This window comes from Sulfurivermis sp. (assembly GCF_059410345.1).
On the sequence record NZ_JBLJDO010000004.1, the window covers coordinates 110667 to 165624 of the forward strand.

The following is a 54958-nucleotide window of genomic DNA, read 5'->3' on the forward strand; positions in this document are numbered from 1 at the left end:
TTGCCGTCTTCAATCTGGCTATCTACGAAGTCCGCCCACCATTGCAGCATCTCGCGCCTTTGGTCAGCATATTGCGCCCGGTTATAGACGCCGCGAATGCCTTTGGTTTCGTGGGCAAGGCATTTCTCGATCCAGTCCGAATTGAACCCGGCCTCATGCAAATGGGTTGATGCCGTGCGCCGGAAGTCATGGATAACGAAGTCTCGAACGTCGATTTCCAGCGAGCGGACAGCCTGATTCAAGGTGCTGTGGGCTATGGGTTGATTCAGGTCGCCACGGCTCGGAAAAACCCACTCGGAGCCACTCGCCAGCGTCTTGAGTTCCTCGAACATTGCAATGGCCTGCCGGGACAGTGAGACAAGGTGCGGCTTGTCCTTTTTCATGCGCTCGCCGGGGATTGCCCACTCGCCATTCTCAAGGTCGATTTCTTCCCACTTCGCGCCGATAAGCTCGCCCTTGCGCACCATGCAGAGAATCAGCAGGTGGATAGCCAGCTTGTGCGCCCGCTTGATGCTGGATTGATAGATCGCCCGCAAGAGTCTGCCGACTTCATCCGGGGTCAGGGCTACGTCCCTGCTTCGCGCTTGGGCAATGAATTTGGCCTCAATCGCGGCAGCCGGATTGAATGCCGTTTTCTCGCGAGCAATGGCATAGGCAAACAGCCGTTTCAGCACGTTGCGGGTGACAAGTGCCATCTGGTCAGCGCCACGATTCTTGATCTTGTCGGTGATCGCCAAAATGTCGGTCACGGTCACGTCTGCAATCTGTTTCGAGCCAATGGCCGGGATCACGTCCTTGTCCAGCACGCGCTTGACGTTGCGCGGGTTGCTGTTCGCTGGTTCGACTATCTCGCTGTACCAGCGCCGTGCGAAAACCTCCACCGTGTCAGCGGCTTTGCTCTCAGCCTCTTTGGCTTTCGCCTTTTCCAGCGACTTGATGCACCATGCCCGGATAAATGCCTGAGCCATTTCCTTGACTACGGCGGTCGCGTCTTCCGGGACTGGATCGCCACGGCGCAAGGCCATAGGCGACAGCCCCCGCGCCGCCAGCATCTTGCAGTCATCGCGCCATGTCCGAGCGTCCGCCAGTGAGAAGGCCGGGTAGTCGCCTAGCCGGATCGTCTCCTGCTTCCCGGTCAGCGTCCGGTACTTCAGCCCCCATCGCTTTTTCCCGGTGGGCAATACCTCTACATACAGCCCCCCGCCATCGGACTCGGTGACGATCTTTTCCCCGGCCTTCAGGGTCTTCAGCTTGGTGTCTGTCAGTGCCATGTCGCAGTTCCTCGCGTTCGTTTTGTTCCCACGCCTCACGGCGAAAAGTGGGTACATCGGGAAACGTGGGAACAATCGGCCTATAACCCTTGTGGCTGTTGGCTTTTCTGGATTTTCGGAAGCGCGTTTGTTCCCACTTTTTCACGATTTCACCGCCTCTCAGCGGCACTTTATTTCGCGTTTTGTTCCCACGCCTCACCATCGAATTAAGCGGTGTGGGAACAAATGTGGGAACAATTCTACCCGGCTCTTGCCGGAACATGCAAGACGACTAGAGACGAAAAACCCAGCATTGACGCTGGGTTGGCGGGGGTTTTGGGGATCGCTCCGGAACCCTCCGGAACCCAAACTATTTTCCGATACAGAAACTGGTAAAAATTCGCCCCAGCAGGTCATCGGCACCGAAAGCGCCCGTGATTTCGCCCAGGGCCTGCTGCGCCAAGTGCAACTCCTCCGCCAGCAACTCACCGGCATGATGGTGACGCAGCTGTTCGTCACCCGCGGCGAGATGGTGCGCGGCTTGTTGCAGGGCATCGAGGTGACGACGGCGGGCGCTGAACACCCCCTCCACCTGATCTTGAAACCCCATGCTCTGCTTGAGGTGGTTACGCAAGAGATCCAGCCCATCACCATGCCGGGCGGATAGATAAACGTGGGTTTTGCCTTCGCGCTGTTCCAGTGCAACCGGATGACCGCTCAGATCAACTTTGTTGTGCACGATGGTCACCGCCAGGCGTTCCGGCAGGCGTGCCAGTATCGCATCTTCCTCCGCGCCTATTCCTGCGTGATCATCCACCAGCAACAACAGACCGTCGGCCCGCTCAATCTCGGCCCACGCACGACGGATGCCTTCCTGTTCGACGGTGTCGGTGCTCTCCCGCAGGCCTGCGGTATCGATGACATGCAGCGGCATGCCGTCGATACTGATCTGCTCGCGCAACACGTCACGGGTCGTGCCCGGTATGTCGGTGACTATGGCGCTGTCGCGGCCGGCCAAGGCATTGAGCAGGCTGGATTTGCCGGCATTGGGTTTGCCGGCAAGGACGACGCTCATGCCGTCTCGCAACAGACTTCCTTGCTGCGCCGCTTCCTGTACCGCACGCAATCGACTGCGCAGGGCATCGAGCCGGGCCGCAACGCTACCGTCGGCAAGAAAGTCGATTTCCTCTTCCGGAAAGTCGATGGCTGCCTCCACATAAAGACGCAGTTGAATCAGCTCTTCGGTCAGGTCAGCTACCCGACGCGAGAACTCCCCTTGCAATGATCGCAGGGCGCTGCGTGCCGCCTGGGCGGAGGTGCTGTCGATGAGGTCGGCAATGGCTTCGGCCTGGGTCAGGTCGAGTTTGTCATTGAGAAAGGCGCGCTGGGAAAATTCGCCCGGGCGGGCCGGGCGAGCGCCTGATTGCAGTGCCGCCTGCAGCAGCAGATCCATCACCACGGGACCACCATGGCCCTGCAATTCCAGTACATCTTCGCCGGTGAAAGAATTCGGTGCCGCAAAGAACAGCGCGATGCCCTGATCGATGATCGTGCCGTCGGCGGCGCGGAACGGGAGGTAATCGGCGCGGCGCGGCGGCGGACACGCGCCAAGCATGGCCACTGCAATTTGTGCCGCGGCCGGCCCGGAGATGCGGACAATGCCGACGCCCCCACGCCCGGGGGGCGTGGCGACGGCAGCGATGGTGTCATTGGCGCGTGAAGCGATGACTTCCACGCGGACACTCGCAGATGTTATGCCTTCACGACATAGCGGGTGATGTACCACTGCTGGGCAACAGACAGCACGTTGTTGACCACCCAGTACAGCACCAGGCCCGACGGGAAGAAGGCGAAGAAGAAGGTGAATACGATGGGCAGCGCCATCATCACCTTGGCCTGAATGGGATCCATCGGCGTGGGATTCAGGCGATGCTGGATCAGCATGCTGGCACCCATCAGTATCGGCAACACGTAATAGGGATCCATGGCGGAGAGATCATTGATCCACAGGATCCACGGTGCCTGACGCAACTCGACGCTTTCCAGCAGCACCCAGTACAGAGCAATGAAGACCGGAATCTGCACCAGGATCGGCAGGCAACCACCCAGAGGATTGATCTTCTCCTCCTTGTATAGCTTCATCATGGCCTCGTTCAGCTTCTGCCGATCGTCACCATAGCGTTCCTTCAAGGCCTGCATGCGCGGCGTTACCTTGCGCATATGGGCCATGGACTTGTAGCTGGTGGCCGAGAGCTTGTAGAAAGCCAGCTTGATGAGCAGGGTGAGGATCACGATGGACCAGCCCCAGTTATCCACCAGCTTGTGGATCTGCTTGAGCAGCCAGAAAATGGGATCGGCGAGGATGGTGAGCTTGCCGTAGTCGACGGTCAGCGCCAGACCCTCGGCGACATCACCCAACTGATCCTGCAACTTTGGCCCCACATACAGACGCGCCTGGTAGGCGGCTTCGGCGCCCGGCGCCACCTGTACACCTTCTCCGATCATGCCGAGCAGATAGCGGTTACCACCCAGGGCGCGGCTGTAGTAATCGTGAGTGGCCTGTTGCGGCGGAATCCACGCACCGACGAAGTAGTGCTGAATCATCGCCGCCCAGCCGCCGGTCAGCGTGCGGTTCAGGGCCATCTTGTCCATGGCATCGAAGTCAATCTTTTCGTACTTCACTTCCTGGGCGTGGATCACGCCGCCGGTATAGGTGTAGATGCCGAAGGCACCCGTACTCTCGGTAGGACGCTGACGCTGCAACTGGTAATAGGCGTGTGCGGACCAGGGCTGCTGCGACTGGTTGCGCACGGCGTAGTCCACGTCGACCACATAGCTGCCGCGGCGGAAGGTGTAAATCTTGTCTACCTCGACACCGCTGGCACCGCGCCATTGCAGGCGCACCTGCAGTTCCTCCTGCCCTTCAGCCAGGCGGTATTCATCCTGTTCGACGTGGTAGATGGCGTAATGATCAGGTACGTCACCGGCATCGGTGCCAGTGGCCGGACGCAGACCGGACTGGGCGATGAACAACAGGTTGCTGGTGTCATCCAACAGGCGGATGGGTTCGTCCGGGCGATCGATTACCAACGGATATTGCAGGAGATCGGCACGACGCAGATCGCCGCCCTGGGTGTCGAGCTCGACGGCAAAGACATCGGTGTAGATGCGCACTCGCTTCGCGCTGGCCAAGCCTTCGCGCATCTCCGGCGCAGCACCGGGGCGGGCTACGGCCGTCGGCAGATCCGCTGCCGTTGCCGCGCTGCCCGGGGTTTGCGTGGTGGCCACGGCTGCCGGCGGCTGCGGACCGTAATCCTTTTGCCAGGCCTGATACAGCATGAGCAGGACAAAAGAGAGAGCGATGACGAGCATTAAGCGTTGGAAGTCCATGGGCGTTTAGTCTTTCTTTTCAGGTACCGGATCGAAACCGCCTTCATGCCACGGATGGCAACGGCCCAGGCGGCGCATGGCCATCCAAGCCCCACGCAAGGCGCCGAAACGCTCGATGGCTTCGTGGGCATAGCAGGAGCATGAAGGATGAAAACGGCAATTGTTGCCAAGAAATGGGCTGATGGCGTAACGGTAAACGCCGATGAGCAGGATCAGGATTTTTTGCATCGCTTTGCCAACTCTTCCCAGCTCCTGTCGATGGCGGAGCGCAATTCCTGCGTGGAGAGTGTGTCGATGCCGGCACGGCCCAGCACCACGATGTCGACGCCGCCAAGTTGGTGCTGGTGCAGGCGGAAACTTTCGCGTACTTGGCGGCGGATACGGTTACGCTCCACGGCGCGCCGTACCTGCTTTTTACTCAGTGCCATCCCCAACCGTGGGTGGCCGAGTGTGTTCGCTGCTGCCAGCAAGGTAAGGGCGGCGCCGGCTACGCGGCAGTCCGCCCCCTTGAAGATCCGCTGAAACTCCGCCGGCCGCAATAACCGGTGGCTACGCGGAAAACCATGCGCGCCGTGCAAGACGCGGGCGCGGTCAGACGGTCAGGCGGGCACGACCCTTGGCACGACGGGCGGCCAGGATCTTGCGGCCGTTCTTGGTTGCCATGCGCGCACGGAAACCATGGGTGCGCTTCTGCTTCAGCACGCTGGGTTGAAAGGTTCTTTTCATGATGAGGCTCGTCCGGTTTCAGTAATCGGCACAACCCGATTTAGGGCCGTGGAAAAAAGAGGCGCAAAATACTGCGAATCAACCCCGGTTGTCAATAACGACGCTGCGTTGGTGGCCGTATGGGGGTGTGGATAACTTTGCCGTTCGGGTATAGACTGCCCCTCTTTCCTGCCCTAGCACCCAGAGAATGTTTCGTGGCTGACCCCCTTTGGCAGCAGTGTCTTGATCATTTGGAAGACGAGCTGCCGGCACAGCAATTCAATACCTGGATCCGCCCGCTGCATGCGGAGCGGGAGGGGGATACACTGCGCCTGCTGGCGCCAAACCGTTTCGTGCTGGATTGGGTCAAGGACCGCTATAGCGAACAGATCCTTAGCCACGCCCGGCACGCCAGCGGAAACAGTGCCCTGCGTTTGCTGCTGGAGATCGGCAGTCGAAAAAGGGCCGAGGCCGAGGCGGCGCCCACCCCGTCGCGGGACATCCCTCGCCCCACTCCTCCATTGGGCGGGGGTGTCGCCGAGGCGACGCCGCGCGCGGTTGCCGGCGGACGGCGCAGCAACCTTAACAGCAACTTCACCTTCGACAATTTCGTGGAAGGCAAATCGAATCAGCTGGCGCGGGCGGCGTCCATGCAGGTGGCGGGCAACCCGGGCGTCGCCTACAACCCGCTGTTTCTGTACGGTGGCGTCGGTTTGGGCAAAACCCATTTGATGCACGCCATCGGCAATATGATCCTGCAGCAGCGCCCCGGCGCCAATGTGGTCTACCTCCACTCCGAGCGCTTCGTCGCCGATATGGTCAAGGCGCTGCAACACAACGCGATCAATGAATTCAAGCGGCACTATCGCTCCGTGGACGCGCTGCTCATCGACGACATTCAGTTTTTCGCTGGCAAGGAGCGCTCCCAGGAAGAATTCTTCCATACTTTCAATGCTTTGCTTGAAGGTCAGCAGCAGGTCATCCTGACCTGTGACCGCTACCCCAAAGAGGTGGACGGCCTGGAGGAGCGGCTGAAATCACGCTTTGGCTGGGGTCTTACCGTCGCCATCGAGCCACCAGAATTGGAAACGCGTGTAGCGATTCTGATGAGCAAGGCGCAACAGGCGGGTGCGGCGCTGCCGCCGGAAGTGGCCTTCTTTATTGCCAAGCGCATCCGCTCCAACATCCGTGAACTGGAGGGCGCCCTGCGCCGGGTTGTCGCCAATGCCCATTTCACGGCCCGGCCGATTACCCTCGACTTTGCCAAGGAAGCGTTGAGTGATCTCCTCGCCCTGCAGGAAAAACTCGTTACCATCGAAAACATACAGAAGACGGTGGCGGAGTATTATAAAATCCGCGTGGCAGACCTGTTGTCGAAGCGGCGCAGTCGCTCGGTGGCGCGGCCAAGACAGCTGGCAATGGCGCTGGCCAAGGAATTAACCAGCCACAGCCTGCCGGAGATAGGCGATGCGTTTGGCGGCCGCGACCACACCACGGTAATCCACGCGTGCCGCAAGATTCAAGAGCTGAAGGAATCGGAACCTCGGATTGCTGAGGATCACGCAAACCTGTTGAGAACCCTGTCTACTTGATGAGGGTAGCTTGTGGATAAAAAGCATCTTTTTTTGTTTGTGGATAAATAACTTGTTTATGCACAGCTAATACCTGTTTACGCACTTCTTTGACAGACGTTTGTTGTTTATTTAACTTATTGTTATAGAATGATTTTTATTAGTTATCGACAGGATTTCGCGGCGTAATAGGTTCAACAACAGGTTTACCTATTCAAAAGATAAATAACTAAGCGATGGGGCAAAGGACATGAAATTCACCATCTCCCGTGAAGCATTGCTCAAACCGTTGCAGGTTGTCGGTGGTGTGGTAGAAAAGCGGCAAACCCTGCCGATACTGGCGAACGTCCTGGTACAGGTGGACAAGGGGAATCTGACCCTGACCGGCACTGACCTGGAAGTCGAGCTGACCGCCACTGCGGCTGTGGAAAATGGCAACGACGGTGAGATTACATTGCCGGCACGAAAATTCAGCGATATCTGCCGTGCATTGCCGGAACAGGCGATGTTGGAAATTGTGGTGGAGGGCGATAAGGCGCTTATCCGTTCGGGCAAGAGCCGCTTCTCACTGAGCACCTTGCCAGCGACCGAATACCCCGCAACCGAGAGTGTCGCGGGGGCCTTCAGGCTCACCATCGCACAAGACGTGTTGAAAGGCCTGCTGGAACAAACCCATTTCTGTATGGCCAATCAGGATGTGCGTTACTATCTCAATGGCTTGCTGCTTGAGATGAAGGGGGGGCATTTGCGTGCCGTCGCCACGGATGGTCACCGCTTGGCTATCAGTGAAACCGATTGTCCGGAAGTGGCTGCCGAAGAGCGCCAGGTGATTATTCCCCGCAAAGGCGTGTTGGAGTTGAGTCGTTTGCTCGGTGACGGCGGCGCGCAGTGCGAAGTGGTGGTGGGTAGTAACCACATCCGTGTGGCCTTGGGGGACGTGGTAATGACCTCCAAATTGGTGGATGGGCGTTTCCCGGATTATGAACGGGTAGTACCCAAGGTTGGCGAGCGGTTGGTGAACGCCGATCGCAATCTTTTACGCCAGGCACTGCAACGCACATCCATACTGTCCAACGAAAAGTACCGCGGCATCCGGCTGCAATTCGAGCGCAACCTCCTCAAGGCGACCGTCAATAATCCGGAGCAGGAAGAGGCAGAAGAAGAAGTCGAGATTACCTATGACGGTGCCGAATTCGAGATTGGTTTCAATGTGTCTTACCTGCTCGACGCGCTCAATGTGGTGAAGCAGGATCAGGTTGTGTTGAGTATGAACGACGCCAACAGCAGCTGCTTGATCTACGGCTCTGGGGATAAAACCTCGCGCTACGTAGTTATGCCGATGCGCCTCTAAGGCTGTCGCGCCATGTACCTCTATCCATGGCATTAAGTCATCTCGAGGTCATGGGCCTGCGGAATCTGACCTCGCTTTCCCTCTCTCCGTCGCCCGAACTGACTTTGTTGTTTGGCGCCAACGGCAGTGGCAAGACCACGTTGCTGGAGGCCATTTACCTGCTCGGTATGGCACGTTCCTTCCGCAGCTCGCAGGCCCGCAAGTTGCTACAAACCGGGGCTGATACTGCGACCGTCTTTGGCCGGGTTGATAGGGATGGTGCAGTCTATTCGTTGGGGGTCCAGAAACAGCTTGGCGATCTGACACAACTCCGTGTCAACGGTCAGAAGCTGGACTCGGCATCTGCATTGGCGGAGTTATTGCCGCTGCAGCTGCTCACGCCGGAATCTCATAGCCTGCTTCACGGCGAACCGCGAGAACGTCGCGCCTATGTGGATTGGGGTTTGTTCCACGTGGAACATGGTTTTCTTGATCTGTGGAAGCGCTATCGCCGTTACCTGGAGCAACGCAATGCAGGCTTGCGCAGCGGCGCCTCTGCGTCAGAGTTGCATCATTGGGAGTCTGGGCTGGCAGAGTGCGGTGAAACGGTTGCGGCAATGCGCGCGGCTTACCTTGAGCAGATCACGCCCCTATTCGCTCATATATATAGTGTGTTGCTGGAGTCTGAGCCACCCCGCATCTCCTATCGCCGGGGCTGGCCCAAGGATGCCGTGCTGTTGGATGTCCTGATGCGTAATCGGGACAGCGAGCTAACGGCGGGCTATACAATGGCAGGTCCGCACCGCGCCGATATCCGTCTGTTGCTGCCCAATGGTATGGATGCGGCAGATACCTTTTCCCGCGGTCAGCAAAAACTGACGGTCTGTGCCTTGCGCATCGCGCAGATGCAGCATTTACAGCAGCGCACCGGTCGCCGTTGTACCCTCTTGATCGACGATCTCCCTGCGGAGCTGGACTCACTAAAGCGGCAGACCCTTATGACAGCGGTGGCTGCTAGCGGCGCGCAATGTTTTATCACGGCGACGGATCGGGACTTGGTGGATATTTCACCCTGGACGAAAGCCGCCATGTTCCACGTGGAACATGGTGCTGTCGCGGAAGTGATATAATGCGGCCCTCACAAGGGAGTTGATGATGAGCGAAAAAACCTACGATTCCTCCAATATCAAGGTTCTCAAGGGCCTCGACGCGGTTCGCAAGCGTCCGGGCATGTATATCGGTGATACCGATGACGGGACCGGTCTGCACCATATGGTATTTGAGGTGGTCGACAACTCCATCGACGAGGCCCTCGCCGGTTACTGCAGCCAGATCGACGTGATCATTCATAGCGATGGCTCCGTCACCGTGCGCGACAACGGTCGCGGTATCCCGGTCGATATTCACCCTGAAGAAGGCCGTTCGGCGGCGGAGGTCATCATGACCATCCTCCACGCCGGTGGTAAATTTGACGATAACTCCTACAAGGTTTCTGGCGGTCTCCACGGCGTGGGTGTCTCCGTGGTCAATGCCCTGTCGGAAACGCTTAAGTTGACGATCCGCCGCGATGGCAAGCTGCATCAGCAGGAATACCGTATGGGCGATCCGGTCGCGCCGTTGGCGGTCGTGGGCGAAACCACGGGTACGGGTACCGAAGTACGTTTCAAACCTTCCCCGACCATCTTTACCCAGACCGAATTCCATTACGACATCCTGGCCAAACGTCTGCGCGAGCTGTCCTTCCTGAACTCCGGCGTCCGCATCCATCTGGTGGACGAAGTCAGCGCCAAGGAAGACACCTTTGAGTATCAGGGCGGCATCCGCGCCTTCGTCGAACATCTGAACCGCAACAAGACGCCACTGCACAACGCCGTGTTCTACTTCAGCGGCGAACGCGACAATGTCGGAGTAGAAGTGGCAATACAGTGGAACGACTCCTACCAGGAGAATATCTACTGCTTCACCAACAACATCCCGCAGCGAGACGGTGGCACCCATCTAGCCGGTCTGCGCAGTGCGCTGACCCGCATGCTGAACCAGTACATCGAAGAAGAAGGCCTCGCCAAGAAGGCCAAGGTCGCCACCAGCGGAGACGACGCCCGCGAAGGCATTACCGCCGTGCTGTCCATCAAGGTGCGCGATCCGAAGTTCTCCTCCCAGACCAAGGAAAAACTGGTGTCGTCCGAGGTCAAACAGGCCGTGGAATCCCTGATGGCGGAGAAGTTCCAGGAATACCTGTGGGAGAACCCGCTGGACGCCAAGATCATCGCCGGCAAGGTGGTCGACGCCGCCCGTGCCCGTGAGGCAGCCCGCAAGGCCCGCGAGATGACCCGTCGCAAGGGGGCCCTGGATGTGGCCGGGCTGCCAGGCAAGCTGGCAGACTGCCAGGAAAAAGACCCTGCCCTGTCCGAGCTGTTCCTGGTGGAGGGTGATTCCGCCGGCGGCTCCGCCAAGCAGGGTCGCGACCGTCGTACCCAGGCCATCCTGCCCCTGAAGGGCAAGATCCTCAATGTCGAGAAGGCCCGCTTCGACAAAATGCTGTCCTCCGCCGAGGTGGGCACCCTGATCACCGCCCTGGGCTGCGGCATCGGACGCGATGAATTCAATCCGGACAAGTTGCGCTACCACCGCATCATCATCATGACCGATGCCGACGTGGACGGCTCCCATATTCGCACCCTGCTGCTCACCTTCTTCTATCGCCAGATGCCGGTATTGATCGAGCGTGGCCATATCTACATCGCTCAGCCGCCGCTCTATAAGGTGAAGAAAGGGAAACAGGAACGCTACGTCAAGGATGAGCACGAGCTGAACGCCCATCTTTTGCAACAAGCCATTGATAACGCAAATCTTTTTGTCACTGCCGAGGCGCCGCCGCTGGCCGGCGTGGCTTTGGAAAATCTGGCACGTCAGTACCAGGCCGTGATGGGCGGCATCCAGCGCCTGGGCCGCCGCTACAACAGCCGCGTCCTGGAAAAGATGATCGCCATGACGCCCCTGTTCGAAGGCGAGTTCCGCGACGCCGGCAAGACCGTGCCCTGGTTCGAGGAATTGACGGCACGTCTCAACGGTGACGATGCCGGCGAGCGGCGCTATGAGCTGCGGTTCGAGCACGCGCCGGACGGCGCGGTCGAGGGCGCCCAGATCACCGAATGGCGCCACGGCGTATCCAGCGACTATGCGTATACCAGCGACTTTGTCTCCACCCCCGAATACCAGGCCATTGCCAAGCTGGCCGGGGAGCTGCAGGGCCTGATCGGCGAGGGCGCCTACGTGCAGCGCGGTGAGCGTCGCACCGAGGTATCCAGCTTCCGCCAGGCATTGGAATGGTTGCTCGACGACGCCCGCCGCGGCCAGACCATCCAACGCTACAAGGGTCTGGGTGAGATGAACCCGGAACAGTTGTGGGAAACCACGCTGAACCAGGAAAGCCGCCGTCTGTTGCAGGTGCAGATCGAGGACGCCATCGCCGCCGACGAGGTGTTTTCCACCCTGATGGGCGACCAGGTGGAGCCGCGCCGTGATTTCATCGAGGCCAACGCCCTGTACGTCAGCAATCTCGACGTCTAAAACGGCAAAGTTCGGGCAACAAAAAAGGGGAAGGTGTCACCACCTTCCCCTTTTGTTTTCCGTAAGCCTAGGCGCTTACTTCGCTTCCTGATGGTACTTGGCGATCAGCTCAACTTCGTTCTTGGAACCCAGGATCACCGGTACGCGCTGATGCAGGCTGCTGGGTTGGATGTCCAGGATCCGGTGCTGGCCGGTGATGGCGGCGCCACCGGCCTGCTCGACGATGAAGCCCATGGGGTTGGCCTCATACATCAGGCGCAGCTTACCCTCGGTGCCCTTCTCCTTCATCTTACTGTCCAGGGGGTACATGAACACGCCGCCGCGGGTCAGGATGCGGTGCACCTCGGCGACCATGGAGGCGATCCAGCGCATATTGAAGTCCTTGCCGCGCGGACCTTCCTTGCCAGCCAGACACTCATCCACGTAGCGCTTGACCGGGGCCTCCCAGAAACGCATGTTGGAGGCGTTGATGGCGAACTCCTTGGTGTCCGCAGGGATGGTCATGTTGGGGTGAGTGAGGACAAACTCACCAATGTTCTGGTCTAGGGTGAAGCCATTCACACCGCGGCCGGTGGTCAGCACCATCATGGTGGACGGGCCATACAGGGCGTAGCCGGCGCACACCTGCTCGGTGCCGCGCTGCAGGAAGTCCTCGGCGGTCGGGTTCACGCAGTTACCCTTGCAGCGCAGGATGGAGAAGATGGTGCCGACGGAGACGTTGACATCGATGTTGGATGAGCCGTCCAGCGGGTCGAAGGTCATCAGGTACTTGCCGCGCGGGTACTGGCTGGGGATCTGGTAGACCTCTTCCATCTCCTCGGAGGCCATGGCGGCCAGATGGCCGGCCCACTCGTTGGTCTTGAGGAACACCTCGTTGGAGATCACGTCCAGCTTTTTCTGATCCTCGCCCTGCACGTTCTCGGTGCCGGCTGCGCCCAGCACGCCGACCAGGGCGCCGTGGTTGACCAGGTTGGAGATCACCTTGCAGGCGGTGACAACGTCATTGAGCAGGGAGGTAAAATCGCCGGTGGCGCCGGGGATGTGGCGCTGCTCCTCGATGATGAACTGCGTAATGGTAGTACGATGGTTGTGCATGTCGATGCTTCCTGAAGTTTAAAAAACAAAATCTGCTCCCGGGACAGGGTGTCCCGTTGCCCGTTACTGCCGCGAGGCGGGGTCTGGAATCTGCAGCGGAGACGCTGCCAAAACTGGAGTTATGTCAGTATATCACGGACTGATGATTGGGCCAGAGGCGGCCGGGAGCGTGGTGATTCGGCCCATGGTGTCCTCGATCCAGGTTTCCACCAGGGCGTTGATTTCGCCGGTGTCCTTGCCCTGTGGATCGATGACCGGGCCGACGACCACGTCGATGGTGCCGGGGTGCTTGAGGACACTGTTACGGCGCCAGAACTCGCCGGCGTTATGCGCCACCGGCACCACCGGAAAACCGCTCTTCTTGGCCAGCATGGCGCCGCCGATGTTGTATTTGCCTCGCACTCCTGGCGCCATGCGCGTGCCTTCTGGGAAGATCACCACCCAAATCCCCCGGCGGAGGCGATCCGTGCCCTGCTCCACCACCTGCTGTAATGCCTTGCGGCCGGCGCCGCGGTCGATACCAATGGCTTCTAGCAGGGCCAGTCCCCAGCCGAAGATCGGGATGTAGAACAGCGAACGCTTCAGCACCCAGGTTTGCGGCGGGAAAATACGCTGCAGTGCCAGCGTTTCCCAGGCCGACTGGTGCTTGGACAGGATGATGGCGGGACCGGGGGGAATGTGTTCGCGTCCGCTGACCCGGTAGCGCAGGTTGCAGGTCAGCGCCAGCCACCAGATGACGAACTGGCCCCAGCGGGTCATTACCCAATAGCGGGTGCGGTAGGAAAAAGGGAACACCAGGGGCATGAACGGCAGCAAGATCAGCAATCCGCCGATCATGCCGACATAGAACAACAGGGAACGTAGCCAAATCATTTGCGCAACAGCTCGTCGATGGCGGCGGCCAGATCCGCATACACAGGTATTCCGTGCAGGCCCTGCCCTTTGGCGAGGGTACGCTCACCCTTGCCGGTGCGCACCAAGATGGGCGCAGCGCCTACGGCCTGTGCCGCCTCCAGATCGCGCAGTGAATCGCCGATGGCTGGCACGCCGCGCAGCGAAACCTTCAGACGGGCCTCGATGTCGCGCAGCAGGCCGGGTTTGGGTTTGCGGCAATCGCAGTGATCGTTGGGGCCGTGGGGGCAATAAAAGATGGCCTCGATCTGTCCACCCAGCACGGCCAGTTGTCGATGCAACTTGTCATGGATGCGGTGCAGGGTAGCGAGGTCATAGTAGCCGCGCGCGACGCCGGACTGGTTGGTCGCCACTACCACCCGCCAGCCGGCCTGGGTCAGGCGGGCGATGGCCTCCAGACTACCGGGGATGGGGATGAACTCCTCCGGTGACTTGATGTAGTCGTCGGAGTCCTCATTGATGACACCATCGCGGTCGAGGACGATCAGCTTGAGCATGATTAGTCGCGGAACTCCGACACGCGGATGCGGCCATTCACCATGCGTGAGTCGCGCTGCATGATCTTGTCCATCTTGTGCCAGAAGGCATCTTTCAGATCGAAGTCGGCGGCGATCGCGGTGCCGATGAGCAGGATGAACAGATCGGCGACTTCTTCGGCCAGTTGTTCCTTGGGCTTGCCCTTGGTGATCGCGGCGCCGATCTCGCCCAGCTCCTCGGCCATCAGCGCCATGCGGTAGGTGAGCTCTTCGCCGCCACGGTTCTTGAAGTCGTGCTTGTCATGAAAGGCCTGCACGGCGGCCAGCATGACGGCGTAGGAATCGGGGTTGCGATCAGTCATGCGAGGTCTCCGTATCAACCTTGCAGGCGCGACAGGTCGGCCGCTTGCAGGAACAGGTCCGACAGGCGCTTCAACAGTGCCAGGCGATTGTTGCGCACGCCCTCATCATCGGCCATCACCATCACCTGATCAAAGAAGGCGTCCACCGCACCGCGCAGTCCGGCGAGCTGGCACAGGGCCTCGGTGTAGTTGCGCTGCGCGAACAGCGGCGTCACCTTGCCGGCCATGGTCTCGACCTGCTCGGCCAGGGTCTTCTCGGCTGCTTCCACCAGACGGGCCTTGTCGATGTCGGCGGTGATGTCGCCGCCCGCCTGGCGCAGGATGTTGGCGATGCGCTTGTTGGCGGCGGCCAGGGCCTCCGCCTCGGGCAGTTTGCGGAAGGTGGTGACGGCACGCACGCGGGCATCGAAGTCGCGTGGCTGGGTCGGGCGCTGGGCCAGCACGGCATCGAAGGTGTCGTGGGCCACGCCGCTGTCGGCGTAGTAGGCACGCAGGCGCTCCAGCATGAATTCGAGCACCTGCTTGACCGTCTCCCCTTCCAGCTTAACGCCACTGGCCGTGAAGTTGTCAAAGGCGGTTTGCAGCAGCGTTTGCAGATCGAGATCGAGATTGTTCTCGATGATGGTGCGCAACACGCCGAGGGCGGCACGGCGCAGGGCGAAGGGGTCCTTGTCGCCGGTGGGCGGCTGGCCGATGCCGAAGATACCCACCAGGGTATCGATGCGATCGGCGATGGCCAGCGCCTGGCCGGTGCGGGTCTCGGGCAATTGGTCGCCGGCAAAGCGCGGCATGTATTGCTCGTCCAGCGCCGCGGCCACTTCCGCATCCTCGCCGTCGTGGGCGGCGTAGTAACGGCCCATGATGCCCTGCAGTTCCGGGAACTCACCCACCATGTGGGTGAGCAGGTCGCACTTGGACAGTTCGCCGGCGCGGGCGGCGAGCTTGGCGTCGCCGCCGATGTGATAGGCGATGGCGGCGGCCAGCTTGGCGACGCGGGCGCTCTTGTCGGCCAGGGTACCCAGCTTGTTCTGGAACACCACGCTCTTCAGCGCTGCGCCGTGGGCGGAGAGCTTCTGCTTGCGGTCTTGATTCCAGAAGAAATCGGCGTCGGTGAGGCGCGGGCGCACCACGCGTTCATTGCCGGCGCGCACATGGCGCGGGTCGCGGCTCTCGATGTTGCTCAGGGTGATGAAGTACGGCAGCAGTTTGCCTTCCTTGTCCTGCACCGGGAAGTACTTCTGATTACCCTTCATGGTGGAGATCAGCGCCTCGGCGGGAACCTCCAGGAAGCGCTCCTCGAACTTGCCGGTGACGGCCACTGGCCATTCTACCAGGCCGGCCACCTCATCCAGCAGGTCCTCGTCGATGAGGGCCTCGCCGTTCACGGCAGCGGCGGCCTCCAGCACCTGGGCGCGCACCGCCTCGCGGCGCGCGGCAAAATCGGCCACCACCTTGCCCTCGGTTTCCAGCAGTGGCGCATAGGCGGCCGGCTCACCCAGATACAACGTGCCTGGACTCATGAAGCGGTGGCCGCGGGTCTCGCGGCCGCTCTTGGTGGCAAGGATCTCGCAGTCGATGACTGCGTCACCGAACAGCATCACCACCCAGTGCACCGGCCGCACGAACTCGGCGTCCAGGCTGCCCCAGCGCATGCGCTTGGGGATCGGCAGCTTGTCGAGGGCGGCCTGCACGATCTCCGGCAGCAGTTCGGCGGTGGGGCGGCCCTGCTGCTGTGAGCGGTGCACCAGCCAGGCACCCTTGTCGGTCTTGAGGTGGTCGAGTTGGTCCACCTCCACACCGCAGGAGGCGGCGAAACCCTTGGCCGCCTGGGTCGGATTGCCCTCGCCGTCAAAGGCGGCGGTCAGTGCCGGGCCGCGGCGTTCCAGCTCCTTGTCCGGCTGGGCCACCGCCAGGTCCTTGATGAATACGGCCAGGCGGCGCGGGGTGGCATAGAACTGCACCTCACCGCGCACCAGGTCGGCCTTGGCCAAACCTTCCTTCACGCCCTCGCCAAAGGCGATCATCAGGCGCTTGAGGGCCTTGGGCGGCAGTTCCTCGGTGCCGATCTCGACGAGAAAATCCTTGAACGTGCTCATTTAAGCGGCCTCTCCCTTGTGGGCAAGCATCGGGAAGCCTAGGGTCTCGCGGCGGTCGTAATAGGCCTGGGCCACGGCGCGGGCCAGCTGGCGCACGCGCAGGATATAGCGCTGGCGCTCGGTGACGGAAATGGCCTTGCGGGCATCGAGCAGGTTGAAGGTGTGGGAGGTCTTCAGCACCATCTCGTAGGCCGGCAGCGGCAGGCCCTTGTCGATCAGGCTTTGGCTCTGCCCTTCGTAGAAGTCGAAATGCCGGAACAGGGTGTCCACGTCGGCGTGCTCGAAGTTGAAGGCGGACATCTCCACCTCGTTCTGGTGGAACACGTCGCCGTAGGTGACCTTGCCCAGCGGACCGTCGGTCCATACCAGGTCGAACACGCTCTCCACGCCCTGCAGGTACATGGCGATGCGCTCCAGGCCGTAGGTGATCTCGCCGGTGACCGGGCGGCATTCGAGGCCGCCCACCTGCTGGAAATAGGTGAACTGGGTGACCTCCATGCCGTTGAGCCAGATCTCCCAGCCCAGGCCCCAGGCGCCGAGGGTGGGGGATTCCCAGTTGTCTTCCACGAAGCGGATGTCATGCACCAGCGGGTCCAGGCCCAGCATGCGCAGGGAGCCCAGATACAGTTCCTGAATGTCCAGCGGCGAGGGCTTGATCACCACCTGGAACTGGTAATAGTGCTGCAGGCGGTTGGGGTTCTCGCCATAGCGGCCGTCGGCCGGGCGGCGCGAGGGTTGCACATAAGCGGCGCTCCAGGGCTCGGGGCCGATGGCGCGCAGGAAGGTGGCCGGGTGGAAGGTGCCCGCGCCCACCTCCATGTCATAGGGTTGGAGGATGACGCAGCCCTGCTCGGCCCAATATTCCTGTAAAGCCAGGATCAACCCCTGAAAGGTCGAGACATCCCGTGCCGTCTTTTTCATGACATCCCCGCAAAATCCGTTGGGTACAAAAGCGGCGGATTATAGCGCGCCGCCAGAGGTGCAGTTAAGCACTATTAATGGCGTGGCTGGGGCGGCTGCGGCGTATTTGGGTTAAAATGGCGCGCCAAATTTCCCGTTATTTCGAAGGTTTCATGTCACAGTCACAACGCAACGATTCGCTCCCGGCGAATCGTGGAAGCGAAAAGCTGCCCGAAGGGCGGGTGCCAGGGATGCCGCGCATCAAGGCCGTCGCTCTGGTTTCGGGCGGGCTGGATTCCATGCTCGCCGTCCGCGTCATCCAGGAACAGGGCATCCACGTGGAGGGCATCAATTTCTACACCGGCTTTTGTGTGGAGGGGCATACCCATGCCATCCGCAAGAAGGACCAGGGCAAGGACAAGCGCAACAACGCGCTGTGGGTGGCGGAGCAACTGGGCATCAAGCTGCACATCATCGACATCGTCGAGGAGTACAAGGATGTGCTGCTCAATCCCAAGCACGGTTACGGTGCCAACATGAATCCGTGCCTGGACTGCAAGATCTTCATGGTGCACAAGGCGCAGGCCTGGGCGGAAAAACAGGGTTTCGATTTCATCATCACCGGCGAGGTGATCGGCCAGCGCCCCATGTCGCAGCGCAAGGACACCCTGCCGGTGGTGGCGCGCGAGTCGGGCGCCCATGATCGTCTGTTGCGTCCCCTGTGTGCCAAGAACCTGCCCCCCACTCTGCCGGAGCGCGAAGGCTGGGTGGACCGCGAGCGGCTGTACGATTTTTCCGGCCGCACCCGTAAGCCGCAGATGGCCCTGGCCGCCAGGTTCGGTTTCACCGACTACGCCTCCCCCGCCGGCGGTTGCTGCTTCCTCACCGACGAGGCCTATTCGCGCAAGCTGGTGGACCTGTGGCGCTCGCGCGGCAAGCGCGAGTACGAAATGGACGACATCATGCTGCTCAAGGTGGGCCGTCACATCCGCCCGGCGCCGCATTACAAACTGATCGTCGGCCGTGAAGAGGGTGAGAACAATTTCCTCGAAGGCTACCGCAAGCAGTTCATCCATTTGCGTCCTGTCAGCCATAGGGGGCCGCTGGTGTTGCTGGACGGCGAGGCGAGCGCAGACGATCTCGTACTCGCCGCCCGCATCACCGCGCGTTACTCCAAGGGGCATACCGCCGAACAGGTCACGGTGCAGGTCACGACCCTGGAGGGTGTGAGCCGCGAACTTACGGTGGCGCCGCTGCCGCCGGATGAGCTCCCGCCGGAGTGGCACCTGTAATGGCACGTCACCAGCTCGACGCCCGCCGCCTGTTCTGTCCCATGCCGGTGATCCGCACGCAGAACAAGGTGGCGGAATTGCAGGCAGGCGATGTGCTGGAGGTGATCTGCACCGATCCGGGTGCGCTCAATGACATCCCGGCCTGGTGCCGCATCAACGGCCACAAGGTACTGGGTTCACGACGCGAGGGTAATGAGGTGATCATCGAGGTCGAGGTGGGTGATGGGGCATAGTCACGCGCATCCGGTGACGACGCCCGGCAACCAGGGCGACGAGCGCTACCAGGCGACGCGCCGCGTCACCCTGGTCGGCGCCGTGATCAATCTGCTGCTGTCCATCGGCAAGATCGTCATCGGCGTCATCGGTGGTTCGCCGGCCCTGGTGGCCGACGGTATCCACTCGCTGTCCGACCTGCTCACGGACATCATGGTGGTGTGGGCCGCCAAGCACGGCAGCAAGGACGCCGACGACGATCATCCCTATGGCCACGGCCGTATCGAAACCGTATTCACCGTGGCGCTCGGCGTGGTGCTGCTGCTGGTGGCGGCCGGTATCGTCTACGATGCCATTTCCCGTCTGTTCCATCCCGAACGCCTGACCGATCCCGGCGTGCTGGCGCTGGTGATGGCCGGCATCTCCGTGGTGTCCAAGGAGGCGCTCTACCAGTACACCCTGCGCGTGGCCAAGCGCATCCGCTCCAACCTGCTCAAGGCCAATGCCTGGCATCACCGTACGGATGCCATCTCCTCCATCGTGGTCATCGTCGGTATCGGCGGCACCATGGCCGGCCTGCCCTACCTGGACGCCATCGCGGCGGCGGTGGTGGGCCTGATGATCGCCAAGATCGCCTGGGAACTGGGCTGGCATGCGGTGCATGAGCTGGTGGATACCGCCTTGGAAGCCGAACGGGTGGAGGCCATCCGCCGCGTGATCCAGTCGGTGGATGGCGTCAACGAACTGCATACCCTGCGCACCCGGCGCATGGGCGCCGATGCTCTGGTGGACGTGCACATTCAGGTCGATCCGCTGCTCAGCGTGTCCGAGGGACATCACATCAGCGAGCGGGTACGGCAGAAGGTGGTGCATGAGATCGACGAGGTGCAGGACGTGCTGGTGCACATCGACCCGGAGGACGACGAGCAGATCGCCCTCAGCGCCCACCTGCCCTCACGGCAGGTGTTGCTGGCGAGGTTGCGGGAGTTCTGGCAGGATAGCGCCGCTGCCGCCCATATTCGCCGCGTGACGCTACACTATCTGGACGGCAGGTTGCGGGTGGAGGTGTATCTGCCGCTGGACGTGGCCCGCAACGAGACCGAGCGAGCACGCCTGACCGCGGCCTTGCAGCAGCCGGTCCAGGCCATGACGGAAATCGAGTCACTTACCGTGCATTACAGCTGACGCGCCACTTTGGTGCGTTTTGTTATTTGCAGGCACCAATATGGTGCAAAACGGTCCGGCATTACCCTCGGGCCAAGAATTAAGGCTTTAAAAATCATGCGCTTGCCTGATGGCATGGTTCATGCACTTATTTGGACACAAAATTCCGGCCGCTAATCCGGCCAACCTGTTGAGCGCTAACCTGGAGGCAGTGAGATGTCTGGTGAAAATGTTCTGAACATGATTAAGGAAAAGGGCGCGAAGTTCGTCGACTTCCGCTTTACCGATACCCTGGGCAAAGAGCAGCACGTCACCTACCCGGTGCGTCAGATCAGCGCCGACACCTTCACCGACGGCGTGATGTTCGACGGTTCCTCCATCTCCGGTTGGAAGCACATCAACGAGTCCGACATGATCCTGATGCCGGACCCGACCACGGCCTACCTGGATCCGTTCGCCGACGAGCCGATGATCAACATCACCTGCAACATCGTCGAGCCCTCCACCATGCAGGGCTACGAGCGTGACCCGCGCTCCATCGCCAAGCGTGCCGAGGAATTCCTGAAGTCCACCGGTATCGCCGACACCGCCTTCTTCGGCCCCGAGCCCGAATTCTTCATTTTCGACGACATCCGCTGGGGCGCCGACATGTCCGGCTGTTTCGTCAAGATCGATTCCGAAGAGGCTGACTGGAACTCCGAGCGCGTCTATGCCAACGGCAACATGGGTCACCGCCCGGGCGTCAAGGGCGGCTACTTCCCGGTACCCCCGGTCGACTCCCTGCACGACATCCGCGCCGCCATGTGCCTGGCGATGGAAGAGATCGGCCTGAAGGTCGAGGTGCACCACCACGAAGTGGCCACCGCGGGCCAGTGTGAAATCGGTGTTTCCTTCAACACCCTGGTGAAGAAGGCTGACGAGGTGCAGAAGCTGAAGTATGTGGTGCACAACGTGGCCCACGCCTACGGCAAGACCGCCACCTTCATGCCCAAGCCGATGGTCGGTGACAACGGTTCCGGCATGCACGTGCACCAGTCCCTGTCCAAGGGCGGCGTGAACCTGTTTTCCGGCAACCTGTACGGCGGCCTGTCCGAGACCGCCCTGTACTACATCGGCGGTATCATCAAGCACGCCCGTGCCCTGAATGCCATCACCAACCCCGGCACCAACAGCTACAAGCGTCTGGTCCCCGGCTTCGAAGCTCCGGTCATGCTGGCCTACTCTGCCCGCAACCGTTCCGCCTCGATCCGCATCCCGTACGTGCAGAACCCGAAGGCGCGCCGCATCGAGACCCGTTTCCCGGATCCGACCGCCAACCCCTACCTGGCCTTCGCCGCCCTGATGATGGCTGGCCTGGACGGCGTCATCAACAAGATCCACCCGGGCGATGCCATGGACAAGGACCTGTACGACCTGCCGCCGGAAGAGGCCAAGGCCATCCCGACCGTGTGCCATGCCCTGGATCAGGCGCTGGACTACCTGGACAAGGATCGTGAGTTCCTGACCCGTGGCGGCGTGTTCACCGACGACGTGATCGATGCCTACATCAAGCTGAAGATGGACGATGTCACGCGCATGCGCATGACCACTCACCCCATCGAGTTCGACATGTACTACAGCCTCTAAGCGAGACCGCAGTCCGGTTGATCAAGACGCCCCCGCAAGGGGGCGTTTTGTTTGGGGTGTGATGTATGCAGAGCCGTCATCACCGCTGCGCCGGAACAGGGATCCCTGCTATATTTCCACCCATGATGCGCCACATTGTTATCGCCCTGTTGCTCATGGCCGCCAGCGCGGCACTCCATGCCCAGGACAAAGGCTACAAGGTCGTTCGTCCCGACGGTACGGTGGAGTTCTCCGATCAGCCCACCCCGGGGGCGCAGGAGATCACGCTGCCCAAGGCGCAAAGCTATGAAGCGCCGCCACCCCCCCCTCCCGCGCCGGCCGTCGAGCCGACGACACCCCCCGGACCACCCTACAGCCTGTTGGCGATAGCCACGCCGGAGCCGGACCAGACCCTGCACAACGGTGAGACCCCAGTGGGTGTCACGGTGCAGGTGGTACCCGCCTTGCGACCGGGCCACCGTCTGGTGATCCTGTTGGACGGCAGCGAAGCCGCCAGCGGTGCCGGAACCCGATATACCCTCAGCGGCGTGGAGCGCGGCAGCCACGTGCTGGTTGCGCAGGTGCGCGATGGGCGCGGCAGGGTGCTGATGAGCTCCGCACCGGTGACCTTCCACATGCGTCAGCATTCCGTGCTGTTCCCCAAGCCTCCCGCTCCGACGCCACCGGCCCCCTAGCAGCCGGCGCCCCGTTCCGGCTCACCCCTCAATTTGCAGCAGCGCACCAACTTGGTGCGCACGGTTGCGCCATCGACTATGCTCATGTCCATTGTGGTGCGTGCCGGTAGCCGGTGGTGGTACAGAAACATTTCCAGCCCGTGCGTAACCCATTGTTTATTGGATTGTATTTCCGTGGCCAAGGGTTGGCCAGCATTACCCCGAGCCGCCGCCAAATCTGGTTTGGTTCTTGCTTAACTTTGGACATGGAAAATCCGGGCATGCACCCCCCCAGCCTTTATCAGGGCGTGATCGAGAACCTGCACACCGCGGTGCTGTTGTTCGATGACGCCCTGCGTCTGCGCTATCTGAATCCCGCCGCGGAAATGCTGCTGGCCGCCAGCGCGGCCCGCCTGCTCGGCGCCGGTGCACCGCAGCTGCTCCCCAGCAAGCCGTTCAGCCATGCCCTGGCCGAGGCCCTCGCCAGCGGGCATCCGTTTACCGAGCGGGAGCTGGTGCTGGAGCTGGGGCCGGAGCGGCGCGTGACCGTGGACGTGACGGCGACACCGCTCACCGAACCGGGGCGGCGCGAATTGCTGGTGGAGATGACCCAGGTGGATCGCCAGTTGCGTATCACCCGTGAGGAAGGCCTGCTGGCCCAGACCGCCACCACCCGGGTGCTGGTGCGCGGCCTGGCCCATGAAATCAACAACCCTCTCGGCGGCCTGCGTGGCGCCGCGCAGTTGCTGGAGCGCGAACTGCCCAATGAGGCGTTGAAGGAATACACCCGCATCATCATCAGCGAGGCCGATCGGTTGCAAAATCTGGTCAACCGCATGCTCGGTCCCAACGCCCTGCCCAAGCGCCAGCCGGTGAACATCCACGAAGTGCTGGAGCGCGTGCGCCAGCTGGTGCAGACCGCGGTGCCGTCCGATGTGCGCATCGAACGTGACTACGACCCCAGCATCCCCGAGGTGATGGGCGATCAGGATCAGCTGATCCAGGCCATCCTCAATCTGGTACGCAACGCCGCCCAGGCAGTGGGCGAGCACGGCGAGATCATTCTGCGCACCCGCACCCTGCGCCAGTACACCATCGGCCACACACGTCACAAGCTGGTGATCCGCGTTGATGTCATCGACAACGGCCCCGGTATTCCTGCGGAGGTGATGGAGGCGATTTTCCTGCCCATGGTCACCGGCCGGCCGGAGGGTACCGGTCTGGGCTTGCCCATCGCCCAATCCCTGATCAATCAGCATGGCGGACTGATCGAATGCGACAGCCAGCCGGGCCACACCGTGTTCACCGTGTTGCTGCCGATCAATCCCGAGGGTGGCAGGAACGAATCGCGCACGCGTGCATGATGAACATATTTTGCCGCCGAGACGCAGAGACGCGGAGGAAACAATGATCGTAACAACACCGGCCACGGCCAGACGGAAAAACGGCTCTACAGCTCTGCGTCTCCGTGACAGGGATTTCAGGACGGACCATCATGGATAACACCGCAAAAATCTGGGTCATCGACGACGACCGCTCCATCCGCTGGGTATTGGAGCGCGCACTGAAGCAGGCTCAAATGGACGTGCGCAGTTTCGACAATGCTGACGAGGCGTTGCATGCCCTCGACCGCAGTCAGCCAGACGCCATCATCACCGACATCCGCATGCCCGGTATGAGCGGCCTCGATCTGCTGGCCGAGATCGCTGCACGCCAGCCGCAGTTGCCGGTGATCATCATGACCGCCCACTCCGATCTGGACAGCGCCGTGTCCGCCTATCAGGGCGGCGCCTTCGAATATCTGCCCAAACCCTTCGATGTGGACGAGGCGGTGGAACTGGCGCGCCGCGCCATCGCCCATCGCCGTGATCAGGCGCAGGCGCACGGCGCCGAACCCACCAGCCCGGTTCCGGAAATCATCGGCGCCGCGCCCTCCATGCAGGAGGTGTTCCGCGCCATCGGCCGCCTGTCGCGCTCCAACATCACCGTGCTGATCAACGGCGAGTCGGGTACCGGCAAGGAGCTGGTAGCACACGCGCTGCATCGCCATAGCCCGCGCGCGGCCAAGCCCTTCATTGCCATCAACACCGCCGCCATCCCGCGCGACCTGCTGGAGTCTGAGTTGTTCGGCCACGAACGCGGCGCCTTTACCGGTGCGCAGGCACAGCGCATTGGTCGCTTCGAGCAGGCCAACGGCGGTACCCTGTTTCTCGATGAGATCGGCGACATGCCGGCGGAGTTGCAGACGCGCCTGCTGCGCGTGCTGGCCGACGGCGAGTTCTACCGCGTCGGTGGTCACTCGCCCGTCAAGGTGGACGTGCGCATCATCGCCGCCACCCACCAGGACCTGGAAAAACGCGTCAAGGAAGGATTGTTCCGCGAAGACCTGTTCCACCGCCTCAATGTCATCCGCATCCATATCCCCGCCCTGCGCGAGCGGCGCGAAGACATTCCCCTGCTGATGCACCACTTCCTCAAACAGGCGGCGGCCGAACTCGGCGGCGAGGCCAAGCGTCTCGATCATGAAGTCGCCGAATATCTCGCCAGTCTCGACTGGCCCGGCAACGTGCGTCAGCTGGAAAACATCTGCCGCTGGCTCACCGTGATGTCCCCGGGCCAGGAGATCCACATGGAAGACTTGCCGCAGGAGTTGAAGGTGCGGCAGGAAGCGAGTTCCAGCGATGAAGACTGGACCGCGCCCCTGCGCCGCTGGGCGGAGCATCGCCTCGGCCGCGGTGATGAAAATCTGCTCGGCGTGGCCGAGCCGCAGTTCGAGCGCATCATGATCGAAGCGGCGCTAAAGAAAACCGCGGGCCACCGCCAGGACGCCGCCCGGCTGCTCGGCTGGGGTCGCAACACCCTCACCCGCAAGATCAAAGAGCTGGGGATGGGCGGCGACGAGGAGTGATTGACTATAGGGCGGGCCATGCCCGCCGTTCACCGCCCTCAATACCGCTCGCGCAGATAAATATGCCGCGGGCTGCCCTTGTACAGGCCGAAGGTCACCCGGGCCCGCGCCTCATCGTCCGTGCCATCACCGTCCCAGTCGTGCAGCAGCCAGGGATAGGAAACCCCGATGCTGCTGAGCAGATCCACGTAGCCCGTGTGGCCCGCGCCCGGCGCGCTGAACGACAGCCCGGCATCACCGCCGCTCAGCGGCGACGCTGACGCCAGGCTCGCAGAGGTCGAGCCGCCGCCCACGGAGATGGGCGTGTCTGCGCCAACCCAATTGACGCCATCCGTGCTCAGCAGGAGATGGGTATCCGCTGCGAGGCTGGTGCAGCCGTCCAAAACATTGAGGGTGTAGTAGTCGCCCGCCGTGTAGTACTCCGCGTGCAGCGGCATATTGAGCGCCAGCAACTCCGGGCCGTACGTATTCTGGGCACGTAGGCGGCCGAAGCGCAGTTCGGTGCCGGTGATGCTGCCCAGGCTGTAGGCGTTGCAGCTGCCGTCCAGATCCGGGTCGTAGCAGACGCCGTCGGCATCGGTGAAATCCCCGGCCGTGAAATTCAAGGCCACATCGGCCTGGAAGGGGACGTGCGGCGCGGCCAGTTTCTGATACTGCAACTGCACGCCGCTCAAGGTCGCCGTGCCGATACCGTCGCTGTCCGCGGTGCCGCTCCAGGCCACTGTCCCGGCATTGGCGGCGGTGAGGTTGAGCGTGGTGGCCGCGTTATTGCTGTAGCTGCGGCCGCCCAGCGTCGACGCCAGGCGCCAGTACGCCCCACCGTAATTGGTCGTCACCGTGCCCATGGTGTTGAGCGCGGTCACGGTGAAAACCGGAGCGGTGGTGAAGCCGAAGGGCTGGCCGAGATAAGTGAAGCTGGCATTACAGGCAGGCTGGAACGTCGGTGCGTTGTTGCTGACGTTGAGGCGTGCCGGAACGAAACGGCCAAAGCCGCTGCTGCCAGTGGTCTGTGCGACAGGGTTGCTGCCGATGGAGCAGCCGTATTTCCCGCCGCTGAGCGTATTGGAAAATCCGCTGTTGCAGTCGTCGGGCTGATCCACCAGGGTAAAGGTGGTGTCGTATACCGCCTGTGCGTTCAGCCCGAAGTGGCCCACTTCGTTGTAGGTGAAGTTGTTGCCGCTCGCTGTGCCGGAGATGGCGGATGCGGCACCGAAAGTGCCGCTGAGAGCACCGGCGTTGGGCGTGCCCACTACCTTGGTGTTATCGATGAGCGGCGTGCCGTCGTAACCGGCAACCGCAGCCGCCGTGAGATTGAACGGTGCACCTGCAGCAATGACGGGTACGGCGCCCATGCCGACGTTGGTGGCGTTTGTGGATGAAACCGTAAACGCCTGCGGGCGGATGGCGAAGTTGTCGGTGGAGCAGGCGGGCGCGCTGGCGCCCACCGTGGCGCGTACCCGCACATTGCGCGCCGCAGCGGGATAGTTGAACGACACGGATTTGCGCCCGGCATCGCCAGCTACATAGGTGATGTTAGTGGCGGCAGTCAGACCTGAGCCGGAGGGGCAGGCCGAGCTGGAGGTGTCCACCAGATCGACGGCGACGGTGCCCGTATAGGTCGTGTTGAGGGTCGTCGAGTTGAGCAGCGCGAGCACGTCGATGTTGAACGGCACACCGGCCAGTTTGGTGTAGATCGGTGTCTGTGGCATCGCGCCAGGCTCCACCGCGTCGAAGGCGCAGGAGGCGGCAGCAAAATTCATCTGGCAGCTTTCCCCGCTGCCGTTGAAGCAGCGGGTGGCATAGGCCGGCGTCGGCACCACGCTGTTGGTGCCGAGGGTGATGGTGCCCGGCGTGTTCCAGCTCAACTGCCGCGAGGCGATGCCGCCGCTGAAGGTAAAGGTGTTGCCGCCCACCCAGCCGTTGGGGGAAAGATTGACCGTCACGTTGCCGGGATACAGGGCTGTGCAGTCGGCGTCCATGCACGCACGCAGGGTGACCCGTTCCGGTGCACAAATGGAGCCGCTGCCGTCGTGCTCGATGCGGATGTGATCGAAGGTGCCGGAGCAGGAGCGGCCCAGGGTCATGTCGGCGACTACCTCTTCCGGACTCAGTTCGAAGCTGTACAGCTTGACCTCATCGATCATGCCGGCAAAATTTCGAGCCGAAAGAATGCTGCATGCGGCACCGGTGGCAACGTCGCCGCCGATATAGAAGTTGCAGTTGTTCGGTTGTAAGGAGCCCTGCCAGTTGTTGGTGTTGCCGTCCATGACGCCGTTGATGTAGATGCGCTGCCTGCGCACGCCGGCCGACGAGTCGAATGTGATCGCCACATGGGTCCACTGGTTCAGCGGAATGACGGTGTTGGAGGTAAGCGTGGACGCATTCCACCACCAGTAGAGCCGGCCCTGTGGGTTGAGGTGGAATTCATAGTTCACGTCGTTGGACAGTATCGAGTACAGGTCGCTGGAGCCGGACGGATAGGCCGTCGGATAGATCCATGCTGAAGCGGATAGCTGTGTCGTGTAGTCAAACAGCGGACTGTCCGCCACTTCGACGATGGCCTGACGATCAAAGAATGCCGCGTTGCAGAAGCCACCGATGACGCCGGGATGCTGGGAAACAATCGATGGCGTCGGGTCGACCACATTGGTGGCGCTCGACGTGGGAGACGGTATGCGCCGTCCATGCAGCCCGGTGCCGCCACTGTCGATCACCTCGCCGGGTGTGCCGTTCCACGAGGCTATCGGCTCGTCCATACGGAAATGCGTCACGGCGCTGGCTAGCACCAGGATGGAAGCGCTGGCCGGCGTGGCGCCCGGTGCTGTCACGGTATTGGTCAGTGGTCCCTGCTGCGACAGCGATACGGCCAGGGTAAGCTGCGCACCGCCCTTGGCGGGGACGCTGGGGATGGTCCACGTTACCGTCTGGCCCACTACGCCGACGGAGCCCAGGGTAACCACATGGGCCTGGTGAGCCATACCTGCGGGCAGCACATCGGTAATGACAACGTCGGTGAGGGGGTCGTCGTATGGATTGCTGGCCGTAATGGTGAATGTCACCACGTCGCCGACGACGGCTGCCGCTGCACTCGCCGTCTTGGTCAGCGTGGGTGCCGGCGGCACCAGGGTGTAATGCGGCCCCACATAATTGCCGTTGCCGGCGCCCGCTCCGCCCAGCGGCGTGCCGCGCGCGGAAACAATGGAGTCATCATCCACCAGGTTGAGTCCCAGCGTGCCGGTGCTGGCGGTGCCCGAATTGGCCGTGACGGTCCACGTTGTACCGCTGCCGCTGACCGAGGTAAGGCTCGAACCGGCGGCACCGCCCGCCTCCACCAGTGCGAAATCTGAACTATCCACGCCGCTGACGGGAACGTTGAAGACCACGTTCCAGGTCACTGCGGTGTTGGGTATGGTCGGATCGAAGCTGCCGAGGCTCATGGAGGAAACCGCAGGCGCAGGTATGCTGTATACCTCGCCCACAAACGGCACGCCGGCGACCGGTGGCGTAACGCCGGTGGTGTTGGCCATGTTCAGCCCCAGCGTTCCGCTGCCGGTCCCGGTGCTGGCAGTGACGGTCCAGGTGGTGCCGCTGCCGCTGACGGCGGTGATGGCTGGCGCGCCCCCCAGGCCGGAATTGACCAGGGTGAAATTGCTGCTGCTCAACCCGGAGATCGCGCTGCTGAACGTTACCGTCCAGGAAACCGACGGCGCGCCGGTGGGGTTGGTGTCGGCGCGGGTAATGGCGGTTACCGTCGGTGCAGGCTTGAGGGCAAGGGTGAGAAAGGCGTTGACGACGTTATTCGTGATGGAGGCCGTGGTGTTCCCGGTCGGACCGGCCGTGGCCTTGACGCCGTCCCATACGGCAAAGCCGCCGCCGTTGCCCCCCGCCGTACCGCCGTCGGTGCGCTCGGTGATGCCGGTGAGATTTGCGTTGGTCTGATTGCTGAAATGGGCGCTGGCATTATCGCGGTCATGGGCAACGGCCTGCACGATGAGTGTGTCATCAGCGGTTGTAGTCACCCCGCTGACGGTGACGGTGTTGGTTGAAGCGGTTTTGACGCCGCCCCCCGTGACGTCCCAGGGGTTGCCCGAGGTGATAACGCCGCGATAGGTAAGTATGCGGGCGTAGATATGATTCGCGGCGGACAATGTCGGCGTCGGCATGGACGTTGATGTCGCCCTGGCCCAATAGACGGTCAGACGGGTGCCGCTCGTTCCAGATCCTGTTGCCTGCGGGCTGCCGGGGACCTCGGCAAAACCGGCGGGAGTGGTCAGCGTGACGTCACGGCCCTCGGCGGTTTCAACGAACAGGAGCGCAATATCGTTGATTTGATGTGCTGGCCACGCCGGCGATACCGAATAGGTGGTTGTGTTGTTGTTGTTGCCACCGGCTTCGACAGCGGCTCCGGCTGCCTGGTAGGTAGGGGCCGCGTGTGCGACGGACAGGGCTGCCGCAACGAGGAGCAGCAGGACGGTTGAGACCAGGCGCATCGGCAGCGGTGAGATGGTTATCGGTGCCAGATTCGGTTTCTTTTTGTCCAGATGCATTGTTGTTCTCCAGCCCAAGGCCATCGAGCTATCGCCGATAAATGATAGCGGGATTCGTCTGTGTATCGCCTTCCCCATGCGCACCGGGGGTTGCGGGTGATGTGGCAGGCGATGAGGCGGATGATGGCGGCACGGTGTCCGGCGTCGGCCGCGAGTCGACAGATAGCGCCGGAACATCGTGCGCGGTGGAATGATGCGCGATCCAGTAGCCGCCTCCCGCCGCCGCCGCGCCCGCTGCAGCCAGCAGCAGCCAAGGCCAGGCGACACGCCGTTGTTGCAGCCGGGTGACCGGCGCCTGCTCCAGCCGCGTCAGGATGGCGGCCAGGCGTGCCGCGTCCGGCGCGGCGGTCGCCGCCACGGCGTCGTGTATGGCCTGTTCCAGTCGGTCGGTTTTCATCATTCCATCCATGCAGGCGCCCGATGCCTCACCAATAGCGTGGGCCGCGCCCGCCTTTACGATTCCAGTACGCCACGCAGCTTGTGCAGCGCCGCCGCGGCCTGTCGCCGCACCGTGCCCTCCGGCAGGCCGATGGCCTGGGCGATTTCGGCGTGGGTCAGTCCTATCCAATAACGCATGAGCAGCAGATTCTGTTCATCGCCGTGCAGGGCATGCAGGGCGTTGCGCACACTCTCGCCTGCATAAAGGTCATCGGCCGGTGCGGGGATGGCCGCCAGTTGGCCCGGATCGAGGGCGAGGGGCCAGTGTTGCGCGCGCCGGTGCAGGTCGATGCGCAGGTTGAGGGCGATGCGGTAGAGCAGCGGCAGCGGCGGCGCGGCGGGGTTCTGGCACCCCGTCTGGATGAAGCGCAGAAAGGTTTCGCTCAGCAGGTCGTAGGCGGTGTCCGCGTCGCAGCCGCGGGCGAGAAAGAATTTCCACAGGCGTGGCGCTTCCTGTTGATAAAACTGGCGGAAGGCGGCGTGGTCTTGTTGTTCACAATAGCGCCTGATGAGTTGATCCACATCCCTCATGGCCTACGGCGCGTTGGTGACGGTAACCGTGATACGCCGCGCCGCATAACCGGGCTGGCCGAAGCCCGGCGTATGGGTCTGGGCGAAGGCGGTGATTTCATAGACGTTGTAGTTCTCGCCCGCTTCCTGATGGCTGGAGCAGGAGTCCAGTGTCACCGTCACGGAGAAACCGTCGAGATCGCCCCCGCTCAGGCTGCCGCTGAGGGTGGCCGGTGTGGCGGGACACACGGCCAGGCCCAGCGCGGTGGCGATACCCCACTCCGTTCCGCTGCGCGCCGCGTGATAGGCCTTGGCGCCCTGCAAGGCATGGAGGGTGGTGAAATGCTGGGTGCCGCTGAGGCTGATCATGTAGGCACCGAGGGCGCCCAACACCACCAGCAGAAACAGGGCGCTGACCAGGGAGAAGCCGCCTGTATGTCGCTGGGTTCGACTCATGCCCGTGCTATCGGCAACCGAAGTGCGAGCAGTAAGAGGCCATGACTTCCTTGAATACTTGTGGCTGTAATCGACCGAAGGTGCCGGATATCACGGATTCGTGGAGTGTATAGACCTTATTTACCCGGACCCAACTGATCTTGGGAAGTACGCCCTCAAGAAAAGAGGCATCTTCCAATTGAAACGCCGCTTCGTGATGAGGGCTGGAGGTTATGGCGAGACACACCATGTCACCCAATGCATCGGGGTTAGTCAGGATCAGAACGGGGCGGCGTTTCGTCGCCTGCAAGTCAGTGAACGGAAAAGGAACCAGCACGACATTACCGGGTTGGAACATCGTTCCACACCTCATCTTCCGTGTTGTCCCACAACGTTTCCATGCTGCGTTGCTGCGCCTGCATCAGGTTATTGGCTTCAGCGCGCGCCAGACGCTCTTTGAGGAACTGTGTGAAATCGAGAACCTCCTGCTGCAAGGGCTCAGGAAGCTGCTGAATCTCGCCGATAAGTTTGTCCGCAGTAGTCATGGTTGCCTCCTTACAGCGATAACGGCCATGGCCCGTGCATATCCAGTCTACCTCTGTTCATGGCACGTTATCCACATGCACCTGATGCAGCAGGCGCACGGACTCCCCTTGGTCGGTAACGGTCAGCGCCAGGGTTACCAGCCCGGCGCGGGTGGCTGTGCCGGCGCTGTAGGTGAAGGTGCAGCTGTCCACATGGCGCGTCACCGGCGTGCCCGCGCCCGCTCCTCCCCCGATGGGGTAGACTCCATAGCGGTTGAGCGCCGTGCCCTCGCAACGGTAACTGATGGCGCCGTCCACCAGAAACACGCGCTGGCGCGGCGACTCATAGGCGAATTGATGGCCGCTGCTCAAGGTGATGGTTTGTTCGTTGGGATTGGCGGGGGCGGCATCGTTGCCGATGGTGATGTTGCCTGCCGGCGTGATCACCGGGTCAAGGCTGTAGGCATCCGCACCGGCTATGCCGAGGTTGTAGATAACAAGATGATGGCCGGCATGGGTGCCTGTAGGCAGAAACTGGCCGAACACGTTGAAGCTACCGTCCGCAGCGTTGAAGTTCAGCACCTTGTCCGGTGTGCCGGGCGGCGCGGCGCGATAACGCGCGCCCTGTTTGGTGTTGATCATCTCGATCTGTGTACCGCCGGCGACGCGGATACTGTTGGGCAGGGCGCGGCGTATGTCGCGTGCCATCAGGCGCAGGGCGGACTCGGCGGCGTCCACCAGTTCGGCGCGGCGCGACAGGTCCATGTAACCTTCCACCGGGCTGCGGATGAACACGCCAACCACGGTGGCGATGATGCCGGTGATCACGATCACCATGATCAGTTCGATCAGGGTGAAGCCGCGGAGCGTGCGTGGCGTGATTTGCATGGCGGTCAATAGTCGGTGCGGTAACCGGTGAGCGTGATGTTCACCAGATTGCTGTGGGTTACCGTTACGGCCACGCGCTTGGCATTGACGGTGTCCAGCGTGGTATCGGTGATCGCCACCGTCACGGCATAGGCGTCTAGGCCGGAGATGGCATTGCCCTCCTGATCACGCACGGTTGTATCCGGCAGATTGAGATAATCATCCACATCGTCGAACTGCCCCCGCGCGCCGGTGCCCGGACCGGCGGTAAAGCTCTTGGTGAGGATTTCCTCCATGTAGGCCTCGGCGATGGCCACCGCCTGGTGCTGGATCATCGGATCGGCACTGTGGCGCGTGGTGACCTCCATTACCTTCAGGATGCCCACCACGGCGATGCCGATGATCACCATGCTGATGACCAGCTCGATGAGGGTGACGCCCCGTTGCATACGCATCACTGGCGCTCCACGTAGCCGGTGGCGGCGTGTACGGCAAAGCTCAGCGGGCTGGTGCCGGTCACGGTCACGGTACGATCGGCGGCGGTCAGCCCGGAGGCGAGAAAGGTGATGGTGCCGGTACCCGATGTAACGGTGACGTTGGCCGGTGCGTTGTAGGGCGGCTGCTTGCCGGGCAGGGTGATGTCCTGCCAGTTGGCGGTATTGCAGTAGCTGGTGGGCTGTTGCAGGGAGAAACTGTTGGCGTTGATGTGGATGCGCACATCGCAGTTGGAGGCGACGGCCAGCTTCTGCGCATAGCGCGTGGCCTGGAGCAGCTCATCGAAGTAGCCGCGCTGCTCGAAGTCCGTGCGGTTGAACCACATCGGCAGCGCCGTGACGGAGAGCACGCCGAGGATGACGATGACGATCACCAGTTCGGTGAGGGTGAAGCCTTGCTGTTTAAGCATCACAGGTTGAGTGCACATATCCACTCCATCATGGTTGGACATGGACTGCACATGACTTTGGATGGAGATAGGGGGCGGCAGTGACCGCCCCCTACCATTCTACGAATAGCGCTAGTGTCCAGCGTAACTTACGACGAACACGTAACAATGGCTGTTTGAGCGGTGACACCACTGCCATTAGGCGTTACAGAACAGCTAACGGTGGTGGCGGTACCAGAACAATCGCCAGTGCCGGAGATTTGGTATTGCTGGTCATTTGCCGGAGCACCTGCAACAAGAGATACGCCGTCAACGAAAGGCCCCAGCAGCGCTGCGGTACAAACGTTAGCGGCATTAAGGGTATTGTTACATGCCGCATCTCCGGTACCGCGAGTCAGACAGGTTGCATAATTGATAGCTGTGCCACTGGCGATGGCTCCGGAGACACCACGAGCGGAGGCGTTGCGAGCATCTACCGACAAATCTACATAACGCGGGATGGCCGTCGCCGCCAAGATACCCAGAATAACAATCACCATGACCAGTTCGATCAGGGTGAAGCCTGCCTGTTGCTTGTTCATTGTTGAGACTCCTGCTTGTAGTTGAGGCCGCGGCCTCGTGCGGTCATGCCGCCTTGCCCAGGCCGCAGCCTGAGGGGGTCTTCCGTGGGCGGCGAGATTTCCGTGATATTCGTGTTAATTCTTAACATACGAATGTAAGTGTTTCAATGGAAAGTTGATATTTAGCGTTGTGGTGGGGATCTTTTGTAGCAGCCGAGTCCACTCGGCGAACGGTGTCGGGGTTGGGTGCTGCTTTCGCCCGCGGAGCGGGCTCCTACGAAATAGGCGTTTCAAAGAATGCCGTGGCGATAGGCGATGAGCACGGCCCAGACATACACGCTGCCCAGCAGCAGGAAGGCACCGGTGAGGCGCGGCCGGCGCCAGAGGGCGACGTTCAGGCCGGTGTGATAGGTGTCGAGGGGCTTCATCGCCTGGCGGGTGGAGAGCCAGTGGTTGGAGCGGGTCTCCAGATGCTTGAGCAGGCTGGGGCGGAAATACACCACCAGACCGATGCCGAGCGCGGCGAGGTTGGTGACGAGGAGGAACCAGTAGCTGTTCGCAGCGAACAGTGAGCGCAGGGCTTCATCCCAATGGTCGGGCAACAGGGCCAGTGTCGCCTGGTGATCGATGGCGGACAGGCGCAGCAGGGTGTAGCCGGCGCCGGCGACGATCAGCGCCCCGGCAAGGCGATGGTGGCGGTAAATGCGTCGTTCGGTATGGCGCGGTTTGTCCAGCGGCCCGAGGGTCGGGCGCAGGGAGTGCCAGCGGTCGAGTACACGGGCGAGGGATTGCAGCTGTGCGGGCACGGCGAGCAGGCCGAGCGCCGTGGCGAGGCTGAAGAGGATCAGGGCGGTGGCGATCCAGTACAGGGCGTCGACGATGATATCCATGGTGCGTCCCTTGGTGTGGCAACACGTGAGGAGTCTTCGTTATACGACAACGGCACGGGATTGGACAGTGGCCCGGCGCCCCTCCCCGGCCCTCCCCCGGAGGGGGAGGGAGTGTTCCACCACAGTGCGGCGGTTGTCTCCTCCCCCAAGCCAAGGGGACGGGAGGGGGCTAGGGCTCCAGCCAGCGGTAAGGTTCCAGCGGAACCAGGGCCACGCCGCCCAGGCTGTCGATCCCGGGGTCGTAGCGGCCGTTGCCGTCGATGTCGTCGTAGCGCAGCTGGACCTGGAAGCGGATGCGCGGTGGGCCGGGCAGTGCGGTGTACAGATAGTCACCGTGTTGCACGCGGTAGGTGAGGACGCCTTGTTGCGGTTCGTAGTACCAGCGGTGCGGGACCATCTGCTCCGGCGGCAGCGGTCTGTCGAGGCGCTGGTAGTTGCGCGGACGGCGATCCGGATCGAGGTAGTCCATGGGGTCGGCGCGGTCCATGTCCGCCACCGCCGCAAGGCCGCCGCGCAGCACGCGCTCCATCACTTCGATACCGACGGCGCTTTGCAGCGCGCCGACGGTGTGGATCACGTGGGTCTGCTCCGCCACGATGCGCAACTGCCAGATGCGCTGCGCGGCGATGACGATGAAGATCAGCACCAGGATGGCGATGATCACCAACTGCCCGACGCGGTTCGGCGTGCGGTCGCGGTCCAGTGACACGGGTGTTGGGGTGTGGCCTGTCATAAGGATACGGCGGGCGTGGCCCGCCCTATGAATTGCATCAACGCCGCGCCAACTGGGTGAGGTCCCACATGGGCAGGAACACGCCCAGCGCCAGGATCAGCACCATGATGCCGATGGCGATGATCAAAATCGGTTCGATGGCCGAACTGAGGTTCTTCAGGTCGTAGTCCACCTCGCGCTCGTAGAAGCCGGCGACCTCCTCCATCATGTCGTCCACCGCGCCGGTCTCCTCGCCCACCGCCATCATCTGCAACACCAGCGGTGTGAACATAGCGCTGGCAGCCGCGGTACGCGTGAGGCTGTCGCCGCGCTCGATGCCGTTGCGCATGTTGCGGATGCGCTCGCCGATGAATTCGTTGTCCACCGCCTGGGCCACTACGCTGAGCGCCTGGATTAGCGGCACGCCGGCGCGGGTGGACATGGCGAAGGAGCGCGAGAAGCGTGACAGGGTGGCGCGGAGGATGATGTTGCCGACCACCGGCAGGCGCAGCTTGAGCTTGTCCCAGCGGTAGCGGCCTTCCTCGGTGCGCACGTAATAGCGCAGGCCGAGAACGAGCAGAATGAGACCGACAAACAGATACTGCCACCAGTTGACGAAGAACTCCGAGGTGCCGATGAGCAGGCGCGTCTGCCAGGGCAGTTCCAGATTCATGCCGCGAAACACATCAGCAAAGGCCGGGATGACGAAGATGTTGATGATGGCGATGGCGATACCGATGGCCAGCAGCACGAAGGCCGGATAGCGCAGCGCCATCTTCACGCGGTTGCGCGTGTCGCGTTCCAGCTCCAGATATTGCGACAGTTGCAGGAAGGCGGCGTCGAGCTGGCCGGTGTTTTCGCCTACGCGCACCATGCTCACCATCAGCGGCGTGAAGATATTGGGATAGCGGGTCATGGCGGTGGACAGCTCACGGCCGCTTTCCAGCTCGATGCGGATCTGGCGCAAGGCCTCGGCCAGCACCAGGTTGCGCGAGGTCTCCGCCAGGCCGGTGATGCCGCGGATGATGGGGACGCCGGCCTTGGTCAGGGTGTACATCTGGCGGCAGTACAGGATCAGATCATCCAGGGTGGGATTGCTGGCGCCGAGCCGGCGCTTGAAATCCTCCCAGACGTTGCGCTGTTCCTTGACCTCGCGGATCTCCACCGGCGTGATGCCGCTGTTGAACAGCTGACTGGCGACGGCATCGGCGGAGCCGGCCTCCACCTGCCCGGTGACCAGATCGCCGCGGCCGTTGCGCGCCTTGTAGTGGAACTGCGGCATCAGCCGTGGGCTCCGCGGGCGCCAACCTGTTCCAGCAACTCATCTTCGCCGGCCACGCGCAGCACCTCTTCCAGCGTGGTGATGCCGGCCACGGCGTAATCGAGCGTGTTGAGGGCCAGGGGGCGGAAGGTGGGGCTGGCCTTGACGGCGTGGCCGAAGGCGGCGGCATCGTTGCGGCGCAGGGCGTCGGCCATGGGCTGATCCAGCTCCAGCAGTTCGAACACGCCAATGCGGCCGTGATAGCCGGTGTTGTTGCAGTGCGGGCAGCCGCTGCCGCGATGGAACTGCAAACTCTCCGCCTGAGTGCCGAGCAGGTTGCGCAGCCAGGCCAACTCCTGCGCCTCGGGTGTATAGGGCACGGTGCAGCTGTCGCAGATGCGACGCACCAGGCGCTGGGCGATGATGGCCTGCAGCGCCGTGGCGACCATATAGCCGGGGATGCCCATGTCGATGAGGCGGATGGCCGTGCTGATGGCATCGTTGGTGTGCAGGGTGGACAACACCAGGTGGCCGGTGATGGAGGCGCGCAGGCCGATCTCGGCCGTTTCCTGATCGCGCATTTCGCCGACCAGGATGATGTCCGGGTCCTGACGCAACGCGGTGCGCAAGACGTTGGCGAAGCCCAGGCCGATCTTGGTGTGCACCTGCACCTGGTTGACGCGTGGCAGACGATACTCCACCGGGTCTTCCACGGTGATGATCTTCTTCTCCGGCGAATTGATCTCGGACAGCGCCGCATACAGTGTGGTGGTCTTGCCGCTGCCGGTGGGACCGGTGACCAGCACCAGGCCGTGCGGACGATGGATGTTGCGGCGGAAGCGTTGCAGGATGTCGGCGGGCATGCCCACCTGATCCAGATCGAGTATGCCGCCGGACTGATCGAGCAGACGCATGACCACCGACTCGCCGTATTGGATGGGCATGGTGGCGACGCGGACGTCGATGCTGTGATCCTTGACGCGGATATTGAAGCGGCCGTCCTGCGGCAGGCGCTTCTCCGAGATGTCGAGGCCGGACATCAGCTTGAGGCGTGATACCAGCGCGGTGGCGATGCGCTTTTCCTTCATCACCTGTTCATGCAGCACGCCGTCGATACGCTGGCGGATGCGCAGCACGAATTCATCCGGCTCGATGTGAATGTCGGACGCGCCGATCTGCACCGCATCCTCGAAGATCGATTGCAGCAGCTTGACCACCGGCGCTTCCGTGACATCGCTGCCCTGCGCCAGGGTGGCCAGGTCGAAGTCGGTCTCCGACAGCTCTTCCGACAACTCTTCCGCCAGCGTGGTGATTTCTTCGGTGCGGCGGTAGACCTGATCGATGGTGCGCAGCAGGTCGGCCTCGCGCACCACCGCCTCGCGGATCGGGCGTTTCAGAATGCGCGCTAGCTCGTCGTAGGCAAAGATATCGGTGGGATCGGCCATGCCGACCAGTACGGTTTCTTGGGCCGCATCCAGCACCACGATGCGATAGCGCCGTGCCATGGTCTCGGGAACGAGGCGGACGGTATCCGGTTTGTACTTGTAGTGCTTGAGATCGATGAAAGGGATTTGCAGCTGGCGGGAGAGAAACTCCATCAGCTGGTCTTCGCTGAGATAGCCGAGCGCAATCAGCGTGCGCCCCAGTTTGAGTCCGCTCTTCTTTTGTTCCGTCAGGGCGTTCTGCAACTGAGCCTCAGAGATGATCTTGTGCTCGACCAGCAGATCGCCGATACGGATTTTCTTTTTCGGAATCATCGTCTCTGTCTCACATCACTATCCTTCGGAAGCGGCGCGCGGCGGTGCCTATTTCAGCGCCTGCAATCGACTGCGCACATGTTCCTGCAGTTGCGGCGGTAGCGCACCCGCCGCGGCCTGTTCATAGGCCTTGATGGCATCCGCGCGACGGCCGGCGTTCTCCAGTGAAATGCCCATGCCCACCCACCAGCTCGCCTGCTGCGGTTGCAAGGCGAGGGCGCGGCCATAGCTTTCGATGCTCTCGTCATAGCGTAGCTCGCGCTGGTAGAGCGCGGCGAGGAAGGCCAGATAGTCCGGCCGCGTCGTTGCGCCATGCAGGCTTTGTTCGAGCAGGGTTACCGCCGCGCCGATCTGCCCCTGCTCCACGCGCAGGCGGGCGAGCAGCAGGGCCAGGGTGGGATTGCGCGCAAAGAAGCGCCGCCCCTGTTCCAGAATCTCGTCGGCCTCGATGAGCCGGCCGGCACCGAGCAGCATGGCGGCGAGTGTTTCGCGTGCCAGCAGGTGCTCGCTGTCCAGGCGCAGGGCCGTACGGAAGGCCGTCTCTGCGGCGGCGGTGTTGCCGCCGCGCAGCGCGCTCACGCCGCGTTGATACTCGTTCTCGGCCTGCTGCTGCGGCGAGGGCGGACGGGCGGTGATCTCGACAGCGGCCAGTGCCGCCTCGGGTTCGGGTTTCACGGTTTGCGTTGCGGGCGGCGCGGTATCGCGCTTCGCGCTCCGCGGCTCGGCGATCGCCAACGCGGGTTTCGGCTCTGCTGCCGCTGCCGGCGGCGTTGGCATGGCGGGCGGCGGTGTTGGGGTGTCGACCACCGCAGCGACGTTCGCCGGAGCGGCCTCGACGACAGGTGCCGGCGTGGGTGCGGCGGACGGTGCCGGTGTAGTCACGGCAGGTGCGGCGGCAACCGCTGGTGGCGTCGTGCCGTAGCGCTGCCAGGCCAGCCAGGCGACCGCGGCAGCCAGCACCAACAGCGTAATCATCAGCACGATGAATAAATAACGGCGTGTGCCGCGTGCCGCGGCATGGCCGCCCACACCGCGCAGCATGCCGGCGGGCAGGCGTTGTTCGGCGGCGCGGCGGGCCTCCAGATCGCGCAGCATGTCGTTGATCAGACTCATGGCTGCAAGGGCTCCGCAAACCAGGGTTGGCCCAACCACCAGGCCAGGATGGCGAGCGCGACGACGGCCAGCAGCGCCAGGGCGATCAGCAATTGATGGCGGCGTGAGTGTTCCTGTGGCTGCACATCTTCAGTATCCTGCGCCGCCATCTCCACATGTCGTTTGTCGATCGCCTTCACGCCCTGGCCGTAACCGGCCATCAGTGCCTTGTGGGAAAGAATATTGACCAGGCGTGGAATGCCGCGGCTATACAGATGCAGCGCATCGAGAGCATCGGTGGCGAAGTGCACGTTGCCCTGTGATCCGGCCACCAGCAGCCGATGCGACACATAGGCCTCCATGCCCTCCCGATCGATGGGGGTCAGGCGATAGGAGAAGGTGATGCGCTGGCGCAGCTGGCGGTTGCCCCGCTCGCTCAACCGCTCATCCAGCTCCGGCTGGCCGAACAGCACCACCTGCAACAGCTTGCGCTTTTCCGTTTCCAGATTGGTGAGCAGGCGAAGCGCCTCCAGCGTATCACCCGGCATGGCCTGGGCCTCGTCGATGAGCAGCACCACCTGTTTGCCTTCCGCATGCAGCTGAATCAGGCGCCGTGTGACCTCTTTCACGGCACGGTGCTGGCCCACGTTGCGCGCCAACTCCAGGCCCAGTTCTTCCGCCAGCGCCAGCCCCAGGGCTGGCGGCGTCAGATAGGGATTGGGTATGTAGGCGGTGTAAAAGGTGTCGCGGTCCAGCGAATTGAGCAGCTTGCGGCACAGCAGGGTCTTGCCGGTCCCCACCTCACCGGTCACCTTGATGAAGCCCTCGCCGCTGCCCAGCGCCACGGTGAGTGTATCGAAGGCGTCACGATAGTGACCGTACTCGAAAAAGAACTGTGTGTCCGGCGTCAGGCTGAAAGGTGGCTCGCGCAGGCCGTAATGTTCCAGATACATCATGCCTTCTCACGCATGGCTGTGGCACGGCGGCCAGATGGCGTGATCGCGCGAACGAACCCCCTTCCGCGTTGCGGTGTCGGTATGCGTTCGCGGTGCTGCATCACGGCTGCGGGTCGAACTGACGGAAGCCGGCCGAGGAGCGGCGCAATTCGCGCGACCACTGTTCGTTGCCTTCAACCACCGTGGGCCGCAACAGGATCACCAGCTCGCTCTTGCTAGTGGCCTGGCGGGTGTGGCGGAACAGCGCGCCGACCAGGGGGATATCGCCGAGCAGCGGCACCGAGGCCCGCTCGTCGCGGGTCTTGTTCTGCATCAGGCCGCCGATCACCACGATCTGGCCGTTCTGCGCACGAATCACGCTGTCGGATTCGCGCACGGTGCTGGAGGCCAGTGGCATGCGCAGCGTGGTGGTGGTGACGGTGACGTCCTTGATCTGTTCACGCACCTCGGTCACCGAGGGGCGCACGTGCAGAATGATGTCACCCTCCTCGCTGATCTGCGGTGTGACATCCAGGGTGACGCCGGAGAAGAAGGGCGTCAGCTCCACGCTCACATTGGGGGTGGCAGTGGTGGTGGTGGTGGTGGTGCTGGTATTGACATCGGTGACGAAGAACTCGTCGGAGCCGACCTTGATCACCGCCTTTTGGTTGTTCATGGTGGAGATGCGCGGGCTGGACAGCACCTGCACGTTGCCCTGGCTCTTCAGCAGCTCGATGAAGGCGGTGAAGTTATTGCCGGTGAAGGCCGCGGTGAATACGCCGCCGAACGCGGTGGTAGCGGCGCCGCTGGTGATGGTGCCGGCCGGGGGCGTCATGTTCATCCCAGAGCCGCTGATACTGCTCGCGCCGGTGCCGCCGAAGATGCTGCCGCCGCCGATCTGTCCCAGTACCAGGGTGTCGTTCTTGCCATGGGTCAGCGAAGACCAGTTGATGCCGGCCTGAAAGCCGTCGGCCAGCTCAACCTCGAGGATGCGCGCCTCCAGGATCACCTGGCGCGAGGTGACATCCTGTGTGGTATCCAGATAGCGCTTCACCTCGCGCAGTTCGGCGGGCATGGCACGCACGACCACGATGCCGGCCTGGGCGTTGACCGAGACCGAGCGCCCCGCTTCAGTGCCGACGATCATGCGCAGCGTGTTCTCCAGTGCCGGCCAGAAGTGCGACTGGGAATCGGTGGTGATCATGCTGGTTTCGGAGGTGCTGGTGGTACTGCTGCTGGTACCGTCGCTGCTGGTGCCGCCGCTGCGCGAAATCTGCGTGGCGCCGGCGCTGATCTTGCTGGTGCCGGTGCGCTTGATGTCCAGATAGTTGACGTGAAAGATGCGCGTCTGCAACACGTTGGGCAGCACCTGGAAATAATCGCCACGGCGCTCGAAATCATAGCCGTAGGTGTCGCGCACCATTTCCATCACGGCCGGCACGGTGACGTTCTTAACGTCGAGGCTGATGCGGCCGCTTACGTCCGGGTGCACCATCATGTTGTAGGGCGTGCCCTCCACCAGGCTGAGAAAGAAGTCGCGCGCACCGGCATTGCGCACCTTCACGTCGAAGCGCGGCTCGCTGGCCGCCAGATCGGCGCCGGGGATGTTGAGTTGTATGGCCGGCAGCAGCGCATCGCTCACTGCGGCCGGCGGCGTGGACTTCTGCGGCGCACGTGCCGAGCTGCTGTCGTCGCGCAGTGCGGCGTGGATTTCGTCGAGCGTGCCGCGCGGCGGCGTCCCCTGGCTGGCGCAGCCGGCCAGCAGGAGGACCAGCGCGTAGAGTGGCAATCGGGTCATGGGTGTCGATCCTGTAATTGTGTGCATCACTCGGCGGATACGGGTTTCTTTATGGCCACGGGCAAGAGCTGCAGCGTGAGCTGCCGCCCCTGATGTTGCAGGCGCACCTGCGTTGGCTGGATTTCCACGACGCGGGCGCCGTCGACGCTGTCGCCCACACCCACGTTGCGGCCATTGATTACGGCACTGCGGCGCTCGCGCGCGATCAGGGTCGAGCTGAGCACGAACTGGGTGGCCGCCGCAGGCGCGGAACCGGTAACCGCTGCGCTGGCGGGCGGCCGCATGGGGTCGTCCAGCGCCGCGGCAGACAGACTCATGCCCAGCAGCAAGACGGATGCAATCAGGTACCTAAACACCGATCCAGCCCTCGTTCAGGCTCAGGGTATGCACCACGATGGTGATGCGTGCCCGCGGGTAGCGGTCCATGGCGATCTCCAGTTCATCCCAGTACAGCATCCAGGGCAGTCCCTGCAGCGCACGCACATAGGCCAGCGCGTTGTTGTAGTCGCCTTCAAATTCCAGGCGCACGCCGTGGCGCCAGATGCCGGCGTGCACCGGTGCCTCGCCTTCCGCGGTTTCGATCAGCGGGCGTGCCGCCAGGCTCTCGATGCGCAGCAGCTTGAGGCCGGACTGGCGCGTGATGACCTCTTCCAGCACGCGCGCCATTTGCTGCGGCGCAATCAGCCCCTGCACGGCGCCGGCGATCTGCCCGTCGAGGGTGGCGATTTGTGCGGTGAGCTGCTGTTGCAGGCGCAGGTTGTCGGCATCCGGGTCGACCGTCTGGCGGCGCAGTATGTTCTGGGTCTGCTCGTCGAAGGCCGCGATCTCCTTCTGCAGGCCGCCGACGCGCTCCAGGGCGCGCTTCTGCTGCGCCTCCAGCGGACCGAACAGCGCCAGCTGGGCCAGCATGTAGAGTACGGCGACGAGGGCGAGGAACAGCATGCCGCGTTCCCGCAGGGTGAGGGCGTCGATGCGCAGGCGCAGTTGTTCGAGGCGTTGTTTCATCGCGGGTCCGCCTTGTCAGTGAGCAGCACGAAGTCCACCTGCTGCGGCGCCTTTTCCGCGCGGCTCAGGGTGAACTGGCGGAACTCCACCCCGCTGAAGGCGGGTTCGGCGGACAGGCGTTGCAGATACTGCGGCACCTGCTCCGGGTTGAGGGCGCTGCCGCGCAGTTCCACCGTGCTACCGCCACGGCGCAGGCCGATATGGGTGAGCCACAGTTGCGGCAGGCGCTGCCGCGCCAGTCCTTCCAGATGGGCGGAGTAACCGCTGGTGTTGCCGGTGCTGCGATCGGCCAGCTGTGCCACCACCTGTTGCTTGCTGCGCAGCTCGCCGCGCAGCCGCGCCACGTCCTGTTCCAGCGCGGCGCTCTTGCTGCGCTCGGGCATGGCGCGGGCCAGCTCGGTGACGCGCTTGGCGGCATCGTCGCGCTGGCGCTGGAATTGCGCCACCTGCGCCTCCAGGCTGTGTGTCTGCCAGGCGGCATAGCCGAAGAACACCAGCATACCCAAGGCGACGAGGGCGGCGCCCTGCAGCATGGTCTTGGCGGAGAAAATCTTTTCCTGCTTGCGGAAGATCGGCTGGTAGAGATTGATCTGCTGCATTACAGCGCCCTCTCTTCCACGCGCAGCGCGGCGCCGATGGCCGGCAGGCAGCGGGCCTGCAATTCGTCGCTCAGGGTCTGCTCGCAGTCCAGCACGGTGTTGAGATCGAGTGTGCGTACCGGCAGGCCGAGGTTGCCGCCCAGGTAGCCGGCCAGGCCGGGAACGGGCTGTGCCAGCGGTGCGACCACCAGGCCGCTGATGGGCGGCAGGCCGAAGTGGCTCTCGTAATAATCCAGCGAGCGCTGGATTTCCAGCACGATGGAGTCCATCAGGCGGCGCAGCGCCGGGGGTACGCCGTCGTCTTCTGTGTCGAGGGTAAACTCGTTGTCACTTTGTGCCGGTGCGGCCCCCGGCAGCGTTGCTGCCAGGTGATCGGTGCCGAACTCCATGTTGCGTGCCAGGAACAGGTTGCCCTGGCGGGTGAGCGTCAGCAGGCCGCCGCGCGGGGTGAGGTGCAGCAGGGCAACACCGTTCTGATCCTCCGGCAGCAGGGCGGCGATATTGCGCTGGGCCAGCTCGGCGATGTCGATGACGCCGAGATTCACGTGCGCCTTTTCCAGCAGGTTGATGTGTTCCTGCACGGTGGCGATGCGCGCCACCACCACATACATCATCTTGGTGCGGCCGCGTTGGCCTTCGATATCGAACACATCAAGAACCGCATCGTCGACATGGAAATCGATGAGGTCCTTGATACGCCAGCGTACCGCTGCCTTCAGTTCGGAGGGGTCGACCTCGGGCGCCTCCACCAGCAACAGGGTGGAGTGTTCGCTGTCCATCAGGCTGGTGCAGTCGGCGGCGTCGAGCTGGTACTTGCCCGCCAGGGCAGCGAGCTGGGCGGCGCGGTCGGCGGCGGCATGATATTCACAAAGGGCGAGGCGCGGGCGCGCATCTGCACCGCTCCGGGTGACGCGGGCGATGCCGATTCCTTCGCGGTCGATGCCAATCCCTGTCAGTCCGCTGACGCTTTTCTTACGTTTTATGAGCGAAAACAGGGTGTTATCTCCCTAGTTGCACACCCGCCGGGGTGAAAGTGTGAGCTGGATCACAGTATCCCCAACCTTAATACAGGTTCTTGCTAAGAATCAACTATAGCAAACATCCATAACCTACTGAAAAACCGGGTTAGATCCTTACAGTTTTACTGTGCAGCACGTGTTGCGCGGTGCCGGCGCATTCAATGTCAGGCTGCCGGTAAGCTGGGCCACCTCGTTTAGGCCGTGGCGCCGCAGGTAGGCGGCGATGCCGTCGTTGATCTTGGCGCACACCAGCGGGTCGTAGAACAGGGCCGTGCCGATGCCCACTGCCGTGGCGCCGGCGATGATGAACTCCAGGGCATCCTCGGCGGTGGTGATGCCGCCCTGGCCGATGATGGGGATGCCGTGGTCGCGGCAGACCTGGTACACCTGATGGGTGCGCAGCAGGGCCACCGGCTTGATGGCCGGGCCGGACAGGCCGCCCTGATTGTTGCCCAGGATCGGGGTGCGGCTCTCGATATCGATGGCCATACCCATCAGGGTGTTGATCACGGCGAAGGCGTCGGTGCCCGCCTCGATGCAGCCGCGGGCGTTGCCGGCGATGTCGGTCTGGTTGGGCGACAGCTTGGTGATCAGCGGCTTGTTGGTGGCCTTGCGCACCACCTCCACTACCTTGGCGGACATGGCCGGGTCGTTGCCGAAGGCGACGCCGCCGGCCTTTACGTTGGGACAGGAGATGTTGATTTCGATGGCGTCGATGGGCGAGTCGTCGAAGATGCGCGCCACCTCGGCGTATTCCTCCACCGTGGAGCCGGAGATATTGGCGATGAAGCGGGTTTCCTCGAAGTCCAGTGTCGGCAGGATCTTGTCCACCACATAGCGCGCGCCGGGATTCTGCAGGCCGATGGCGTTGAGCATGCCCTGCGGGGTTTCGTAGACACGGTGCGGCGCATTGCCGAGTCGCGGCTCCAGCGTAGTGCCCTTGAGGCACACGGCGCCCACTTCGCGGTTGGAGTAGCCCTTGACCCGGGTGTATTCCTCGCCGAAGCCGACGCAGCCGGACAGCAGCACGATGGGAGAGGCGAAATTCATGCCGCAGAAATCCACGGCGAGGAGCGATTTGTCTTTGGTATGCATGAGAGTTCAGATACAAGGGGAAAGCTAAAAGATACAAGGGAAGAATCGGCAGGAACAGGGGTTTTTCTTGTATCTTGTAACTTTCCCCTTGTATCTGCCGCTATGTTTCACATCGTCCTGTTCCAGCCCGAGATTCCGCCCAACACCGGCAATGTCATCCGCCTGTGCGCCAATACCGGGGCGCAGCTGCATCTGATCAGACCGTTGGGGTTCGAGCTGGACGACCGGCGCCTGCGCCGGGCGGGGCTGGACTACCACGAATATGCCAGCCTGCAGGTGCATGACAGTTATGCGGCGTTTCTGCAGGCGGTGCAGCCGGAGCGGGTGTTTGCCTGCACCACCCGCGGCAAGCAGGACTACAGTGCCGTGGCCTACCGCGACGGCGATGTACTGCTGTTCGGCAGCGAAAGCCGCGGCTTGCCGCAGGAGCTCATCGACAGTCTGCCGCCGGAACAGCGCCTGCGTATCCCCATGCGCCCCGGCAACCGCAGCCTCAACCTGTCCAATGCGGCGGCGGTGATCCTGTACGAGGCGTGGCGGCAGCAGGACTTCGCCTGACGCTGGGAGCCTGGCGGACTTGGGGTTGACGCCGAAGTCCGCCAGGCTCCTAGGCCCGCTCTTCCTTTTGTTCCCGCGTCAGCAGGGCCTGCACGGCCAGCCGCACCGGCTGGCCCTGGTGCAGCACGCGGAACACCTGTTCGGTGATGGGCATGTCGACCCCCAGCGTGCTGGCCAGGGCCCACACCTCGGCGGCGGTTTGCACGCCCTCCACCACCTGGCGGATGTCCTGCTGCGCCTGGACCAGGGTGGTGCCGCGGCCGAGGGCGAGGCCGAGGCGGCGGTTGCGCGACTGGTCGTCGGTGCAGGTGAGTACCAGGTCGCCCAGGCCGGCCAGGCCCATGAAGGTTTCGGGGTGGCCGCCCAGCGCCGCACCCAGGCGCATCATTTCCGCCAGACCGCGGGTGATGAGGGCCGCGCGGGTATTGGCGCCCATGCCCATCCCATCGGCGATACCGGCGGCGATGGCCAGCACGTTCTTGACGGCGCCGCCCAGCTCGACGCCGACGACATCGTCGCTGGTATAGGCGCGGAAGGTGGTGTCGTGCAGGCAGGCGGCGAAGTAGCGCGCCACGCCGGGGTCTTGGCAGGCCACTGTGACGGCGGTGGGCAGGCCGGCGGCCACCTCACGGGCGAAGGTCGGGCCGGAGACCACCGCCGGGGCGATGTCGCTGCCCAGTTCTTCAGCGGCTACCTGGTGCAGCAGCTTGCGGCTGCCCTGCTCCAGGCCCTTGGTGGCCCAGGCCAGCCGGGTGGTGGAGGTCACGTAGGGGGCGATGGCCTGCAGGGTGGCGCGGAAACTGTGGCTGGGTACGGCCAGCAGCAGGTCGTCGGCAGCCGCCAGCGCCTGCTCCAAATCAGCCGTGGCGCTGAGGGTTGCCGGAAAGGTGATGTCCGGCAGGTAGCGCGGATTGCGGCGTTCGGCATTCATCGCCGCCGCCTGTGCCGCATCGCGTGCCCACAGCAAGGTGGTCGTGCCGTGGCGTGCCAGCAGGATCGCCAGCGCGGTACCCCAGGAGCCGGCGCCGAGGACGGCGATGGTGGGCTGGGTCATCAGTGGACCGGCACTTCCTCGGCGCCCGCTTCCTGCTGGCGGCTCAGGTGCTGGGCGTAGAGCGCATCGAAGTTGATGGGCGCCAGCAACAGCTGCGGGAAGCTGCCCTTACTCACCAGGCTGCTGATGGTCTCGCGGGCATAGGGGAACAGGATGTTGGGGCAATAGCTGCCCAGCATGCCGGACAGGGTGTTTTCATCGAAGCCGGCAATGGTGAAGATGCCGGCCTGCTGCACCTCGACCAGATAGGCGGTCTTGTCGCCGGCCTTGCAGGTCACGGTAAGGGTCAGCACCACCTCGAACACCTCGTCGGCCAGGCGGGATCCGCCGGAATTGAGTTCCACATTGACCTCGGGCTGCCACTGGGTGGCGAACACCGCCGGGGAGTTGGGCGTCTCGAAGGACAGGTCCTTCAGATAGATGCGCTGGATGGCGAACTGCGGCTGGGCCGCGTTGCTGTGGGCGGTGCTGCTGTCGTTGTCGGACATGTTCGGGCCTTAGATGGAAGAAAGTGGGTGTCGGTTACAGATGCTGTCGGGTCCAGGCCAGCAGGTTTTGCAGATCCAGCGCCCCGGCGATGCGCGCCGCCTCGCGGCCCTCCTTGAACAGGATCAGGGTGGGGATGCTGCGGATACCGTAGCGGGCGGCCAGCCCCTGCTGTTCCTCGGTGTTGACCTTGGCGAGACGGACGTGGGGCTCCAGTTCCGCCGCCGCCCGTTCGAACACCGGGGCCATCATCTTGCAGGGGCCGCACCAGCTGGCCCAGAAATCCACCAGCAGGGGGATGTCGCTGCGGGTCAGGTGCTGGGCGAAGTTGGCTTCGCGCAGCGACAGCGGATGCCCGGTGAACAAGGGCTGTTTGCAGCGGCCGCAGTTGCCGCCGGCGCCCAGTTTGTCGCGCGGGACGCGATTGACGCTATCGCAGTGAGGACAGACGATGTGCAGGCCGTCGCTCATGGGGTTGCGCCTAGTTCTTCAGCAACGGGTCCAGCTGACCGTTGGCGTCGAGGGCATGCATGTCATCGCAGCCGCCGATGTGGCGGTCGTCGATGAAGATTTGCGGCACGGTGTAGCCGCCGTTGGCGCGGCGCTCCATCTCCGGGCGCAGCTCGGGCTTCAGGTCGATGCGATATTCGATGTACTGCACGCCCTTGCGCTCCAGCAGGCTGCGGGCGCGGACGCAGTAGGGGCAGCTGCCGGTGGAGTAGATTTCAACCTTGGGCATGACGTGCTCTCACTTCTTCTTGCGTTTGTTGCCGCCCTTGCTCACCGGCAGGCTGGCGCTTTCCCAGGCCAGGATGCCGCCGCGCAGGTTGTAGACCTTCTCGAAGCCCTGCTTGCGCAGCATGGCGCAGGCGCGGGCCGAGCGGTGGCCGCTGCGGCAGCCGACGACAACGGCGCGGTTCTTGTAGGCATCCAGCTCCGCCATGCGCTCGTTCAGTTTGCCGAGCGGAATGTGAATGGAGTCCTGCACATGGCCGGCGCTGTATTCGCTGTCTTCACGCACATCCACCATCACCGCATCGTCGTGATTGATGAGCTGCACCGCTTCCAGGGGGGGCACGTCCTGATAGCCGCGCAGCCGCGCGTTGAAACTGGTGTAAACCAGCATGCCGAGGATTACGAACAGGGCCAGGAACAGGTCCCAGTGATTGAGGAAGAATTCGCCGAATTGCTGCATGGGTCAGTGGTGGGCTCGCCGGAGGGAAAGGAGACCGGCGGCGTACGCCGCCGGTACGGAGCGATCAGGAGCAGGCGGTGCCGCCGCTCTTGACGCCCAGCTTCTTCAGGATGGTGTCCAGCGGGCAGAATTTGGTGAAGCCGCTCTGGAACAGGTTCAGGCCGACGAAGGCGGTGAACCACAGCCAGTTGACGTTGTGGTAGATGGGGCTGGCGGCGACGCCCAGGCCAAGGCTGAGCAGGATGAAGAAACCGGCCACAATGCGTACGATGCGTTCGACAGTCATGTGAATAACCTCAAAAATTACGGGAAGCCGTTGGATGGGGGCGGGATGGGCGCCGATCAAGCCCGTTCAGCCCAGGGTGCAGAAGACGTCGCGCATCATGCGGATCAGGGCCAGGGTACGGCTGTCCTCCACCCGGTAATAGACCCGGTTGGCGTCCTTGCGGGCGGACAGGATACCCTTGTCGCGCAGGATGGCAAGGTGCTGGGAGATATTGCTCTGGGAGGTGCCGACCCGGTCGACGATATCCTGCACGCTGACCTCCTGATCGCCCAGGACGCAGAGGATTTTCAGGCGCAGGGGGTGGGACATGGCCTTGAGAGAGCGTGAGGCGCGGTCGATGTCTTCGTCGCGGGTGATAAGGCCGTTATTTTCGGATTCGCCTGCTGCCATCGTTCCCCCACCTGGCATCACACACACGTTGTGTTGCGTCATGATTTTCCTGTTTTTCTCCGCCGCGGAGGCTGCTTTTACACAGCAAAACAATATACAATAAAGGCTCATTTGAGAAGAGCTTTATTCTAATACATTGATGCAGTTACCTACCCCCAGCCCGCGGCAGAACCCCTTTGTTCAGCAGGCTTGTGGTGGGCGTGGCAGAGCCCCATATTTCCCGTTAGACTTTGTCTAAAATCCTTTTCTACCATCACCCGACTCCTTGAACATGTCAGCGAACCACAGACCCCGTCCGCTTCTGCTTATCGTGCTCGACGGCTGGGGCTATTCGGAAAATCCCCATCACAATGCCGTGCGCGCGGCCCGTACCCCGGTCTGGGATCGCTTGTGGAGTGAGTACCCGCATACATTCGTGCGCACCTCTGGCGCGGAAGTGGGACTGCCCGCCGGGCAAATGGGCAATTCCGAGGTGGGCCACCTGAACCTGGGCGCTGGCCGCGTGGTGTACCAGGAGTTCACCCGCGTCAGCCGCGCCATCAAGACCGGCTCTTTCTACACCAACCAGACCCTCACCGATGCGGTGGACCTGGCGGTGGGCAACGGCAAGGCGGTACACATCCTCGGTCTGTTGTCCCCCGGCGGCGTGCACAGTCACGAGGAACACATCCACGCCATGGTCGAGCTGGCCATCCAGCGCGGGGCGAAAAAGGTGTACGTACATGCCTTTCTCGATGGCCGCGACACCCCGCCGAAAAGCGCGGAAAGCTCCCTGCGCCTGATGCAGGACAAGATCGACCAGCTCGGCGGCGGCCGCATCGCTTCCATCATCGGCCGCTTCTACGCCATGGACCGCGACCACCGCTGGCCGCGCATCCAGGCCGCCTACGACCTGATCACCGGTTGCGCCGCCGAGTACCAGGCGCCGGACGCCATCACGGCGCTGCACATGGCCTACGCGCGCGGCGAGACCGACGAATTCGTCAAGGGCACCTGGATCGTCCCGGCCGGCGAGAAGCCGGTGAGCTTCGAGGACGGCGATGTGCTCATTTCCATGAACTACCGCTCCGATCGCGCGCGCCAGATCACCCGCCCGTTCATCGAGCCCGATTTCGATGCCTTCGAGCGCCGCTGCAAGCCCAAGCTGGGCATGTTCGTCAGCCTCACCGAATACAGCGCCGATTTCGATATTCCGGTGGCCTTCCCGCCGGAACGCTTGCGCAATGTGTTCGGCGAATACATCTCCCGCCTCGGCCTGCATCAGCTGCGCATCGCCGAAACGGAGAAGTATGCCCACGTCACCTTCTTCTTCAACGGCGGGCGCGAAGAGCCGTTCGAGTTCGAGGATCGCATCCTTGTCCCCTCGCCCCATGTGCCCACCTACGATCAGAAGCCGGACATGAGCGCTGGCGAAGTCACCGACCACCTGGTGGCGGCGGTGGGCAGCGGCAAGTACGACGTCATCATATGCAACTACGCCAACCCCGACATGGTGGGTCACACCGGCAACTTCGAGGCCACGGTCAAGGCCATCGAGGCGCTGGATGCCTGCCTTGGCCGCCTGGTGGCGGCGGTGGAGCAGGCGGGTGGCGAAATGCTGATCACCGCCGACCACGGCAACGCCGAGCAGATGGTGGGCGAGGATACCGGGCAACCCCATACCGCCCACACCTCCAACCCGGTGCCGCTGGTGTATTTCGGTCCGCGGCAGATCAATCTCAGCCCCGGCATTCTGTCGGACATCGCACCCACCATGCTGGGCCTGATGGAGCTGGAAGTGCCGCGTGAAATGACCGGCCACAATCTGGCCGCCGGCCCCGTGGAGGACGCGGCACAGCCGTGAGCGGGCGCAGCAGAACGGCCGCCGGGCTAGCCGCCCTGCTCCTGCTGTTGCCGGTGCTGTCCTTGGCATCCGGCACCATCCAGCGCAATACCCCGCCCGCCGAACGCAGCGCTACCCGTCAGGCCAAGGAAACGGAGCTGCTGCAACTGCGTGAGCGTATCGCTGCCCTGCGTGGCGACCTCCACAAGGTGCGCAGCCGTTACGACAGCTTGCGCGAAGAACTGCGTGCGGTGGAGCAGGCGGTGGCGCGCATCAGCCAGGAGCTGCGCGACCTGGACGACCGCCTGGCCGAGCAGTCGCGCCGGCTCGGTGCGCTGCAAAAACGCCGCAGTGAGCTGGAGGGCTCCATCGCCCAGCAGCGGCGCTATCTGGAGCAGCAGATCCGCGCCGCCTACGCCATGGGGCGGCAGGAATACCTCAAGATCCTGCTCAATCAGGAAGACCCGGCCACCCTCGGCCGCGCCCTCACCTACTACGACTATCTCAATCGCGCCCGCTCCGAGCGCATCACCTCCTTGCTGGCCACCGTGCAGCAGCTGGAGGGGGTGCGGCGCGAGATCGAGGCGGAAAACACCCGGCTGGCGCAGTTGCGCGAGCAGCAGCGCCTGCGCAAGGTGGAGCAGGAAAAGAACCAGGCGGCGCGCAGCGAACTGCTGGCCCAGCTGGAAGAGGAACTGAGCAGCAAGGATCGGCGTCTGAAGGGTTTGCTGGCGGACGAGAAGGAGCTGGAGGGATTGATCCTGGCTCTGGCCCAGGCACTGGAAGACATCCCGGCTGAACCGGGCAACCACAAGCCCTTCGCCCAGATGCGCGGCAAGCTGCCCTGGCCGGCGCGCGGCCGCATCGTCGAGCGCTTCGGCAGCGAGCGCCTCGGCAGCCTGCGCTGGCAGGGGGTGGTGATCGGCGCCAAGGAAGGCTTGCCGGTGCGTGCCGTCTCGCACGGCCGCGTCGCCTATGCCGATTGGCTGCGCGGTTATGGCTATCTGCTGATCATCGATCACGGCGACGGCTTCATGAGTTTGTATGGACACAATCAGACCCTGCACAAGGAGGTGGGCGACTGGGTGAGCGCGGGCGAGACCATTGCCAGCATCGGCTCCAGCGGCGGCAATGAACGCAGCGGTGTGTATTTCGAGATCCGCCGCAACGGTAAGCCGCAAGACCCCACCCGCTGGTGTCGGAGCTAGCGGCCACATGAATGGTCATTCTGAGGTAATATCGGCACAACCATGCGCGGCCGGGAACTGTCTCGCCGGCAACCGAACACAGGGGCAACCCGGAGTCACCCAATGAAACAAGCCACCCGTTCTCTTCTGGTCCTTGCCACCGGCCTGGTGCTGGGCGTATCGCTCTCGCTCGGCGGCAGCGTGCTGGCGGACCGCGCCAACAATCAGGCGGCGCCGCTGCCGCTGGACGAGCTGCGCAACTTCTCCGAGGTGTTCGGCAAGATCAAGGCCGACTACGTCGAAGCGGCCGATGACAAGACCCTGCTGGAAAGCGCCATTCGCGGCATGCTCTCCGGCCTCGACCCCCACTCCGCCTACCTCAACCAGGAAGAGTTCAAGGAGTTGCAGGTGGGGACCAGCGGTGAGTTCGGTGGCCTCGGCATCGAGGTCGGTCTGGAGGATGGCTTCGTCAAGGTGGTCTCGCCCATCGACGACACGCCGGCCCAGGCCGCCGGCGTCAAGGCTGGCGATTTGATCATCCGGCTCGACGATACCCCGGTGAAGGGCATGAGCCTGAACGATGCGGTGAAGATGATGCGCGGCAAGCCCGGCACCAAGATCACCCTCACCATCATGCGCGAAGGCGAGCAGAAGCCGCTCAAGTTCGTCATCACCCGCGATGTGATCCGTGTCAAGAGCGTCAAATTCCGTGCCCTAGAGCCGGGCTACGGCTACCTGCGCATCACCAGTTTCCAGAACCAGACCGGGGAGCAGGTGCTGAAGGCGGTGTCCGACATGAAAAAGGAACACGGCGGCGAATTGAAGGGCCTGGTGCTCGACCTACGCAACAACCCCGGCGGCGTGCTCGGTGCCGCCGTGTCCGTGTCTGATGCCTTCCTGGAGAAGGGCCTCATCGTCTACACCGAAGGCCGCGCCAAGGACGCCGAGCTGCGCTACACCGCCACGCCGGGTGATGCGCTGAAGGGTGCCCCCATCGTGGTGCTGGTCAACGGCGGTTCCGCCTCGGCCTCGGAGATCGTGGCCGGCGCGTTGCAGGACCACAAGCGCGCCATCATCATGGGCAACCGCACCTTCGGCAAGGGTTCGGTGCAGACCATCTTCCCGATGAGCAACAACAGCGCCATCAAGCTCACCACCGCGCGCTACTACACGCCGGGCGGCCGTTCCATCCAGGCCGACGGCATCGAGCCGGACATTGCGCTGCGCGCCGTCAAACTGGTGGATGCCGAAGATGGTGAGGTCGAGCGCCTGAAGGAGGCCGACCTGTCGCGCCATCTGACCAACGGCAGCAGCAAGAAGCCGGTGGGCAAGGAAGACGCCAAGGTAGACGATGCGGTGAGCAAGGATTACGCCCTCAACGAGGCGCTCAACCTGCTCAAGGGCCTGAACATCCTGCAGTCACGCAACCAGTAACATGCGCCGCACGCTGATGGCGTTGTTGCTGGCCTGTGCCTCCGCCGCAGTACAGGCCCAGCCGCTGATCAGCATCATCATCGATGACATCGGCGATCGTTACGAT

58 protein-coding genes (2 of these 58 only partly in view) are annotated in these 54958 nt (G+C 62.9%); 17 read left to right on the plus strand and 41 right to left on the minus strand.

Annotation, left to right across the window (positions count from 1 at the left end; all coding sequences use genetic code 11):
- The 6 genes from ACMV8A_RS05055 to rpmH form a co-directional block, all read right to left on the minus strand.
- Positions 1 to 1271: the 5' portion of a tyrosine-type recombinase/integrase gene (locus ACMV8A_RS05055; protein ID WP_495324660.1), read on the minus strand. It extends 49 nt beyond the left edge of the window; only the first 1271 of its 1320 coding nucleotides appear in the window; it begins with the start codon at positions 1269 to 1271; its stop codon lies beyond the left edge, outside the window.
- A gap of 349 nt (positions 1272 to 1620) precedes the next feature.
- Entirely contained in the window at positions 1621 to 2976 is a 1356-nt protein-coding gene (gene mnmE / locus ACMV8A_RS05060; RefSeq protein WP_495324774.1) for a tRNA uridine-5-carboxymethylaminomethyl(34) synthesis GTPase MnmE, read from the minus strand.
- Between the two features lie 26 nt (positions 2977 to 3002).
- Positions 3003 to 4622, minus strand: coding sequence for a membrane protein insertase YidC (gene yidC, locus ACMV8A_RS05065; protein WP_495324661.1), 1620 nt, complete (start codon positions 4620 to 4622; stop codon positions 3003 to 3005).
- Between the two features lie 24 nt (positions 4623 to 4646).
- A complete protein-coding gene (gene yidD / locus ACMV8A_RS05070) occupies positions 4647 to 4868 on the minus strand; it encodes a membrane protein insertion efficiency factor YidD (protein ID WP_495324662.1) in 222 nt (73 codons plus the stop codon).
- Positions 4853 to 5218, minus strand: a complete 366-nt coding sequence (gene rnpA, locus ACMV8A_RS05075) for a ribonuclease P protein component (RefSeq protein ID WP_495324663.1) — start codon at positions 5216 to 5218, stop codon at positions 4853 to 4855. The genes yidD and rnpA overlap by 16 nt, the downstream gene beginning before the upstream one ends.
- 13 nt (positions 5219 to 5231) lie before the next feature.
- Positions 5232 to 5366, minus strand: coding sequence for a 50S ribosomal protein L34 (rpmH, locus tag ACMV8A_RS05080; protein ID WP_127478773.1), 135 nt, complete (start codon positions 5364 to 5366; stop codon positions 5232 to 5234).
- A gap of 194 nt (positions 5367 to 5560) precedes the next feature.
- On the opposite strand from rpmH, the gene dnaA reads away from it, so the two are divergent.
- From dnaA to gyrB, 4 genes are all read left to right on the plus strand, one after another.
- A complete protein-coding gene (dnaA, locus tag ACMV8A_RS05085) occupies positions 5561 to 6937 on the plus strand; it encodes a chromosomal replication initiator protein DnaA (protein ID WP_495324664.1) in 1377 nt (458 codons plus the stop codon).
- Positions 6938 to 7166: 229 nt separating this feature from the next.
- The gene (gene dnaN, locus ACMV8A_RS05090) at positions 7167 to 8267 is read left to right on the plus strand and encodes a DNA polymerase III subunit beta (protein ID WP_495324665.1); all 1101 of its coding nucleotides are present in this window, start codon (positions 7167 to 7169) and stop codon (positions 8265 to 8267) included.
- Positions 8268 to 8293: 26 nt separating this feature from the next.
- Positions 8294 to 9376, plus strand: coding sequence for a DNA replication/repair protein RecF (recF, locus tag ACMV8A_RS05095; RefSeq protein ID WP_495324666.1), 1083 nt, complete (start codon positions 8294 to 8296; stop codon positions 9374 to 9376).
- 25 nt (positions 9377 to 9401) lie between these two features.
- Positions 9402 to 11816 (plus strand): DNA topoisomerase (ATP-hydrolyzing) subunit B, encoded by a 2415-nt coding sequence (gyrB, locus tag ACMV8A_RS05100; RefSeq protein WP_495324667.1) that lies wholly within the window; start codon positions 9402 to 9404, stop codon positions 11814 to 11816.
- Positions 11817 to 11891: 75 nt separating this feature from the next.
- On the opposite strand, the gene ACMV8A_RS05105 is transcribed toward gyrB, so the two are convergent.
- The 6 genes from ACMV8A_RS05105 to glyQ form a co-directional block, all read right to left on the minus strand.
- Positions 11892 to 12911: a class 1 fructose-bisphosphatase gene (locus ACMV8A_RS05105; protein ID WP_495324668.1), complete on the minus strand. Its 1020-nt coding sequence runs from the start codon at positions 12909 to 12911 to the stop codon at positions 11892 to 11894.
- Positions 12912 to 13043: 132 nt separating this feature from the next.
- On the minus strand, positions 13044 to 13784 hold the full coding sequence (locus tag ACMV8A_RS05110) for a lysophospholipid acyltransferase family protein (RefSeq protein ID WP_495324669.1): 741 nt from the start codon (positions 13782 to 13784) through the stop codon (positions 13044 to 13046).
- Positions 13781 to 14320 carry a D-glycero-beta-D-manno-heptose 1,7-bisphosphate 7-phosphatase gene (gene gmhB, locus ACMV8A_RS05115; RefSeq protein ID WP_495324670.1) on the minus strand — a complete coding sequence of 180 codons (540 nt, stop codon included), beginning with the start codon at positions 14318 to 14320 and terminating at the stop codon, positions 13781 to 13783. The genes ACMV8A_RS05110 and gmhB overlap by 4 nt, the downstream gene beginning before the upstream one ends.
- Positions 14321 to 14322: 2 nt before the next feature.
- Complete coding sequence (locus ACMV8A_RS05120) at positions 14323 to 14661, minus strand: MazG nucleotide pyrophosphohydrolase domain-containing protein (RefSeq protein ID WP_495324671.1); 339 nt, start codon at positions 14659 to 14661, stop codon at positions 14323 to 14325.
- Between the two features lie 14 nt (positions 14662 to 14675).
- On the minus strand, positions 14676 to 16757 hold the full coding sequence (gene glyS, locus ACMV8A_RS05125; RefSeq protein WP_495324672.1) for a glycine--tRNA ligase subunit beta: 2082 nt from the start codon (positions 16755 to 16757) through the stop codon (positions 14676 to 14678).
- Positions 16758 to 17678: a glycine--tRNA ligase subunit alpha gene (glyQ, locus tag ACMV8A_RS05130; RefSeq protein WP_495324673.1), complete on the minus strand. Its 921-nt coding sequence runs from the start codon at positions 17676 to 17678 to the stop codon at positions 16758 to 16760.
- Positions 17679 to 17908: 230 nt separating this feature from the next.
- Here glyQ and ACMV8A_RS05135 point away from each other — a divergent pair, with 230 nt between their 5' ends.
- The 7 genes from ACMV8A_RS05135 to ntrC all read left to right on the plus strand — a co-directional run bounded on the left by ACMV8A_RS05135 (position 17909) and on the right by ntrC (position 25513).
- On the plus strand, positions 17909 to 18949 hold the full coding sequence (locus ACMV8A_RS05135; protein WP_495324674.1) for a tRNA (5-methylaminomethyl-2-thiouridylate)-methyltransferase: 1041 nt from the start codon (positions 17909 to 17911) through the stop codon (positions 18947 to 18949).
- Positions 18949 to 19182 (plus strand): sulfurtransferase TusA family protein, encoded by a 234-nt coding sequence (locus ACMV8A_RS05140; protein ID WP_495324675.1) that lies wholly within the window; start codon positions 18949 to 18951, stop codon positions 19180 to 19182. Before ACMV8A_RS05135 ends, ACMV8A_RS05140 begins: the two co-directional genes overlap by 1 nt.
- Positions 19172 to 20347, plus strand: coding sequence for a cation diffusion facilitator family transporter (locus ACMV8A_RS05145; protein ID WP_495324676.1), 1176 nt, complete (start codon positions 19172 to 19174; stop codon positions 20345 to 20347). Before ACMV8A_RS05140 ends, ACMV8A_RS05145 begins: the two co-directional genes overlap by 11 nt.
- 195 nt (positions 20348 to 20542) lie before the next feature.
- Positions 20543 to 21952: a glutamate--ammonia ligase gene (gene glnA, locus ACMV8A_RS05150; RefSeq protein WP_495324677.1), complete on the plus strand. Its 1410-nt coding sequence runs from the start codon at positions 20543 to 20545 to the stop codon at positions 21950 to 21952.
- Positions 21953 to 22074: 122 nt separating this feature from the next.
- On the plus strand, positions 22075 to 22626 hold the full coding sequence (locus ACMV8A_RS05155) for a DUF4124 domain-containing protein (RefSeq protein ID WP_495324679.1): 552 nt from the start codon (positions 22075 to 22077) through the stop codon (positions 22624 to 22626).
- 260 nt (positions 22627 to 22886) lie between these two features.
- Positions 22887 to 23969, plus strand: coding sequence for a nitrogen regulation protein NR(II) (gene glnL / locus ACMV8A_RS05160; protein ID WP_495324680.1), 1083 nt, complete (start codon positions 22887 to 22889; stop codon positions 23967 to 23969).
- A 131-nt stretch (positions 23970 to 24100) separates the two neighbouring features.
- Entirely contained in the window at positions 24101 to 25513 is a 1413-nt protein-coding gene (gene ntrC, locus ACMV8A_RS05165; protein WP_495324681.1) for a nitrogen regulation protein NR(I), read from the plus strand.
- Between the two features lie 38 nt (positions 25514 to 25551).
- Here ntrC and ACMV8A_RS05170 read toward each other — a convergent pair whose 3' ends face one another.
- The 21 genes from ACMV8A_RS05170 to pilM form a co-directional block, all read right to left on the minus strand.
- Positions 25552 to 30060, minus strand: a complete 4509-nt coding sequence (locus tag ACMV8A_RS05170) for a LamG-like jellyroll fold domain-containing protein (protein WP_495324682.1) — start codon at positions 30058 to 30060, stop codon at positions 25552 to 25554.
- A gap of 28 nt (positions 30061 to 30088) precedes the next feature.
- The gene (locus ACMV8A_RS05175) at positions 30089 to 30457 is read right to left on the minus strand and encodes a hypothetical protein (RefSeq protein WP_495324683.1); all 369 of its coding nucleotides are present in this window, start codon (positions 30455 to 30457) and stop codon (positions 30089 to 30091) included.
- Between the two features lie 56 nt (positions 30458 to 30513).
- Entirely contained in the window at positions 30514 to 31020 is a 507-nt protein-coding gene (locus tag ACMV8A_RS05180) for an RNA polymerase sigma factor (RefSeq protein WP_495324684.1), read from the minus strand.
- Positions 31021 to 31032: 12 nt separating this feature from the next.
- Positions 31033 to 31464, minus strand: coding sequence for a pilus assembly protein MshP (locus ACMV8A_RS05185; protein ID WP_495324685.1), 432 nt, complete (start codon positions 31462 to 31464; stop codon positions 31033 to 31035).
- A gap of 7 nt (positions 31465 to 31471) precedes the next feature.
- Positions 31472 to 31801 carry a type II toxin-antitoxin system PemK/MazF family toxin gene (locus tag ACMV8A_RS05190; protein ID WP_495324687.1) on the minus strand — a complete coding sequence of 110 codons (330 nt, stop codon included), beginning with the start codon at positions 31799 to 31801 and terminating at the stop codon, positions 31472 to 31474.
- Positions 31785 to 31988 (minus strand): DUF2281 domain-containing protein, encoded by a 204-nt coding sequence (locus ACMV8A_RS05195; RefSeq protein WP_495324688.1) that lies wholly within the window; start codon positions 31986 to 31988, stop codon positions 31785 to 31787. Before ACMV8A_RS05195 ends, ACMV8A_RS05190 begins: the two co-directional genes overlap by 17 nt.
- Before the next feature lie 57 nt (positions 31989 to 32045).
- The gene (locus ACMV8A_RS05200; protein ID WP_495324689.1) at positions 32046 to 32855 is read right to left on the minus strand and encodes a prepilin-type N-terminal cleavage/methylation domain-containing protein; all 810 of its coding nucleotides are present in this window, start codon (positions 32853 to 32855) and stop codon (positions 32046 to 32048) included.
- Between the two features lie 5 nt (positions 32856 to 32860).
- Entirely contained in the window at positions 32861 to 33289 is a 429-nt protein-coding gene (locus ACMV8A_RS05205) for a prepilin-type N-terminal cleavage/methylation domain-containing protein (protein ID WP_495324690.1), read from the minus strand.
- Positions 33289 to 33756: a pilin gene (locus ACMV8A_RS05210; RefSeq protein WP_495324691.1), complete on the minus strand. Its 468-nt coding sequence runs from the start codon at positions 33754 to 33756 to the stop codon at positions 33289 to 33291. Before ACMV8A_RS05210 ends, ACMV8A_RS05205 begins: the two co-directional genes overlap by 1 nt.
- Positions 33757 to 33866: 110 nt before the next feature.
- Positions 33867 to 34298, minus strand: coding sequence for a pilin (locus ACMV8A_RS05215; protein WP_495324692.1), 432 nt, complete (start codon positions 34296 to 34298; stop codon positions 33867 to 33869).
- A gap of 269 nt (positions 34299 to 34567) precedes the next feature.
- Positions 34568 to 35167 (minus strand): hypothetical protein, encoded by a 600-nt coding sequence (locus ACMV8A_RS05220; protein ID WP_495324693.1) that lies wholly within the window; start codon positions 35165 to 35167, stop codon positions 34568 to 34570.
- A gap of 169 nt (positions 35168 to 35336) precedes the next feature.
- The gene (locus ACMV8A_RS05225) at positions 35337 to 35876 is read right to left on the minus strand and encodes a hypothetical protein (RefSeq protein WP_495324694.1); all 540 of its coding nucleotides are present in this window, start codon (positions 35874 to 35876) and stop codon (positions 35337 to 35339) included.
- 61 nt (positions 35877 to 35937) lie between these two features.
- Positions 35938 to 37161 (minus strand): type II secretion system F family protein, encoded by a 1224-nt coding sequence (locus ACMV8A_RS05230; protein ID WP_495324695.1) that lies wholly within the window; start codon positions 37159 to 37161, stop codon positions 35938 to 35940.
- On the minus strand, positions 37161 to 38897 hold the full coding sequence (locus ACMV8A_RS05235; protein WP_495324696.1) for a GspE/PulE family protein: 1737 nt from the start codon (positions 38895 to 38897) through the stop codon (positions 37161 to 37163). Before ACMV8A_RS05235 ends, ACMV8A_RS05230 begins: the two co-directional genes overlap by 1 nt.
- A 48-nt stretch (positions 38898 to 38945) precedes the next feature.
- Positions 38946 to 40010 (minus strand): tetratricopeptide repeat protein, encoded by a 1065-nt coding sequence (locus ACMV8A_RS05240; RefSeq protein ID WP_495324697.1) that lies wholly within the window; start codon positions 40008 to 40010, stop codon positions 38946 to 38948.
- Positions 40007 to 40942 (minus strand): ExeA family protein, encoded by a 936-nt coding sequence (locus ACMV8A_RS05245; protein WP_495324775.1) that lies wholly within the window; start codon positions 40940 to 40942, stop codon positions 40007 to 40009. The genes ACMV8A_RS05240 and ACMV8A_RS05245 overlap by 4 nt, the downstream gene beginning before the upstream one ends.
- 103 nt (positions 40943 to 41045) lie before the next feature.
- Positions 41046 to 42722: a pilus (MSHA type) biogenesis protein MshL gene (gene mshL / locus ACMV8A_RS05250; protein WP_495324698.1), complete on the minus strand. Its 1677-nt coding sequence runs from the start codon at positions 42720 to 42722 to the stop codon at positions 41046 to 41048.
- A 26-nt stretch (positions 42723 to 42748) separates the two neighbouring features.
- Positions 42749 to 43039 carry a Type II secretory pathway component gene (locus ACMV8A_RS05255; protein ID WP_495324699.1) on the minus strand — a complete coding sequence of 97 codons (291 nt, stop codon included), beginning with the start codon at positions 43037 to 43039 and terminating at the stop codon, positions 42749 to 42751.
- Positions 43040 to 43070: 31 nt separating this feature from the next.
- Positions 43071 to 43727 carry a hypothetical protein gene (locus ACMV8A_RS05260; protein WP_495324700.1) on the minus strand — a complete coding sequence of 219 codons (657 nt, stop codon included), beginning with the start codon at positions 43725 to 43727 and terminating at the stop codon, positions 43071 to 43073.
- Positions 43724 to 44326: a PilN domain-containing protein gene (locus ACMV8A_RS05265; RefSeq protein WP_495324701.1), complete on the minus strand. Its 603-nt coding sequence runs from the start codon at positions 44324 to 44326 to the stop codon at positions 43724 to 43726. Before ACMV8A_RS05265 ends, ACMV8A_RS05260 begins: the two co-directional genes overlap by 4 nt.
- A complete protein-coding gene (pilM, locus tag ACMV8A_RS05270; protein ID WP_495324702.1) occupies positions 44326 to 45105 on the minus strand; it encodes a pilus assembly protein PilM in 780 nt (259 codons plus the stop codon). Before pilM ends, ACMV8A_RS05265 begins: the two co-directional genes overlap by 1 nt.
- On the opposite strand from pilM, the gene ACMV8A_RS05275 reads away from it, so the two are divergent.
- Positions 45091 to 45357: a hypothetical protein gene (locus ACMV8A_RS05275; protein ID WP_495324703.1), complete on the plus strand. Its 267-nt coding sequence runs from the start codon at positions 45091 to 45093 to the stop codon at positions 45355 to 45357. The genes pilM and ACMV8A_RS05275 overlap by 15 nt on opposite strands.
- Before the next feature lie 102 nt (positions 45358 to 45459).
- Here the strand turns inward: ACMV8A_RS05275 and ACMV8A_RS05280 are convergent, their stop codons facing one another.
- Positions 45460 to 46440: a dihydroorotate dehydrogenase gene (locus tag ACMV8A_RS05280; protein ID WP_495324704.1), complete on the minus strand. Its 981-nt coding sequence runs from the start codon at positions 46438 to 46440 to the stop codon at positions 45460 to 45462.
- A gap of 102 nt (positions 46441 to 46542) precedes the next feature.
- Between ACMV8A_RS05280 and trmL the strand changes: the two genes are divergently transcribed.
- The gene (trmL, locus tag ACMV8A_RS05285; protein WP_495324705.1) at positions 46543 to 46998 is read left to right on the plus strand and encodes a tRNA (uridine(34)/cytosine(34)/5-carboxymethylaminomethyluridine(34)-2'-O)-methyltransferase TrmL; all 456 of its coding nucleotides are present in this window, start codon (positions 46543 to 46545) and stop codon (positions 46996 to 46998) included.
- 49 nt (positions 46999 to 47047) lie between these two features.
- Here the strand turns inward: trmL and ACMV8A_RS05290 are convergent, their stop codons facing one another.
- From ACMV8A_RS05290 to ACMV8A_RS05320, 7 genes are all read right to left on the minus strand, one after another.
- On the minus strand, positions 47048 to 48052 hold the full coding sequence (locus ACMV8A_RS05290; RefSeq protein WP_495324706.1) for an NAD(P)H-dependent glycerol-3-phosphate dehydrogenase: 1005 nt from the start codon (positions 48050 to 48052) through the stop codon (positions 47048 to 47050).
- Complete coding sequence (secB, locus tag ACMV8A_RS05295) at positions 48052 to 48540, minus strand: protein-export chaperone SecB (protein WP_495324707.1); 489 nt, start codon at positions 48538 to 48540, stop codon at positions 48052 to 48054. The genes ACMV8A_RS05290 and secB overlap by 1 nt, the downstream gene beginning before the upstream one ends.
- Positions 48541 to 48574: 34 nt before the next feature.
- On the minus strand, positions 48575 to 49009 hold the full coding sequence (gene trxC, locus ACMV8A_RS05300) for a thioredoxin TrxC (protein ID WP_495324708.1): 435 nt from the start codon (positions 49007 to 49009) through the stop codon (positions 48575 to 48577).
- Positions 49010 to 49019: 10 nt separating this feature from the next.
- Positions 49020 to 49277: a glutaredoxin 3 gene (gene grxC / locus ACMV8A_RS05305; RefSeq protein ID WP_495324709.1), complete on the minus strand. Its 258-nt coding sequence runs from the start codon at positions 49275 to 49277 to the stop codon at positions 49020 to 49022.
- A gap of 9 nt (positions 49278 to 49286) precedes the next feature.
- The gene (locus ACMV8A_RS05310; RefSeq protein ID WP_495324710.1) at positions 49287 to 49733 is read right to left on the minus strand and encodes a rhodanese-like domain-containing protein; all 447 of its coding nucleotides are present in this window, start codon (positions 49731 to 49733) and stop codon (positions 49287 to 49289) included.
- A 64-nt stretch (positions 49734 to 49797) separates the two neighbouring features.
- On the minus strand, positions 49798 to 50019 hold the full coding sequence (locus tag ACMV8A_RS05315; RefSeq protein WP_495324711.1) for a YgaP family membrane protein: 222 nt from the start codon (positions 50017 to 50019) through the stop codon (positions 49798 to 49800).
- A 66-nt stretch (positions 50020 to 50085) separates the two neighbouring features.
- A complete protein-coding gene (locus ACMV8A_RS05320; RefSeq protein WP_495324712.1) occupies positions 50086 to 50409 on the minus strand; it encodes an ArsR/SmtB family transcription factor in 324 nt (107 codons plus the stop codon).
- Positions 50410 to 50680: 271 nt separating this feature from the next.
- Between ACMV8A_RS05320 and gpmI the strand changes: the two genes are divergently transcribed.
- The 4 genes from gpmI to ACMV8A_RS05340 all read left to right on the plus strand — a co-directional run.
- Positions 50681 to 52252, plus strand: a complete 1572-nt coding sequence (gene gpmI, locus ACMV8A_RS05325; RefSeq protein WP_495324713.1) for a 2,3-bisphosphoglycerate-independent phosphoglycerate mutase — start codon at positions 50681 to 50683, stop codon at positions 52250 to 52252.
- Complete coding sequence (locus ACMV8A_RS05330) at positions 52249 to 53439, plus strand: murein hydrolase activator EnvC family protein (RefSeq protein WP_495324714.1); 1191 nt, start codon at positions 52249 to 52251, stop codon at positions 53437 to 53439. The genes gpmI and ACMV8A_RS05330 overlap by 4 nt, the downstream gene beginning before the upstream one ends.
- Positions 53440 to 53541: 102 nt before the next feature.
- The gene (locus tag ACMV8A_RS05335) at positions 53542 to 54852 is read left to right on the plus strand and encodes a S41 family peptidase (RefSeq protein WP_495324715.1); all 1311 of its coding nucleotides are present in this window, start codon (positions 53542 to 53544) and stop codon (positions 54850 to 54852) included.
- Position 54853: 1 nt separating this feature from the next.
- A protein-coding gene (locus tag ACMV8A_RS05340) for a divergent polysaccharide deacetylase family protein (protein ID WP_495324716.1) crosses the window boundary here: on the plus strand, positions 54854 to 54958 show its start. The gene runs 690 nt beyond the window's last position; only the first 105 of its 795 coding nucleotides appear in the window; its start codon is at positions 54854 to 54856; the stop codon falls past the right edge of the window.

Bases quoted from the DNA above. Each gene is read 5' to 3' on its own strand.
- yidC (WP_495324661.1), bottom strand. From the start codon at position 4,622: ATGCTCGTCATCGCTCTCTCTTTTGTCCTGCTCATGCTGTATCAGGCC.
- yidD (WP_495324662.1), bottom strand. From the start codon at position 4,868: ATGCAAAAAATCCTGATCCTGCTCATCGGCGTTTACCGTTACGCCATC.
- rpmH (WP_127478773.1), bottom strand. From the start codon at position 5,366: ATGAAAAGAACCTTTCAACCCAGCGTGCTGAAGCAGAAGCGCACCCAT.
- dnaN (WP_495324665.1), top strand. From the start codon at position 7,167: ATGAAATTCACCATCTCCCGTGAAGCATTGCTCAAACCGTTGCAGGTT.
- recF (WP_495324666.1), top strand. From the start codon at position 8,294: ATGGCATTAAGTCATCTCGAGGTCATGGGCCTGCGGAATCTGACCTCG.
- gyrB (WP_495324667.1), top strand. From the start codon at position 9,402: ATGAGCGAAAAAACCTACGATTCCTCCAATATCAAGGTTCTCAAGGGC.
- ACMV8A_RS05105 (WP_495324668.1), bottom strand. From the start codon at position 12,911: ATGCACAACCATCGTACTACCATTACGCAGTTCATCATCGAGGAGCAG.
- ACMV8A_RS05110 (WP_495324669.1), bottom strand. From the start codon at position 13,784: ATGATTTGGCTACGTTCCCTGTTGTTCTATGTCGGCATGATCGGCGGA.
- gmhB (WP_495324670.1), bottom strand. From the start codon at position 14,320: ATGCTCAAGCTGATCGTCCTCGACCGCGATGGTGTCATCAATGAGGAC.
- ACMV8A_RS05120 (WP_495324671.1), bottom strand. From the start codon at position 14,661: ATGACTGATCGCAACCCCGATTCCTACGCCGTCATGCTGGCCGCCGTG.
- glyS (WP_495324672.1), bottom strand. From the start codon at position 16,757: ATGAGCACGTTCAAGGATTTTCTCGTCGAGATCGGCACCGAGGAACTG.
- glyQ (WP_495324673.1), bottom strand. From the start codon at position 17,678: ATGAAAAAGACGGCACGGGATGTCTCGACCTTTCAGGGGTTGATCCTG.
- ACMV8A_RS05135 (WP_495324674.1), top strand. From the start codon at position 17,909: ATGCCGCGCATCAAGGCCGTCGCTCTGGTTTCGGGCGGGCTGGATTCC.
- ACMV8A_RS05140 (WP_495324675.1), top strand. From the start codon at position 18,949: ATGGCACGTCACCAGCTCGACGCCCGCCGCCTGTTCTGTCCCATGCCG.
- ACMV8A_RS05145 (WP_495324676.1), top strand. From the start codon at position 19,172: ATGGGGCATAGTCACGCGCATCCGGTGACGACGCCCGGCAACCAGGGC.
- glnA (WP_495324677.1), top strand. From the start codon at position 20,543: ATGTCTGGTGAAAATGTTCTGAACATGATTAAGGAAAAGGGCGCGAAG.
- ACMV8A_RS05155 (WP_495324679.1), top strand. From the start codon at position 22,075: ATGATGCGCCACATTGTTATCGCCCTGTTGCTCATGGCCGCCAGCGCG.
- glnL (WP_495324680.1), top strand. From the start codon at position 22,887: ATGCACCCCCCCAGCCTTTATCAGGGCGTGATCGAGAACCTGCACACC.
- ntrC (WP_495324681.1), top strand. From the start codon at position 24,101: ATGGATAACACCGCAAAAATCTGGGTCATCGACGACGACCGCTCCATC.
- ACMV8A_RS05170 (WP_495324682.1), bottom strand. From the start codon at position 30,060: ATGCATCTGGACAAAAAGAAACCGAATCTGGCACCGATAACCATCTCA.
- ACMV8A_RS05175 (WP_495324683.1), bottom strand. From the start codon at position 30,457: ATGAAAACCGACCGACTGGAACAGGCCATACACGACGCCGTGGCGGCG.
- ACMV8A_RS05185 (WP_495324685.1), bottom strand. From the start codon at position 31,464: ATGAGTCGAACCCAGCGACATACAGGCGGCTTCTCCCTGGTCAGCGCC.
- ACMV8A_RS05190 (WP_495324687.1), bottom strand. From the start codon at position 31,801: ATGTTCCAACCCGGTAATGTCGTGCTGGTTCCTTTTCCGTTCACTGAC.
- ACMV8A_RS05195 (WP_495324688.1), bottom strand. From the start codon at position 31,988: ATGACTACTGCGGACAAACTTATCGGCGAGATTCAGCAGCTTCCTGAG.
- ACMV8A_RS05200 (WP_495324689.1), bottom strand. From the start codon at position 32,855: ATGCAAATCACGCCACGCACGCTCCGCGGCTTCACCCTGATCGAACTG.
- ACMV8A_RS05205 (WP_495324690.1), bottom strand. From the start codon at position 33,289: ATGCGTATGCAACGGGGCGTCACCCTCATCGAGCTGGTCATCAGCATG.
- ACMV8A_RS05210 (WP_495324691.1), bottom strand. From the start codon at position 33,756: ATGTGCACTCAACCTGTGATGCTTAAACAGCAAGGCTTCACCCTCACC.
- ACMV8A_RS05215 (WP_495324692.1), bottom strand. From the start codon at position 34,298: ATGAACAAGCAACAGGCAGGCTTCACCCTGATCGAACTGGTCATGGTG.
- ACMV8A_RS05220 (WP_495324693.1), bottom strand. From the start codon at position 35,167: ATGGATATCATCGTCGACGCCCTGTACTGGATCGCCACCGCCCTGATC.
- ACMV8A_RS05230 (WP_495324695.1), bottom strand. From the start codon at position 37,161: ATGCCGCAGTTCCACTACAAGGCGCGCAACGGCCGCGGCGATCTGGTC.
- ACMV8A_RS05235 (WP_495324696.1), bottom strand. From the start codon at position 38,897: ATGATTCCGAAAAAGAAAATCCGTATCGGCGATCTGCTGGTCGAGCAC.
- ACMV8A_RS05240 (WP_495324697.1), bottom strand. From the start codon at position 40,010: ATGAGTCTGATCAACGACATGCTGCGCGATCTGGAGGCCCGCCGCGCC.
- ACMV8A_RS05245 (WP_495324775.1), bottom strand. From the start codon at position 40,942: ATGTATCTGGAACATTACGGCCTGCGCGAGCCACCTTTCAGCCTGACG.
- mshL (WP_495324698.1), bottom strand. From the start codon at position 42,722: ATGACCCGATTGCCACTCTACGCGCTGGTCCTCCTGCTGGCCGGCTGC.
- ACMV8A_RS05255 (WP_495324699.1), bottom strand. From the start codon at position 43,039: ATGAGTCTGTCTGCCGCGGCGCTGGACGACCCCATGCGGCCGCCCGCC.
- ACMV8A_RS05260 (WP_495324700.1), bottom strand. From the start codon at position 43,727: ATGAAACAACGCCTCGAACAACTGCGCCTGCGCATCGACGCCCTCACC.
- ACMV8A_RS05265 (WP_495324701.1), bottom strand. From the start codon at position 44,326: ATGCAGCAGATCAATCTCTACCAGCCGATCTTCCGCAAGCAGGAAAAG.
- pilM (WP_495324702.1), bottom strand. From the start codon at position 45,105: ATGGACAGCGAACACTCCACCCTGTTGCTGGTGGAGGCGCCCGAGGTC.
- ACMV8A_RS05280 (WP_495324704.1), bottom strand. From the start codon at position 46,440: ATGCATACCAAAGACAAATCGCTCCTCGCCGTGGATTTCTGCGGCATG.
- trmL (WP_495324705.1), top strand. From the start codon at position 46,543: ATGTTTCACATCGTCCTGTTCCAGCCCGAGATTCCGCCCAACACCGGC.
- ACMV8A_RS05290 (WP_495324706.1), bottom strand. From the start codon at position 48,052: ATGACCCAGCCCACCATCGCCGTCCTCGGCGCCGGCTCCTGGGGTACC.
- secB (WP_495324707.1), bottom strand. From the start codon at position 48,540: ATGTCCGACAACGACAGCAGCACCGCCCACAGCAACGCGGCCCAGCCG.
- trxC (WP_495324708.1), bottom strand. From the start codon at position 49,009: ATGAGCGACGGCCTGCACATCGTCTGTCCTCACTGCGATAGCGTCAAT.
- grxC (WP_495324709.1), bottom strand. From the start codon at position 49,277: ATGCCCAAGGTTGAAATCTACTCCACCGGCAGCTGCCCCTACTGCGTC.
- ACMV8A_RS05310 (WP_495324710.1), bottom strand. From the start codon at position 49,733: ATGCAGCAATTCGGCGAATTCTTCCTCAATCACTGGGACCTGTTCCTG.
- ACMV8A_RS05315 (WP_495324711.1), bottom strand. From the start codon at position 50,019: ATGACTGTCGAACGCATCGTACGCATTGTGGCCGGTTTCTTCATCCTG.
- ACMV8A_RS05320 (WP_495324712.1), bottom strand. From the start codon at position 50,409: ATGGCAGCAGGCGAATCCGAAAATAACGGCCTTATCACCCGCGACGAA.
- gpmI (WP_495324713.1), top strand. From the start codon at position 50,681: ATGTCAGCGAACCACAGACCCCGTCCGCTTCTGCTTATCGTGCTCGAC.
- ACMV8A_RS05335 (WP_495324715.1), top strand. From the start codon at position 53,542: ATGAAACAAGCCACCCGTTCTCTTCTGGTCCTTGCCACCGGCCTGGTG.